Raw genomic sequence first — 57,671 nt, 5'->3', positions numbered from 1 at the left:
TTGACTCCAGATGGGGATTTTATTTGTATCTGTCGCGATATTACCCAACGCCAGCAAACGGAAGCGGCGCTACGAACTAGCGAAGAACGATTCCGCTCAACCTTTGAACAGGTGACGGTGGGAATTACCCATACCGGATGGGACGATCGCTTTTTGCGGGTGAATCAAACCTTTTGCGATATTGTCGGATATACGCTGGATGAATTGTTGACGAAAACCTTTGTGGATATTACCCACCCCGATGACGTTGATACCGATAAACACTATGTTAACCAATTATTAGCAGGTGAGATTAAGACATTCTCCATGGAGAAGCGCTACATTCGCAAAGACGGCTCAATTGTTTGGGTGAATCTCACGGGTTCATTGGTGCGGAAGTCTACCGGGGAATTGGACTATTTTGTCGGTGTGATCGAAGATATTCGCGATCGCAAGCGCACAGAAGCAGCGTTACAGGAGAGTGAGCAACGGTTTCGCCAGCTTGCGGAGAACATTCATGAGGTGTTTTGGATTACCGATGTGGCGAAGTCCCAGATGATATATGTTAGTCCAGCCTATCAACAGATTTGGGGTCGTAGTTGCCAAAGTATTTATGACAATCCTTTATCCTTTGTCGAAACGATTCATCCAGAGGATCGAGAACGGGTGATGGCGGCGTTTGCGAAACAGGGTAGGGGAGAGTATCACGAAGACTATCGGATTATCCAGCCTGGAGGTGAACAGCGTTGGATTCGCGATCGCGCGTTTCCGGTTTATGATGCCTCTGGACAAGTTTATCGGATTGTGGGAATTGCCGAAGATATCACCGAGGATAAGCAAGCTGAACAGGAAATTCGCCAAGCTTTAGCCCGGGAACAAGAACTCAATGAACTCAAATCCCGGTTTATTTCCATGACATCCCATGAGTTTCGCACGCCTTTAACCACAATCCTCAGTTCGACAGAATTACTCAAACATTATTCGGCTAAGTTTACCGAAGAGAAAAAACAGATTCATTTTGAGCGAATTCAATCGAATGTGCATCATATTACTCAGATGCTGAATGATATCCTCTTGTTGGGTACAGCCGAAGCTGGAAAATTAGACTTTAACCCGGCTCAGATGGATGTACGACAATTTTGTCAACAGTTGGTCGAGGAATTTCAACAGGGAATTGGTCGCCACCATTCTCTGTGCTTTACTCATCAGGGGCAATTGAGACCCGTTTCCCTTGATGAGAAATTACTGCGCCATATCCTGGGTAATTTATTATCAAATGCGCTAAAATATTCACCGATTGAGCGTCCGGTTTGTCTGGAACTCACTTGTCGCCGTAATCAATTAATTTTCCGCGTTAAAGACCAAGGTATCGGCATTTCTCAAACCGACCAACAACGGCTGTTTGAATCATTCCATCGTGGCATCAATGTGGGAAATATTTCCGGGACAGGCTTGGGACTATCGATTGTCAAAAAAGCGGTTGATCGGCACGGGGGAACGATCAGCTTTGAGAGCCAAGTCGGTGTGGGAACAACGTTCACTGTTGTTATTTCCAGTTCGGTAACTTCAGTATAACCGATTGGGGAGGGGGAAAGGGTAATCTGCTCGTTCCCTGTTCCCCGTTCCTTTATTCTTGATCAAGACAGAAAAGTACAAGGGGTAAAGTTTATGAGTAAAATTTTGATTATTGAAGACGAAGAAGGGATTAGAGAGAACATTTATGAACTGTTATCAGCCGAAGAGTTTGAGGTACTTTTAGCAGAAAATGGTAAAACTGGCATCCAGTTGGCACAACAGCAACGACCCGATTTAATTATCTGTGACATTATGATGCCAGAAGTGGATGGATATGGGGTATTAACTCAGCTACGCCAAAATCTCTCCACCGAAGCCATTCCATTTATTTTTCTTACCGCTAAATCCGCCAAAGCTGATCTGCGTCAGGGAATGGAATCCGGCGCAGATGATTATTTAAGTAAACCCTTTACGAGAGAAGCGTTACTGAGAGCGATCGCGGCGCGATTTGAGAAACAGGGGGTTCTAGAACGACAATCCCAAAAGAAGTTGGATGAGTTGCGTGGTCAAATCTGCCATTCCCTCCCCCATGAGTTATATACACCCCTAAATGGAATCATCGCGTCATCTAGCTTTTTTATGAATGAATACGATGATATTGACCGAGATGAAGCCCTAGAAATTTTACAAGATATTCACACATCCAGTCAACGCTTATATCGGCTGACAAAGAACTTCTTACTCTATGCCGAACTGGAATTAATGGCAAATGATCCAGCACGGCTTCAGGCGCTACAGAGTCGCGAGGTCAAAAGTGAGAGTTACCCCCTAATTTTTGACGTAGTTCATCGGAAAGCCAAACAGGTTAAGCGGGAGACAGATTTAGAGTTATTCCTGCAAGGAACCAAGATTTATATGTCGGAACCGAATTTGCGGAAATTGGTCGAAGAACTGGTTGATAATGCGTTTAAATTTTCCCCACCCGGAACAACCGTTAGGATTCGCGATCGCCTCGAGCAAAATCGCGTCATTCTCACCATTACTGATCAGGGACGGGGGATGACATCGGAGCAAATCGCCAATCTGGGAGCCTACATGCAGTTTGAGCGCAAACTTTATGAACAACAAGGGTCAGGATTAGGGTTAGCGATCGCCCAGCGTTTAGCTCAATTACATGGGGGAGAATTAACCATTGAAAGTAGTCCAGGAAAGGAAACAACGGTGCATGTAAGTTTAGCTGGGGAATGAGGATTTATAGCGCTACGCGCTAGGCAATAGGCAATAGGCAATAGTGAAGAAAAACGCTTACCTGACAAGGGATTGAGCGATTTGATTTTTTCTTCATTTGTCCTAACCCTAATGCGTAGTGCTATACTACCCCACTGTAGAGACGTTCCATGGAACGTCTCTACAAGGTTTTGGCGGTTGTATTAATGTAAATAACTTTGAATCGTACTATCTAAAATCGCCTCAACATCCGTTAGCGGACTAGTCAAATAATCCGATGAAATTTGCACACTGGCATAGCGTTCATCTATATCAAAGGCTTCTTGTAAAAACCCCCCAAAACCCCGCGCCCGTTTATCAATTTCCAGGAAAACATCTAACAAGTCGTCTGATTGGAGTGAAAACACGATTTCCAATTCATCCAACTGTCCCTGATACTGACCAATCGGTCGAAATTCAAACTCTTGAACAAAGGGAACATTTCCGCCTAAATAAGGATTATACTCACAATCGACTTTATGAAGTTGAAAGCCTAGATTCTGACAAGCTTCTAGCACTAATTGCATTAAAGGATGGGGATGCACCTCTATATAATCAGTGTCTTTCGGATCAACTGCCATGGAAATATCCAACCCAGTTCGCACATAAACAGGTTGATGTCCCAGCGTCAATGGTGTTTCATAAGGAAGTGGGAAGGAAAAGGGGATAACTTTGTTTTCTTGAGGGTGTAAGTCAAAGCGCTCACTCAGACAATACTTTACTAATTCACAGGTTTCTGTCGTTGTTGTATCCTCATATTCCCGTTTGTATTCCGTTTCAACATAGAGGTAAATATCATCAATCTCTTGGTCAGACTCTCCCCCTGTAATATGAACCTCTCCTTGGAGCATTTCACCCGGAACCAAAGACGCTACTGATAGGCGAGTATCAACGGTGGCAGAACCAATTCCTACTCTGGCGAGAAATTTTTTAAACATGATTCTGATCTGGCTTTTATAGTGATAATACCCTATTATATCACTTTCCTTTAGGTAAGCTGTTATGCCTTTAAATTGGGTATTGGTAGCGAGCAAGATGCTCGCACACCAACGATTTCGCCATGATTGATATTAAGGTTTAAATGCCGAACAGCTTAAACCATCTACAACCTAAACTTCAGGTTCAATCCCAGCCGATCTTAACTGTGCGGCTAACCGTTCTGAGGGACATTTAAAAAAATTAATATAGTTTAGTTTATTTCCACCAACCTACTGAGTTTGTTACACCTCAGAAAAATCGGACAGGGTTTAGGCGATCATCGTTCCAAATGTGCTGCTGTTGAAGATTTGTTTTGCTGTGAGTTGTAACTCTGGGAAGATTAAGGATACGAGCAAATCGTTACTCCGAAATAATCGCTTTTGATACTCATCTTCGACGAGAGTACAAATCGTGATAGTTGGCTGTTTAGGTTTACCAATATACTCTCTGCCGCCAACTCCTAGATAGTCCACAATCCAATATTCAGGAATCCCTAAAATCGCATAGTCTTCAACTTTCCGAGCATAGTCGTTTTGCCAATTGCTGCTGACCACTTCCACAACTAGCTTTATGGTGTTTCCCAGAGTGATGATAGGTTCTTGCTGCCACAGGGGTTCATTGATCAACTGGGTTTGATCTAAAACAATGACATCGGGACGGAATGCCGTTTCTGTTCCTAAAAGCTTAATCAGACAGCGATGGGGAATGAAATAAGTGGCATCTTGGCGATCAATCTCTACGTTCAGCTTGCGCCCAACGAATGCTGCAACTTGTTCATGGGGTCCAGTTGGTTCCATTTCGATTAATTCCCCATCGATTAATTCATAGCGATTATCGTCGCCATAACAAGTGATGAATTCATCAACGGATATCAGGTTTGGTGCTGATTGAATCATCATGATGGATGTCTCTGGCACGTAGTAACTTCCTTTAAGTGTATCGTGTTGGCTCCTTAGCGTTGACCTTTCTGCCATCGAGCGATCGCCTGCTGCGCGGCTGGGTATGAGGGAGTATCGGGCGGAACTAAGGCGGCGGTTTTTATCGCCAGTGACAACTGACCCCGCCATGCACGAGAATTGGCAATTAGATAAATCTGGCGACTCCATTGATCAATTAACTGTTGCGCTTGATCATAACCCGGTTGACCTGGGGGAATTTTACTTAAAGTATTAATTGCCCGATTATAAGACGAGGCTTGATTCCGTCGCAGTTGCTGTTTAGCCGCTTGAATAATGGCTTGGTTTTGCTGCTGCTGTTTCGCTTGAGTCTGCCAGGTTTTAATCGCCGACTGCGCCCGATTATAAATTGAGGAATTGGTAGAGGGAACTAATTTTGCCGCCGCGATCGCCGATGCAAAATTGCCTTGTTTCGCCCGCCCTTCAGCTAAGTCAAGAATCACCTGACTCCAGCGCTGGATATCCTGTTGCGCTTCCTGGTAAAGAGGTTCACCGGGTTGAATTTTCTGGGCTTGGGCGATCGCTTGACTGAAGAGGGAGGCTTGATTGGGTTGGATTCTACCCTTAGCTTGTGCCAAAATCCGTTGGTTGGCTTCCATGGATTCCGGATCAGAGGGCGGTGGTGAGGTGGGGGCTTGTTCCTGAGGTTTATCCTCAGACACAGGTGCAATACGCTGATTCTCCACGGGTGAGGGGGGAAGCGGTGAACCAGTGGCTTCAGGTGCAGGGCTAGTCTGATCAGCGACGGGACTTTGAGTCACTGACCCCTCCGTCTCTTCATCGGCTGTGGGTTGGGTTTCGGTGACAGGCTGAATAATCTGGGGAGTTGTCCCAGTTTGACGGTTAAGCATCTTGAGCGTGATTAGCATCAGCACCAAAACCAGTATCAGTCCACCCCCTTGCAGCAGCCATTGTTTCCATGTCTGATCCTCTGGACTATCGTTGTCGGACACAAAATCAGGTATTTTAACCAAAGCGGTTGCTGAGTCGGAAGTTGCTGAGTTGGACTGTTCATCGACATCCCTAGGTATTAACGAATGCGTCGGTTGTTTGTCCGGTATGGCAACGGCATACTTGGAGACAGGGGCGGTTGCGCCATTCCCATTATCAGTAGAGGCGTCTTGATAGGCTGACTTGCCATTGGTCTGATCCCCCGATGTTAAGGTTGAGGCTATTGGTGTCGCCGTTGTCTCTTCGATGGAAGTAGACCCAGAGATAGGTAAAATGAGTTGTTGTCGGGTGGCTTCAGAAGGAATAATAATTAAAGGCGTCTGTATCGGTCGCCAGTGGTGTTGACTTAACTCCGGTAAGCGATCGCCTAAATACTGCTCCAAGTTTGCCAGGGTTAGATCGGTTTGATAGTAGCGCAGGGCTTCCAGTAAGGCGGCGCTAAACAAACCATTCCGCAACGCCGTCGCTTCGTGGGAAAATTGCCCAAGCTGACTGGACATGATCAGCGTAATTCCCATCTGACGGGCTAATTCCACGGTTTCCGCACCCACCGATTCCCCGGCTTGCAGTCCTGGCGATCGGTTAATATCCAGTAAAACTAGCAGATTTTCATCCCCTTGAGGCTGAAGCGAACTGAGAAGCGATCGCATCGGTATCCCGGTACGGGGAATATCCTGGGGATTCCCATCAATAGGCATCAAGTAATCAGCTTGTTGCCAACAGACTCCATAACCACTGAAAAAGAACCACCGCCAAGACTTCGACGCAGAGGTTTTGCCATTCGTTGGGGAGGGTTGGCGAGTCGCGTCCAGCCAGCGCCAAATATTGTCTTGGTTGGGATAAGTGGATTGACGATCAATCAGAGGTGAATGGTCAGTTAATACTAAATAATCCTCAGATGACCCATTCCCCTGCTGCACCAAAAACTGCCACAAGGCTTGAGCATCCGCCTGTCCGTAGTTTAAGGGCGGTAAAAACTGATAGCGATTAATGCCAATTGCAACGCAAGCGTAATTTGCCATGGGTTTTGGGTTTCGACGTTGGCGGCTGGAACTTGATCAGTGTTGCCATCGTCTTGTCGGACTAACGATTCAGTCTTGATCAAGACATTACAGACAAAATCATTTTATAGTCTTCGCCGCCTGTCCGTCAGGATAACCTTGAAATCGTCTCCAATGGGGAGATTTGAAGAATCATCAACAATCCGCCCTTCAGGGGTTATCCCAGGTAACGTCTGCTGTTAAAATTTCTGTTTCATAACCCGTCGTCTACCCCAATGATCCAGTCAATTGCCCGAAAACAAATTGCGCCACTCGGTTTATGGGTGTTGTTCGGTTGTACCAGTATCAGTTGGCTGATCACCGCCGCGATCGCTCCTGAGATGGCTCAAGCTTACACCGCACGAGTGGAAGTCTCTCTGATCAGTCAACCCGAGGAAAGTTATTCTAACTTTCTCCGCCGCGCTGAAGCCGTTGCTAGAGCCGCCGCCCAACGCAGTTTCGATGGTGATATATTAGTCACTGATGTCGCCGTGACCATTATTGGACAACATAATAACGCGATCGCTCCGATTTTGTTGCTCGACGTGAGTCGTCAAAACTGGAAACGGCGTCCTATTGTTTCGTTTTGGGCAACTTATTTTCCCGGTACTCAATCTCTGCTAGACTTTAGCCAGCCATCAGAGTCTAACCAACCCGCCGAATCTGAGCCGAATCAGTAAGTAGTGGCGTGGCACACCTAAAATGGTAAATTAGAATTGTAGGGGCGCAAGGCTTGCGCCCAATTTCACGGTAAGATCTATTCCACAATTTTAGCTGTGTCAGTCCAGTAGTCGGACAAAAGAAAACGGTACTGTATTAAGTGCAAGTAAATTTCCCTCAAACCCTTACTGTTCCCTGTTCCCTGTTAAGAGTTCCCTAATCTCAAATCTCAACCGTTAACTTTAATTGTGTCCACCCACCTAAATAGAGAGAGGGCTTGTGCATACTATTTGAGGTAGCGTGCTGGTTCCTCAAATTGCCCAAGCCCTAAACCATTCAGGTTCTGATTTGTCCCTATATGCAATTGTGTCCTCTGAGGATGGGTTCCCGCCTCAGCAAAACTTCTTAATCTTTTACGCCAATTGGCTGATAAGTCCCCTACATATTGGCATTGTGCGCTGAAGGGGAGCAGAATCTTCCTGAGACAGGGATTGAAACTGTTGCCTGTTGCCTGTTCCCTGTTGCCTGTTCCCTGTTCCCTGTTGCCTTCCCTAACCAACAACACGTATTCAGCAAGCCCTAATTCGACTGGTTTTGTTGTTGTTGACGCTCTTTGACAGCCTGAGTTAACAAGTAGGTTGCTAGGCTACTCAGTGACCGACTTTCTTCCTCTGCCCACTGTTCCAAGGCTCTCTGGATTTCTTCCGGTAGATAAGCAGTGACCCGCCCTTTTAGTTTCATCAGCCCTAAACTTTAATGCTTCAACATATTCCAGTATATAATTTTTCACTGTTTATTGCTCAATCTAAATTCGTTATACGTTAAATTAACTCACTTTAGAACAAAAAGCTCCCGCATCCTCTGGTCTCCCCCTTTTGAAGGGGGACGGAAGGGGGATCAACAAGGGGGACGGAAGAGGGATCAACAAGGGGGACGGAAGGGGGATGGAGAGGATCTGGGGGTGAGGCTGTAGCCTGACATGCTGCCAAACTGTCTAGATCTCCACAGGAGAAATTCACCCAAATGGGGTATACCTTAAATGTCCCATGAGTCTGACAATTATTTATAATATTTTTAAGGAGGGCTAAAAAAAGGATATTGCATTTTAATGCCAAAGCGTTAACTTTACAAAAACTAGATTTTATTAAGATTGAATGAAGCATAAAAATTCATTAAACCACCCTTTAAATCGCTAAAAGCCAGGAAACTAAATAGCTTAAAACTCGTCATTTTTACTGAGCAGTTTTGACCCTAGAATAGGCGACAACCAATGACATACAAGATGAACACAACAGTATTGACCAATTGCTGGTTGGTGGTTGCCAATCTATTCGCCATGACTAAGAAAAAAAGAAAACGAACCCATTATCTACTGCTAACATTCCTCCTGGCAGGTTTACCAACGCCAGGACAGGCTCAATCGGTTGTTGAAGCACCAGATGGTACGGGAACTGTGGTCACAACCAATGGTGATCAGTTTGACATCAGCGGGGGACAAACCTCTGGGGATGGTGCGAATCGTTTTCATAGCTTCAGCGAATTTGGTTTAGAGGCGAACCAAACCGCTAATTTTATTTCTGATCCTACTATTAAAAACATTTTGTCCCGTGTGACAGGGGGCGACCCTTCCGTCATTAATGGATTGCTGCAAGTCACGGGGGGAAATTCTAATCTATTTTTAATGAATCCTGCGGGTATTGTCTTTGGTGACAATGCTCAACTTAACGTCCCCGCATCCTTTACCGCTACGACGGCTACAGGTATTGGTTTTGGCGAGAATTGGTTTAATGCACAAGGGGCAAATAATTATGCCACATTGATTGGTCAACCCAATGCTTTTACGTTTAACACCGCCAACCCTGGGTCAATTGTGAATGGGGGGAATTTGGGGGTAGAAGCCGGAGATTTAAGCTTAGTGGGGGGTACAGTTGTCAGTACGGGAAGCTTAACCGCACCAGACGGAGGAATCAGTGTAACTACTGTCCCTGGTGAGAGTACGGTGCGGATTAGCCAACCTGGACATCTGCTGAGTTTAGAGGTTCAACCTTCTGCTTCAATCCCATTAACTCCTCTGAATTTGCCTCAGTTATTAACCGGGAGTGGTCAGATACCAGGTGTGGAGGTGAGTAATAGTGGAGAAGTGAAGTTCGTTGGGTCAGGTATCGCTGTAGAAAATGGGGATATCGTGGCGCGTAATGTGAATTCCCAAACGGCTACACTATCCGCTCAACAGAATCTGACGTTAGTAGAGAGTCAGTTACAAACGATGGGAGACTTAAATCTGTTAGCGAAGGATACAGTAAGGGTGCGAGATAGTCTGGTCAATCCGTTTCTTGCCCAAGCTGGCGGTAATCTCTACATTCAGGGAAATCAAAGTATTGATATTTTAGCGCTGAATCATCCCCAAACTCCGTTTCAAAGTGGTGGAAATCTCAGTTTAGTCAGTGATGGCAATGTTTCGGGCGATGCTCACTTTACCAGTGGGGGCAATTTCTCGATTCTGAATTTATCGGGAGAGCCAGGTAATTTTGTTAGCCTTTATGACCCAATTATTCGGGTTGATGGTGATGTTGAGTTTGGTGATTACACAGGTGCAGCCCTTTTAGTAGAGGCGACAGGTAGTATCCAGGGGGGCAATATTACAATTACTAGACCCGATGATTCTCTTGATGCTACTGAGGGAATTTCTGATTCAGATTTGGAGTTTTTGACCAGTCAACCAACACTAATTTTGCGAGCTGGCTTGGATGCGGTAACTTCGACTAACGTTCCTGCAACTGAAGGCTCAACCAATTTTCAAACACCAGGATCACCGTTATCGCTGCCATCAGGAAGTATCAATGTAGGCAATATTAACACTTCCGATGAAGTTTCTGTACTTAATCAAGCTAATGCTGGTCCTGTAATATTGTTTGCCACTGGTGACATTATTACGGATACTATAACGGCGACTACAAGTAGGGGTAGTAGAGACGAGCCGGGTTTTGTCAATCTGTCGGCTCAAGGAAATATTACGACTGACACTATCAACACCAGTGATAAAGGACAAGGGAACGCGGGTTCTGTAACAGTAACAGCTGGAGGTAATATCAGCATCAATGATATAGATGCTAGTGAGCAAGGACAAGGTAATTCAGGCGACGTAAGCTTGACAGCAGGGGGTTCGATTACACCAGGCAATATCGATCAGACGGCTCTCCCACCAGGCAATAGGGGTCAGCTTCAGATCACACCTAACCAAACCAACCCCATACCCAATCCCCAACCGCAACCCAATCCCCAACCGCAACCCAATCCCCAACCGCAACCTAATCCCCAACCGCAACCCAATCCCCAACCGCAACCCAATCCCGAACGGATTTATGAACGGATTCCTGCACTGATTTATGAACGGATTCCTCAACCAATTCCTGAACCGGAACCGATTACTGAAGCCGAACCAATTCTTGAACCGGAACCGGAACCGATTACTGAAGCCGAACCAATTCTTGAACCGGAACCGGAACCGATTACTGAACCGGAACCGGAACCGATTACTGAAGCCGAACCAATTCCTGAACCGGAACCGGAACCGATTACTGAAGCCGAACCAATTCCTGAACCGGAACCGGAACCGATTACTGAAGCCGAACCAATTCCTGAACCGATTACTGAAGCCGAACCGATTACTGAACCGATTACTGAAGCCGAACCGATTACTGAACCGGAAGCTGAACCCAATCCTGAACCGGAACCAATTCCTGAACCTAATCTAAATAGTACAAACCCAAGTAGTAATGAACCGAGTGATAACAACCCAGTTAACCAATCCCCCTCTGACAACAACCAATCTACTACAACCCAAGAGCAATCCGAAACAAACCCGCCGATAAATTCAACTCAAACGAATTCTGTGGCTGAGTTTGAAGAAAAATTCACGCAGCAATTCAATGAATATTTAGAGCTACCTGGAGATATTTCCCTGAGAACCCTAGCAGAAAGCCGGGAAATTCTCGCTAATACTGAAAAATCAACTGGAGCTAAACCCGCACTCATCTATGTCGGTTTTGCTCCCCAAACGATTACTACTGAGGAGGCAACAAATGTACCCTTCCCAACTCCAAGTCCTCAAGATCAGTTAGAAATACTGCTGGTAACTGCTCAAGGAACCCCAATTCGTAAAGAAGTAGAAGGAGTAACCCGTGAGCAAGTCCTGAAAGTTGCTAATGAATTTCGTTTGCAAGTCACCAATGTCCGTAGCCAAAAAGGTTATATTGTGCCGGGACAACAACTCTACAACTGGTTGGTGAAGCCGTTGGAAGATGAGTTTCAAGGTCAAGGGATCGAAAATCTCATTTTCCTTCTCGATACTAACTTGCGCTCCGTTCCAGTGGCGGCACTCTATGATGGTGAACAGTTTCTCATCGAAAAGTACAGTGTTGGTTTAATGCCGAGTCTTAGTCTCACCGATACCCGTTATGAGCCTGTTACCAACATGGAAGTTCTGGCAATGGGAGCCTCGCAATTTACCGATAAACAACCATTACCAGCTGTGCCAGTAGAGTTATCAGAAATCACCCAGGATATATGGCAGGGAAAATCGTTTCTCAATGAATCATTTACGGTGAATAACCTAAAACAACAGCAAAACCGTCAGCCTTATGGCATGATTCATCTGGCAACTCATGCTGATTTCGTGCCAGGAGATCTGAGTAACTCCTATATCCAATTTTGGGATAGTAAACTGCGACTAAATCAACTATCTGAGTTAGGCTTAAACAAGCCAACGGTAGAGTTATTGGTGCTAAGCTCTTGTCGCACGGCATTGGGGAATGAGGAAGCGGAATTAGGCTTTGCTGGGTTAGCTGTTAAAGCGGGAGTTAAGTCGGCAGTGGGAAGTTTGTGGTATGTGAGTGATCAAGGAACCTTGGGGTTGATAACTGAATTTTATCAGCAGCTCAAACAAGCTCCAATTAAGGCAGAAGCTATGCGCCAAGCTCAATTAGCGATGCTCAAAGGGCAAGTTTATACCAAGGATGGACAACTGATAACAACTCAGGAAACGATGTCTTTGCCACCGGAACTAGCGAGGTTAAGAGATCAAACCTTTGAACATCCTTACTACTGGAGTGCGTTCACAATGATTGGTAGTCCCTGGTAATTTGTCATTCGTCATTTGTCTTATGTCCTTTGTCCTTTGTCATACTCAAGGGAGCGCCAAGCAAGCTACGTTTATGTAAGGGTTTGAGGCATATTCACAGAACTTAAGCGCCAAATTTTCCCTCAACAGAGGATTGAAACTATTGCAAGAAAGCCTGTTCCCTATTCCCTGTCCCCACCGCAAGACTTATTCAGCAGCCCCTACTTAATTTACACAATCTATACCTTGGACAACCTGTAAATTAAGTTTTAATGAAGTTTAGCAACTATACAATGTACAATGCTATCCTAAAAATAAGGCATAGATTAAATTATTGATGGTGCTGGGGGAATGATCCGGAAATTAATCATAAGGATTGAATGGTAAATTATATTTATCAGCCTCGGGGTTGCAGAGATTGAATAAATCCATGACAATTGAGACAAGTTATTACGTGTTATTCATAATCTCTAATTTAGACTAAGTCGTTGGACAAAATCAAAACGCACTGTATTAATTCTGTCAACAGCCCTTAACCTCTTACATAAGACGTAGCTTTTGGAGCAATTTATCTTATTGAAACTAAAGAATGCGGAGGTTTTATCTTTAAATTAAATCATAGTTTAACCAACTCAATTTAGTCTTGACTGATCAAGCGGCGACCCATGAATCAGAGGAAAATAGCTGTGGGGTTAACTAAACACAGATGGCACCTGACCAAGTTATTAACTTGGCTAACCGAAAATAGTAAAATCAATAGCATTTTACTATGGACATTAGTTTTAGGACTCTTTCCCACTGGCGTTGAGGCACAACCCGTACCAGCAAATGATGGAACAAATACTCAAGTAGACGCTAGTGGAAATAAATTCACGATTACTGGTGGTCAAACCTCTGGAGATGGTGCTAATCTTTTTCACAGTTTTAGTGAGTTTGGTTTAGACGCAAACCAGATAGCTGATTTTATCACAAATCCTGAAATACAAAATATTTTATCCCGTGTAACTGGGGGAAATGCTTCGCTGATTAATGGGTTAATTCAGGTAACGGGAGGCAATTCCAATCTATTTTTGATGAATCCGGCGGGGATTGTGTTTGGTCAAAATGCCCGGTTAGATGTACCTGCATCCTTTACGGCGACAACAGCGACAGGGATTGGGTTTGGGGAGAATTGGTTTAGTGCGATCGCATCCAATAATTATACCTCTCTTGTGGGTCAGCCAGACGCTTTCAGTTTCAACACGTCCCACCCTGGGACGATTGTCAATGGGGGTAATCTTGAGGTTGGCAAAGATTTAAGCTTAGTTGGCGGTACAGTGGTAAGTACAGGTAACTTGGAAGCCGCTAACGGACAGATTACCATTACCACCGTTCCCGGTGAGAGTACAGTCCGCCTCAGTCAACCTGGACATTTGCTGAGTTTAGAAGTTCCGGCGGGAGAGACACCTATTAATCCCCTATCTTTACCGGAATTGCTGACAGGTTCGGTTAAAGTCCCAAACGTTGGAGTCAATAGCAGTGGAACAGCAGAAATTTCAGCGTCTAGGATTCCGATTGAACCTGGAGATATTGTTGCCAAAAAGGTTATTGCTGAGACAGCCACCTTATCTGCACAGCATAATCTAACCTTAGTTGAGAGTCAGTTACAAACCACAGGTGACTTGAATTTGTTGGCACAAGATACGGTGCGGGTGCGCGATAGTGTAACCCATCCTTTTCTTGCTCAAGCTGGAGGCAATCTTTATATTCAAGGGAATAATACCATTGATATTTTGGCATTAAATCATCCCCAAACGCCTTTTCAAAGTGGCGGCGATCTCAGCTTAGTCAGTGATGGGGATATTTCGGGCGATGCTCATTTTACCAGTGGGGGACATTTCTCGATTCTCGATTTAGCTGGTAATCCTGGTAATTTTGTCAGCTATTTCGATCCGATTATTAGCGTTGATGGAGATGTTACGTTTGGTGATTATAATGGTGTGGCACTGAAGATAGAAGCGACAGGTAGTATTACCGGGGGAAATATCACAATTACTGGACCCGATACGACGTTGACGGGTGATGATCCAGATATTGCCATTTTGACTAATTCTCCCTCCTTAATTTTGCGGGCGGGATTGACAGCATTAAACAATTCTCCCAATGTTACTCCGTCTTCGCCTCTTATCGAAGGAGAATCGAGTACAGAATTCAGTTCTACAGAAAACTCTTCTTCACCAGCCAATATTAATGTCAATAATATTGATACCTCTAGCAATAGTTCATCCTATGATTCTGGAACGGTAATATTATCAGCTACAGGAAATATTACGGTCAACGGTAATATAGATACCAGCAATCAAGTCGATAGCAATTCTGGAGATATTAATATATTAGCGTCTAGTGGTGATATCTCATTAGAAAATCTTTCTAGCAGTAGTAATCAACTCGGAGATGCTGGGTCTATAAATGTATTGGCAAATTCTGGAAGTATTACAGTTAACGGCAATATCAACACCGCTAATACCCTATCAGGAAATTCCGGCAATTCTGGAGACGTGGACTTAACCGCTGCTGATGAAATTATTACACGTAATATAGATACGAGGAACCAGGGAAACGGTGAGTTAGGAACGGTTAGTTTAAGAGCTGGAGGTAGCATTACAACGGGTAATATAACCCCAGAGGAAGAGTTAATTAATCAAGGGCGGTTAATTATCACCGAAAATACACCCATTAGTGATCCAGAAACTCCTCCACTTACTGATCCAAGAACTGATCCGATAACTGATCCAATTCCTGATCCGGGAACAGATCCAGAAACCCCTCCAATTACTGAGCCGGAAACCGATCCCCCTATTAATCCAGTTAATATAATACCTCCCGATCTTGATGAGGAGTCTGATTGGCAGATTGATCCTGATCAACTTATTTCTGAAGGTGAGGAAGAGTCTCCAATTATAACTTACGAAAGAAGTCCTTCTCGCCCAGAAGATAATCCCAGTGAGACGAATTCCCTGAACCCAGAAGATAATCTGAATAATTCCAGCGATACAACTCTCTCTGAACCGACAAATCAACTGAATAATCCCAGCAATCCTAGTCCTAGCGAAACGAATAGTAATCCATCCGTCTCCACTGAAACCCCCTCCAATGAAACGAATAGCAATCCATCCACCCCCGCTAATAATTCATCCAGCGAAGCCTCATCATCAGGTACTTCTGACTCATCCCTCCAATCCGTTGACGCTTCCGAGGAAAACTTTACTCGACAATTTGTAGACTATTTAGGCTTACCCACTGATATCCCCTTAGTTACCCTCGCCCAAAGCCGGAATATTCTCAGCAATATTGAGAAAACGACAAACGTTAAATCTTCACTGCTTTATATCAGTTTTGTCCCGCCAGAGAGTTCTAATCAAACCGAAAATCCATCATCATCAAGCCAAAATTCTCCTACCAAAACCCGTAATCCTGAAGACCAATTAGAATTACTCCTGGTTACAGCTAATGGATTACCCATTCGCAAACGAATCCCTGAAATCACTCGCCAACAAGTTCTCAACATTGCGGATGAGTTTCGCTTAGAAGTCACCAATATTCGCAGTCGTAAAGGCTACATTGCTCCGGGGAAACAACTTTATGATTGGCTAGTGGCTCCCATGGACGATGAACTGCAAGCTCTCGGTATTGAAAACGTCACCTTCCTGGTAGACTACGGCTTACGCTCTATTCCTCTAGCGGCTCTTTACGATGGTCAACAGTTTTTGATTGAGAAATACAGTGTTGGTTTAATGCCGAGTTTAAGCCTAGTTAATCCGAACTACGCCCCCATTGAAAACCTGGATGTTTTAGCAATGGGAGCCGCACAATTTACGGATCAAAAACCTTTACCTGCTGTTCCGGTAGAATTATCAGCCATTACCCAATCACTGTGGCAAGGGAAATCTTTTCTTAACGAGACGTTTACGCTAGAAAATCTCAAAGAACAACGTCAACAGCAACCTTTTGGGATTATCCACTTAGCCACTCATGCTAATTTCCAATCGGGAGAACCGAATAACTCCTATATCCAACTTTGGGACAGGAAGCTGCGACTCAATCAATTACCTCAATTAGACTGGAATAATCCTCCCGTTGAACTCTTAGTTCTCAGTGCTTGTCGCACGGCGTTGGGGAATGAGGAAGCGGAATTAGGGTTTGCTGGATTAGCGGTTCAATCGGGCGCAAAATCAGCCGTAGGAAGTTTATGGTATGTCAGTGATGAGGGAACATTAGGATTAATGACCCAACTCTATCAAACCTTTAAACAAGCCCCGATTAAAGCAGAAGCACTGCGACAAACTCAACTGGCAATGTTGCAGGGACAAGTTTATATTGAAGGGGGTCAACTGATTGCGGGTGATAAGTCAGTCCCGTTACCACCTGAATTAGCGAAACTTGGAGAGGGTAATTTTGAACATCCTTATTACTGGAGTGCGTTTACGATGATTGGCAGTCCTTGGTAAGTTGTCATTAGTCATTAGTCATTAGTCATTAGTCATTAGTCATTAATCATTTGTCATTTGTCATTTTTCATTTGTCATTTGGTCGGGGCGGGTTTTGCAGCCAAGCTAGGGATAACAATTAATATTAGTCCCTAAACCCGCCCCTACAGACAGATGCTTGTGTCATCACGTCTGGAACATGACTTCCCTAGCTTCCAGACGTGCCATGGCACGTCTGGAACATTGCTTCCTCTGCTTCCCCAGCACCTCTTATCTAGCAAAATCCCCATCGACAAGAGGTTCGTTGATAGAAGTGCAGTCGTCCCACACCCAGATATAATCCATAGGGTTTTTCTCCTGCCGGAAAAGCGGTGACACCAAATAAATAAACTCCACCCCAATAGGGATTACGCCGTGGCTGAATACCAATGGTAAAGGTGGTTCCTGGAGAAATCGGTTCGGCAAAACTAACAGAAACCGTTTTGGTTTCATCATCTCTGGTCACCGATTGTAACGGCAATTGTTCGCCTTTATTTCGAGCGGTTCCGGTAAAGGCTAAAGTATCATCAAGTCGAAAACGAATAGTTTCGCTTCCTTCCCGTTGACTAATCGTCACCTTCTGTAAGGGTTCACCCGCATTCTCTGGAAGTTCTAGGGTGAAATAATATTTAGCCCCCCATACTCCCAGATGATCAAATGTGGTGAACGCATTAATCAAGCGCGGTGATTTTTCAAAGGAAACGGTACCATCGGCTTGCTGTACAGCATGAATCGGGGCAATTGGCATTCCCCAAAAACTGGCTGTACTTAGGGTTAGGGCGATGAGAGTGGAAACGCGCATAAATAAACTGGAATGCTAGCCCAACTACTGCCATGGGCTACTTACTGTTTATGGTATTCGACATTACAAATCTGGAGGTCGATCGCGGTTGGTCAATTCCGAAGGAGGGCGATCGCTACTCCAAGCCCACCACACTTTACCACACTGACATTGATAGAACTCTTGCCACTTTTTGCGATAATCTTCAGTCAGGACGGGTGATTGTCGATTAATCCAAACCCGTTGGGCTTCCATCGAAGAAGCATGACAGGTGGGACAGCAGAACTCTAAGGCATGAGTGGCTGATTTTGTCCATGGCGGTGGAAATGGGGTAAAAGCGTCCATAGTCTATCGCTGGGTGGTAGCTGGAGGGGAGAGTCTGGTCTTGACTATCTCCTGTGCCTATTTTACGGGTTTACCTGCCCAGGCGTTTTGTATTTTCAGGTAAGCATGAGATAGTTGGGACAATAGGTGTTTTAACTTTATCCTATAAATCCTATAAGTTTGAGTCCCTCGGCTGATGAATCCAGAGCCAGAAATTCGCCGCTTGCGTGATCTAATGCCCGCCTCTGGGCGAATGCTGACCAAAATTATCAGTAAACCGCAACAGACGGCGGTGATTGAAACTCCTTTCCCGATGCCTTGGTCGAGAGATCGTCCAATCTATATTAACTTTGATCTGTGGCGTCGCTTACCCAGAGCGCAACGGGATATGCTGCTCCTGAGTACCATGAGTTGGTTGCTGAATATCAGGTGGTTTAAGCCCGATTTATATCAAGGCGTTGTCATTGCCGGATTGTTAGGGGGAATGGTGGAATTTGTGCAAGGCGATGCGGTGGGTGTTGTCGTGGCGACGGGATTGAGTGCGATCGCGGGGAGTCAAATTTGGCGGGGTTCTCGCAGTTGTCAAACTCACCTAGATGCGGATACCGATGCGCTCAACGTTGCTTTGCGGCGTGGCTATACCGAAACAGAAGCGGCGCAGCATCTATTAGCAGCGATTGAATCCGTGGCTGAGATGGAAGGGCGACTGAGTTTAAACTTTACCGAATTAATTCGCTCTCAAAACTTGCGGGCGATCGCAGGGATTTCTCCTGTGGGGGTTCCGGAGAGTGTGAGACAGAATAGTTAGGCGTTGCTGAATAAGTGTTGTGGTGAGGGGAAGCTGGGGAAGCTGGGGAAGCTGGGGGTGATGGGGTGATGGGGTGAGGGGGTGAGGGGGGAAGAAAACAGCTTACGTTGTACTCGCGAAGTCATTTGGTTGGGGCGGGTTTTGCAGCCAAGCTAGAGATAACAATCAATATTAGTCCCTAAACCCGCCCCGACAACTCAACACTCACCCACCTAGGGGATGTTAAGTTTTGATAACGTTGGGCATCCTGTTGATGGAAGCCGATCGCCCTTAGCTATGAAATCTTGAATATTAGTCACGGTAAAGATTTAATTTTGTCCATATTTCCTGGGAATCCGCAGCGTTTCTGGCGATACCTGATCACAGTTGTTCTAGTGGCGATCGCTTATATGGGTAGCGCTCAGTTTACCTTGTCTTGGCTGGGATTGGGCGCTGAGGCGTCTCCTGTGTGGCCCAGTGCGGGGATTGCTCTGGCTGCCCTTTTTTTGCAGGGAAAACGGCTGTGGGTTGGTGTGGCGATTGGTGCATTTTGGCTCAATCTGTCTCTGGGAGCCTCATTTTTGGTGTCTCTGGGTTCGGTAATCGGCTGCACGTTACAAGCTGTTGTCGGTGCGATGGGATTACGTCGCCTGGATTTTAACCCGACGTTAGAATGCCTCAAGGATGCTTATGTTCTAATTATCTTCGGCGCGATCATTGCCCCCTCAATTAATGCCACGATTAGTACGCTAGTGAATTGCTGGGTAAATTTTATTCCCTGGCATCAATTTGGACTGAATTGGGGAACGCTTTGGTTAGGAGACAGTATGGGAATCTTAGTGTTTACCCCCTTACTGCTATTAATGGTTCAGGACTCTCCTCAGCGAATTTTGCCGCCAAATTATCCACCCCAACAGATTTTAGAAGCCGTCCTGTGCTGGAGTCTACTGGGGGTATTGAGTTGGCTAGTTTTCCAGTCTCGAACTACCTTTGCTCTCTCCGACTATCCCCTAGAATATTTACCCTTTCCCTTTGTCGTTTGGGCGGCGCTGCGATTTCGGGTGTGGGGTGCGGTTCTTGCCAGTTTAATCGTTTCGGGAATGGCAATTGGCGGTGTCCTCCAGGGGATCGGACCGTTTGTGGTGAAAACGGGAAGTACCTTAGGCGCAATTCTACTGCTACAAACGTTTATGGCAGTGGTAACCATAACCGCTTTAGTTTTAGCCGCCGCCATGTCAGAGCGTCAACAGGCAGAACATCAACTCCGGGCTACTTTAGAACGCGATCGCTTGTTAGGGGAGATTGCCCTGCGAATTCGTCAATCCTTAGACTTAGACCAGATTTTGCAAACCACTGTTGTGGAAGTGCGGCAATTATTACAGGCAGATCGGGTCTATATCAGTTATCTGGATGAAAATAACCACAGTAAAATTGCTGCCGAATCTGTTGCCTCGGCTTATAAATCTCTGTTGGGATGGAAAGCCTCAGAGAAACTATTACAAGAAACCCAAGAATTATTTGCCCAGCGTCAAATTTTAATCCGGGATAATACGGAGCGGGTTAATGTAACGCCTTATCTCAAAGACTTTTATCGGTGCTACCAGATTAAAGCAACTCTGGCAATTCCGTTAATTCTCGATGATCAATTATTTGGACTCTTGGCAGTTCATCAATGTTACCGTTCCCGCCATTGGCAATCCTTTGAGGTGGATTGGTTAAGGCAATTAGCGGTTCAAGTCACTATTGCCATTCAACAGGCTCAACTTTACCAAAAAGTTCAAGGTCTGAATAGTAACCTAGAAAGTCAAGTGGCGGAACGTACCCTGCAACTTGAGGAAAAAATGCAGGAATTGCAACGGCTTTACGAACTCAAAGATGTGTTTTTACAAGCGGTGTCCCATGATCTGCGAACCTCAATGATGGGTTTAATTATGATGTTGAAGGGAACGCAAAACTGCCCCGGGGAAACCGTTGCTATCCCGCGCAGAATTCTGGATCGGCTGATTGAAAATAGCGATCGCCAATTGATGTTGATCAATGCCTTATCTGAAGACCATTTTAACCAAGGGCGGAAAATAGAACTCCACTGTCAACCTTTATGCTTAAATGAACTTCTCAGCCAAATCCTGGCTGATTTGCAGCCGTTATTCAGCAGTAACCACGCTCAATTAACGACGGTTATTCCCCCAACCTTACCTCCGGTGAAAGCTGATCCGACTCAACTGCGGTGTGTGTTTCATCATCTATTGACAAATGCCCTCAAACACAATCTCCCAGGGGTGAAGATTACGCTAACCGTAAGGGTTGAGGGAGATCGGCTGCATTGTGCGATCGCGGATAATGGGGTAGGGATGAGCAAACAGCAGTGCGATCGCTTGTTTAAACTCTATGTTCGGGGATTAGATTCTCAACATTTAACCGGAATTGGTTTAGGCTTATATTTATGTCGGCAAATTATTCATGCTCATGGGGGAGAAATTAGTGTTATCAGTGCGCCACAAGCAGGATCAACTTTTGAGTTTACGCTGCCTTTATCATGTCCTAGCGATTAACGTTTATCAGTAGTCGGACTTTCATTAAAGTTAACGGTTGCGATTAGGGAACAGGGAACGGGGAAAAGGGAACAGTAAGGGTTTGAGGTTAATCTACAAAACTTAATACAGTACCGTTTTCTTTTGTCCGACTACTTAGGGGCTGCTGAATAAGTGTTGTGGTGAGGGTAGGGAACAGGGAACAGGGAACAGTTTCACCTCCCTGTCTCAGGCAAATTCTGCTTACACATCCTCGAAAAATGCCAGGATTTCCAGCTTATGGGAGCAAACCTTATTATAGGACTTAAGCTCAATGGTACTGAATTAAGGCTGGTGGGCAGTGCCCACCCTACACTATATCAAGGGTTTCGGCGATTCCAAAAGGCTTATAGGGAAGCAATAGGCAAGCAGTATAGAGACTTGCCATCATTTTCTCCCCATCCCCAATCCCTAATCCCCAAGCACAAACAACGCCCGATAAACGGGTTGTCCACAGGAGATTGTGTAGGTTTCTCGTTCGGTGGGAACGGGTAGGGGATTGGTGGCTAACCAATCGGTTCCTTGACGTTGAAAAGCGGGATTTTCGGTAAAGCGATCGCACATTTCTTGGGCGACAGTTTCTACGTCAGATTGAATCAGGATTTCGCCGCCTTTGACCAAGTATTTTGCTAACGTATTCACCAATTCCGGCTTGACGACACGCCGTTTTGCATGTCGCTTTTTGAACCACGGATCAGGAAATTGAATCGTTACTCGTTTTAAGACTCCGGGGGGTAACGATGCTAAAAGTGGCGCTAATGAGTTATCGACATTGCCAAAAATAAAATGCAGATTATTTAATCCTAACTCAGCCACCAATTCTTGGGCTTTCTCAACTAGGGGTTCCCGAATTTCTAATCCCAGAAAATTCCAATCGGGGTATAGTGGTGCCATTTCTAACAAAAACTCACCTCTAGCACTACCGATATCTAGATGTAGCGGTTGCTGGGGTTGATCATACACCTTTTCCCACGGGGGAGGCGTTACTGGGGTCAGGTATTTTTTACTCAGGGGATTGACATGTTGACGCACGCGAACTCTCGGCAATCGTTCACCTCCTTCTTTTGTCAGGTATTAGGTTATGCTAAGTAGTCGGATTTTCAGTTAACGGTTGAGATTAGGCAACAGGCAACAGGCAACAGGCAACAGTAAGGGTTTGAGCCTTGTTGACATTTCTTAGTACAGGGTACAGAATTTATGTCCCGGTACTTATTTTATCAGGGAATCAGTCATCATTAACCAATCGGAAGTTCAACAATAAACTCAGCGCCTTCTCCGGGTTTAGAAACACACCGTAATTGTCCCCCATGTTTCTCCACGACAATCTCATGACTAATCGACAATCCTAACCCGGTTCCCTTGCCAAAAGGTTTGGTCGTGAAAAAGGCTTGGAATAGCTTTTCTTGTATCTCTTCCGGGATACCCGGACCATTATCAGAGAAACGGATTTCGACTCGCTGGTTATCCATTACTCGGGTACGAATCCAGATAGTGGAAGGTGTATTACGCTCGGAAATGTTCTCGGAATTTTGCTTTCTAAATTCTGCTTCCTCTAACGCATCAATCGCATTCGCCAGAATATTCATAAACACTTGACTCAGGCGTCCTGGATAGCATTCAATGGGCGGTAACTTGCCGTATTCTTTGATCACTTGAATGCCTAAATGTTTGCTGGAGGGTTTGATGCGATGTTGCAAAAGAACCAGCGTACTCTCTAACCCCTCATGCAAATCAACCATCATCATTTCCCCGGCGTCGAGGCGGGAAATGTTCCGTAAGCTTTTAATAATTTGACAGATGCGTTCAATCCCCAATTCCATCGATTGAAAGGTTTTGGGCAAATCTTTGACCAAAAAATTTGTATCAATTTCTTCGGAGTGGGCTTGAATGTCCGCAACTGGATTCGGATAATGGTGGGCGTAGAGTTGCAGCAGTTTCAGTAAGTCTCGACTATATTCACTCGCACAGCTTAAATTACCATGAATAGACGTAATTGGATTATTGATTTCATGAGCAACGCCAGCTAACATTTGTCCCAAGCTGGACATTTTTTCACTTTGAACCAGCATGGCTTGGGCTTGTTGCCAATTGTTTAGGGCTTGGGCGAGTTGATTCGTCCGTTCTTCCACTCGTTGTTCCAATTCCTGGGTCAATTCTTGCAACGCGGCTTCGGCTTTTCCCCGTTGTTCAACTTCCTCAATCAGTCGTGTATTTTGTTCTTCTAGGGTTTTGGTTAAGGTTCGCAGTTTTAAATGCACCTTGACTCGTGCTAATACCTCTTCCTGCTGAAAGGGTTTAGTGATATAGTCTACAGCCCCTAAATTTAACCCCTTAACTTTATCAATGGTATCCGTCAGCGCCGTCATAAAAATGATTGGAATCTCGTGGGTGTCAGGATTGGCTTTCAGGCGACGGCAGGTTTCAAATCCGTCAATTCCGGGCATCATCACATCTAACAAAATTAAGGTGGGTGGATCATAAGCAATTTGCTCAAGTGCGGTTTCTCCATCCAGGGCAACGGCAACTTCAAATCCAGCACTGGTTAGGGTTTCTGAGAGTATTTCTAGATTGTTGGGACTATCATCAATAATTAAAATAATCGTTTTATTTAAGGGGTCTATCATTGCCGTGTTGCGTTTTTCTATCCGATTCAATGTAGTCGAGTTAGAGTTAATCATGGCTATAAGCTCTAGTGGTTAGCGACCTGTTCATTGGCTTTAGTGAATGCACCGATTTTTCTCAATAAAATCTCGTATTTTCTTAAGCTGAAAGCCTTTAGCTAACTGGCGTATATATTGAGCAAAGGGAGTAAACTGCTGATCAGCAGTCTCGATACTATCAATTTTTTCGAGCAACAGTTTAATTCGACCTTTCATCGCTAAATCCCAGAGGATGTCTAATTCCTCTTGCGGGAAAATAATTGCTTCCGGTTTGCCCGGTTTTTGTTGCTCGTATGTTGTTACCTTAGCAGCCGCCGACTGACTGCCATTCCCTGAGGTAGGTTCGTAAATCCATGTCAGTCCCAAATGGTGCTGTAATGTCTGGAGTAGCTGATCAATTTGAACGGGTTTGGGCAGGAAATCATTGCCCCCGGCTGCCAAACTGTGATGCCGATCCATCTCAAAAACACTGGCTGACGATACTACGATTAGCATATTTTTCAGGGTTTGGGACTGGCGAATGTGTCGCATCATCTCAAAACCATCCATAATTGGCATAATTAAGTCGGTAATGATCAGATCCGGCGAGGCTGTCATGGCGATATCTAATCCTTCTCGACCATTATTCGCCTCAATCACATCAAATCCTAGGGGTTCGAGCAAATTAACCACGACTGAACGATTTTCCCACCGATCATCGACAATGAGGATGGTTCGGGGTTTGCCCTGATAACCAATAATTCTACCTTGAGTAAAGGCGGGAGTGATTTGCATCCATTCTTGGGCTTCGGCTAAGTCTAGATCCACGGTAAATACACTCCCCTTACCGACTTCACTTTCGACGTGAATGGTACTGCCCATTAGCTGTACAATCTTAGTGCTAATCGCTAACCCTAGTCCTGTTCCTTCCGACTGACGTTTGCGATCGCTCACTTGTTCAAAGGGTAAAAAGATGCGCTGTAATTGTTGGGGACTCATCCCTACCCCGGTATCTTCGATTTGAAAGCGAATGCGGTGATGGAGAGGGGTTGAGGTTTCCCCCCGATGATAGACGCCTTCTGGCTTGTCTCCATTGTGTCCCCCAATGCTGTGATTGTCTTGGTTATCTGCATAGCCAACTTTAAAGGTAACGCCGCCAGTATCGGTAAATTTAATCGCATTGCTGAGGAGATTAATTAGAACTTGTCGCAGTCGCTTTTCGTCTACGTGGATACCAGCAGGAAGGGATGACGTGGGTTGATAGATAAAGGAAATGCCTTTTGCATCCGCCCGAATCCGGCAAATTTCGACAACGCCCCGCAGGAAGGAGGGAAAATGAATATCACTGCCATGGAGTTCCATCTTGCGGGCTTCAATTTTCGCTAAATCGAGAATATCATTAATTAACATCAGCAGATGAGAACCGCACTGATGAATAATCCGAACACCATCAAGTTCGCGATCGCTCATCGTTTTGGATCGTTGTAGAATTTGGGCATAGCCTAACACCCCATTCAGTGGCGTTCGCAGTTCATGACTCATATTTGCCAGAAACTCACTTTTGGCGTTATTCGCCGTATCCGCCTCTTCTTTGGCTGTTTTCAATTCTGCTGTGCGTTGTTCTACCCGCAATTCCAGTTCAGCTTTAGCATCTTCTAAGGCGGTAAAGGATTCCTGCAACTGCTGCGCCATTTGGTTAAAGGATTTGGATAAAATCCGCAGTTCATAAATCCCTTCGACTTTAACTCGTTGATCAAGTTCCCCACTCGCGATCGCACAAGACGCCATACTCAGTCGTAAAATGGGTTGGCTAATCCAACGCGAGGTAAATAATCCCAAAAGCGTGGCAAAAATCAACGCCGCTACACAGAGGCGAATTGTCATGCGCGTATTGGCGTGGATACGTGCCATAAATTCATCTTCGGGAACCACGACAACAATCAACCAATTGAGTCCTTGATTGTCTTGAAAGGAGAGAACTTGGACAAATTGCTTTTTTTTATCTAACTCGAAATCTAACTGGTATTCCCCTGTGATATTCTCAAAGCTACCAAATTTACTCACCAAAAAGTCAGCCGTCGCCTTAATCAGTGGGTTATCACTGGTAATGGAGTCATGACGTTCAGATTTAGTATGATCAGTAGAGACAAATGTATCTTCACTCATCGATGTAGCCACTAAGGTTCCCTTTCCCTTGGGTTCTAAAATAAACGTCTGCCCAAATTCACTAATTTTCAAGCTTTCCAGAAAGTCGCCAATATGAGACAGAGACAGAATTGTACTGGTTACGCCCAGTAAGGTATCACCCTGATACAGGGGCATACTCGCCGCGATCGCTAAGGTATCTTCATGTTCATAACGGAACACCTCACTCCAGGTTGCCTCACCTGCTTCTACAGCCTCTTCATACCAGGGTCGAGTGCGGTGATCATCGTAGGCAGGAGTTTCTAATAACTTGATCCGATTTCCTTGCTGATTCGCGGCATAAATATATTTAGTATAATTCACTGATTCATGAATTTGAAAATTATCCCCCTCTTGTCGCACCACTTCCAGATATTTACCGTCTTCTGTACCGATGGCTGTAGCGCTAACCGGAAAAACTTGCATCTGATGCCAGACGGTTTTCTCGCAATCCAGCAAATTGTCTAATTCTAATTGATTCAGACAGGTTTCATTGGCATTGAGTTGATTAAAGGCATGGGGGATTTGCAGATAACTATCGAGTTTTTGTTCAATCCGGGCAGCAATTTCGTGACGTAAATCACTGGCAAGTTCATTCACCGCTTGTTCACCATTGCGTAAGGAAAGCCAACCCGTTAATCCTACCGCTGCTGTAATTTGCAGCAGGAAAGGAATAACCAGAACAAGGCGCAAACGCATTTTTAGAGAGGGTTTTGCTAAAAAACTGGGTAACATCCGTCAGTGTTAATCTACGAGTAATGAGTGGATTTGACGACTCAGATGCTACCCTAATCTGTCCAGAACTGTATTCAAAATTCGGTGATACTACGACAATATAGAAGGCTTCAGGACGCCAAATCCCCGATATCTTCAAGACGTCAGGGATCTACTTCATTCTTTAAAATCTTAAAAAAGTCCTGAAATACACCTTCTAGAATTACCTCTTGCCTATTGGTTCGGTTTTTTCTCTGTTTCCTGTGAAAACTAACTTACATTCTGAGCAATGTCTGAATTATTTACCTCAGAAGATTTGGTAACAAACAGTTTAGGGAATAGCAATCCTGAACGAGCTTTATAGTCAGCAAACTCTGGATAACGGGAGAGTGACTGGTCTTTTTTAAGCATATTGGGAATAAAAACACCTGCAATAAAACCTGCCCAAATTAAAAATGGTAGCCAGTGCTGAGTTAACAGGGCAAAAGACCCATAGATTAAGACTTCTCCCAGATAGTTAGTATTGCGACACCGGGCAAAAAATCCTTCGGTAATCAGTCCAGAATGATATTTGAGTGTGTAATACTTTTGAGCATCACTGCTGTAATGGAGAAAGACACCCATGAGGTTAATCGCAATCGCCGCCGCAATTAGGGGAGGAGTCGGTTCTGAACCACTACTAATCAAGATAAACGGAGCAACCCAGTAGAGCAATAGAAACCCAAAAATAAATAGACCTGTTCCCAAAGAAATGTTTTGTTCCCACTGTTTATCGGGATAGATGCGGCTTTTGAGTACCCACATATATCCATATATACCATGCAGGGCGAGGTACACCCAAGGACCGATGGTGAAATTTTGATACGCCACCATCAATGCCAATATTACCGGAAACGTTAGTGCTTTATGCAGATCAATGAAATGCTTGCTTTTCATCCGTTTAATCCACTCCTTCAATTGGGGCAAACCCCTGACGCTGAATATTTTCGGTAATCGTGCGCGGTTCTAAAAATTGGAGTAAATAATCGGGTCCCCCCGCCTTAGAACCCACCCCTGATAACTTGAATCCGCCAAAGGGTTGGCGGGAAACAATCGCCCCGGTAATTGTGCGGTTAATATAAAGATTACCCACTTCAAACTCAGTAGATGCCTGATCAATATGGGACGGTGTGCGAGAATATAATCCTCCCGTCAGCGCATATTTGGTTCCATTGGCAACCGTCAGGGCGTCGGGAAAATCTTTGACTCGAATCACCGCTACAACCGGACCAAAGATTTCCGCTTGGGCAATTGTGGCATCGGGTGAAACGTTGGTAAAAATTGTGGGACTCACAAAATAACCCGTGTCTGGGACTTGACATTCCACCGCAATTTCTGCCTCTTGCCGCCCTTTTTTAATATAGTCCTGAATTCGATTTCTGGCAGTAGCATCAATCACCGGACCCACTTGGGTACTGGGTAATTCGGCTGCGCCAATATTAAGCGATCGCGTGGCTTCAATTAATCGTTCGACAAAGGTATTATAGATAGGGTCGAGAACGATTACCCGTGAACAGGCGGAACATTTTTGACCACTATATCCAAATGCCGACTTCACCACGCCCGCCACGGCTTGATCTAAATCCGCACTTTCATCGACAATAATGGCATTCTTCCCGCCCATCTCCGCAATCACCCGTTTCAAGTGAGTTTGACCCGGTTGAACTATTGCAGCATCAGCGTAAATCTGACATCCCACTTCCTGAGAACCCGTAAAGGCGATTAAATGAGTATCGGGGTGCTTCACCATATACGCCCCCACCTGGGAACCCTTACCGGGAACAAATTGAAACACACCCTGGGGAATTCCGGCTGCGACTAAAATTTCTGCTAGTTTCGCTGCAATCACGGATGAGGTTTCAGCAGGTTTAAGCAGGGTACAATTTCCCGCGACTAATGCGGCTACTGTCATTCCCGTCGCAATCGCCAAGGGGAAATTCCAGGGAGAAATCACCACCGCAATTCCTCTGGGTTGGTAGACATAGCGATTGGTTTCCCCAGCCACATCATAGATATACCCACCCTCCAGCCGTTCCATTTCTGAGGCGTAGTAACGGCAAAAGTCGATAGCTTCGGAAACTTCGGCATCGGCTTCCCGTAAGGCTTTCCCGACTTCTAAGCATATCCAAGCGGAAAGTTCTTCCCGACGCCCTTCCATTAATTCCGCTGCTTGACGCAAAATATCCGCCCGTTGTTTAACTGGGGTGCGACGCCATCCGGGAAAGGCGGCTTTGGCGGCGTTTAAGGCGGTTTCGGCTTGGTCGATGGAGAGTAATCCCACTTTACCGATAATTTCACTGGGGTTGGAGGGATTAACGGAGTCAACGGTTTCGGTGGTGGGTTGATAGTCGCCGTTAATCAAGGGATAATAGGTTTTTCCTAGTTGTTGGCGCACCGTTTGTAAGGCGGTTTGGGCTTTTTCCCTGGCTTCCGCTTGGGCGTAATCGGTATCCGGCGCATTGGCGAATTGTTGAATGTTGAGTGTTGATTGTGTAGGGGCGGGTTTAGGGACTTTCTGTTGGTTATTGATGGTAACGTCTGTGCGAAACCCGCCCTGACTAAGTGTTGAGTTAACTCCCCCTGCTTCCCGATTATCAGGTTCCTCATCCACCACAGGGGGGGCGATTAATTCCTCAACCGGGCGTTCTTCTAAACTTTGGCGCAGGAAGGAACTATTGGCGGTATTTTCCAGTAAGCGGCGAATCAGATATGCCATTCCCGGTAACAGTTCCCCGTAAGGCGCATAAACCCGCACCCGATGTCCCCGTTGCACCAAGGCTTTTGCCAGTTGATCCCCCATTCCATAGAGAACTTGCATCTCGAAGCGGCGACTAGGGATATTCAACTGTTCCGCAATCGCGATGGCTTTGGCTTGCGATCGCACGTTATGTGATCCGATGGCAGCATAGAGATACTGGTGATTTTCTAGCAATAGCTGGGTCATTTCCTCGAAATTGGCATCGGTGGCGCTTTTTTGGTTATATACGGGTTGTTGCCAATGGTTTTGTAAGGATTTAATCGTTTCCTGATCCCAATATGCGCCTTTAACTAAACGCACGGTGAGGGGGTTGCCCCGTTCTTTTGCCCAGGTGATAATATCTTTTAAATCCCCTTTAGAGTCTCGTAAATAGGCTTGCAGGGTAATACCTAAATCTGTGCGATCGCGGAATTCGTCTTCCATCAACAATTCCTTGAGAATGCCCAGAGTCATGTCTTTATAGACATACTGTTCCATATCAAAGTGAACCGCCGCCCCCAATTCCTGGGCACGCCGTAACAGAATCCGAATGCGATCGCACACCCGTTTTTTGCTACCCTCTGGATCTAGGGGGTCAAATTGGGAATAGAATGCGGTTAACTTGACAGAAACTTGAACTTGTGGTAATTCTTCACCATCGGCTTGGTCAATTTGCGGCACCGTTGACCAATTTTTCGCTTCCTGAGTCAACTGTTCCATCAAATCCAGATAGCGTTCCAGATACGACTGGGCTTCGGCTTCGGTAATCACGGCTTCCCCCAGTAAATCTAGAGTAAATGCCATCTTATCCTTCCGCAGGCGTTCAATCGTCTTAATTGCCTGCTTAATTGTTGCCCCAGCGATATACTTATTGGCTAAGGTTTCCACCGCCGTGGATACCGTTGACGCCGCTAATTGTCCCGGCATCGAGTCAGGATTGGCAAAATTGAGCAAATTTTTCAGGGCGGCGGGAAGTTCTACCGACTCATCCCCTAAATAGTCTTGCAAATGACGGGCAATCTCAGTCTTACTCTGGAGGGCGGGTAAGGCATCAATGAAGCGAAAAAGCTGCACCCGCAAACCCGGATTACTCATCGCCCAAGCTAGGAGTTTATCATCCCAGCGCATCTGATCCCGCATTTGGGCAAAAAAGGAGCGTTTTTGCCGCGTGGCGTCGAGAAGCTGTTTGGCGATTTCGATGGTTTGGGTTTCGTAGATGCTATTGGCGACTTGTACAACCACGGGCGGGTAGACTCCTAATTCTGGGCTAAAGCATTTATCTCGAACTCTTTATTATATCCGCCTAGAGCCAATCGTGCAGGTTTGTCGCCTAATCGGGATTCATATCATGTCCGGTTGAATACCCATAATTACGGTGATGGGTTGAGGGGGAGATGGGGAGACGTAGGGGCTTGGTTACCAAGCCCTTACTAACGTTTTGTTTCAATCCCTGGTAGGGATTCAGGGGAATTCCAAGTTGGGGGCGGCAATGGGCGGGGGCGATGGTGGTAAGGTTTCAATCCCTGGTAGGGATTCAGGGGAATTCCAAGTTATCGGAAAAGTCACAAGCTACCAGATAAGAATGTTTCAATCCCTGGTAGGGATTCAGGGGAATTCCAAGTGGGAGTGTATTAAGTCTTTGGGCTTAGAATCACAGTTTCAATCCCTGGTAGGGATTCAGGGGAATTCCAAGCATTCAGGATCATACCTTCTTACTTAAGCGATTCAATGTTTCAATCCCTGGTAGGGATTCAGGGGAATTCCAAGAGCGGTCATCTGGAAGCCTATTACTATGTAGTTTTCATGGTGCAGTTGCGCGACTGAAAAAAATAATAGCATTTCAGGGATAGGGTTTGGCAAGAGGCAAAAATAAAAATCGCTAAACATCAGTCCCAGTAAGCCTTTCAGGAATTGCGCGGGTGAGACTTGGGCAGAGTCACCATCAACCGCTTATCTAGAGAGCAATTCAGCCATTTTTCCGAACCCCCTAAAAAAAACACCTACCCATCCGCGCTATCAGCCCCAAATCTCGTGTCATCCCAAAGGGGTTCACCGCCGATGCGCTCAACCTTTCCTTGACAACAGCCACAGGGGAAATAAAAGGCAATGCTATCCTAATTTGAATGTCACGCTCCTCGTATTCTGGTGGGCAATGCCCACCCTACGGCATATCCAAGGTTTTAGCGATCGCGCGATGCCAATTTTCACCGCCATTGATCCTAATCTAGCTTACTTACCGGATGCAGACCCCAGACGCGATCACCACCTGGCATACTAAGGATCAGTCAAACTGCACTCCAACACACTCTACTGCATCTACTGCCCTATCCCACCACTTGACAAGAAACCGTAGGGGCGCATGGCGTGCGCCCATAAAATCGACAACTCCAATCCATCAGTTTAGTTATGTCATATCATGTCCGGTTTTCTCACCCATGATCAACAAGACAGGACAAAAACACCCGCTGACTCGGAAACGTACAATAGGAAGAGTCGTGAGGAATTGAGCTATGAGCGTTGTCATCCCTGACGAAATTTTAACCATAACTCGCATGACTGAGGCTGAAATGCGTCAAGAGATTGCTGTCATGCTCTTTGAGCGGGAAAAGCTCACTCTTGCTCAAGCCAGCCGATTTGCAGGGATGCACCGTGTCGCCTTTCAGCATCTACTGGCTAGCCGCCAAATCCCGGTTCATTACGGGATTGAGGATCTCGAACAAGACATTCAAGACTATTTCGGCTGACGCAGTTCAACCACCGATTCGTATAATCGACAAGCCTTATCCGCTTTAGCAACCCGCACCTTTGATTGAATATCTTCTGGATCAAGTTTATATGCATTGACTTTAACTCGACAAGCCAAAGCCGCGTAGGGATTAATCTCAAAACCAACACCATCATGTCCGATTAACGCTGATTCAACCAGGGTTGTACCCACACCCGCAAAGGGATCAAGAACCGTTCCCGGTTGAGGAAGCTTAGTTTCTACCACGCCGCGCACAAACGAACTGGAAAAGCCAGCAATCCAAGGTATCCACCGATGTACGGGTAAAAGCTTATTGCTGGCAAAACTCGGATCACTGAACACCGATTTATCTTTGGCGTTCGATGTTTGAGTCTCTGGAAAAAGTGACAGTTGCATTCGATTGATCAGCTTGGCTAATTTTGAGGTTGTGCTGTTAGTGTAAAGCCAATCAATTTACGGTGCAACTTGCATGTTTTGAGATATTACAAATTATCTCGGTCAACCCTTGGAATTCAGTGACATTCAATTACGATTACTTGTACAAAACCGACTCCTTCAATGTCGAGATGCGCTCAAGTACGCTGTTGATTTCTTCTTGTGTGAGTCCATATTCAGCCAGTGATTCACCCAAGTGATTGGCAATTGCTTCAAAGTGTTCCGGTTGTAAGTCTAATCCAGCGTGGGCTTTTTCCATTGAGCGTCCGCTATATTGATTAGAACCTCCCAACGCATGGGAAACAAAAGCGGTTTGATGACGCCGTTGCTTTTCCATATCAGTGTTAGCAAAAAAGTGATTAACGGTATCGTCTGCTAAGACACGCTTGTAAAAATCATCCACAATTTGGGCAACAACTGGCTGTCCGCCGATCTTCTCGTATAAGGTTAGGGTTGGTGGTGTATGCATATCTGTTTCTAAAATTTGGCAATTTACACTTAGTATTTTATCTCGGTGTTGAATGAGTTTACGTCTCTCTAGGGTACAGCGATCGCGGAGTAACGTATCTGCCGTAAGTTGGATTAAAACCTTTAAATTTTATAGGCTTTTGTTTTATTTTAAGACAATAAAAAATTACCATTATGGACTGAAATCTATATCCAGTCAGCTTTAGCTAACTTGAGTTCTTAGCTTTGGGTTTTAACCCCAGGCGGTTGGTGAGACTGAGAATTACCCGTTGTATCCGTTGGTAGAGGAGAATTGCGGAACATTAAAGTATAGATATCCGTGGGCATTTCGATATTTGCCTGTTGCAGTGCTTCTTTTATACGTTGACAAACTTGAGATGTCATCGTCAAAAACCCTAATCGTCGCGAATCCACCCAAAACCGCACTTCCAGATTCACCGTACTCGCCGCTAATTCTATTACCAAAATTTCCGGAGGCGGTTCTTTTTCTAATCCTGGAAGTGAGGCAAGATTATTTTGAATCACTTGTTTGGCATGGGTAACATCAGCATCGTAGTCAATCCCAACCATAACTGAACTACGGCGACGCGGCGAAGCGGTATTATTAATAATACTGGCAGAGAATACTTCCTGATTCGGGATATAAACTAATCGCCCATCATAGGTTCTCATCGTGGTTGCCCGGAGGTCAATCTGCGTAATCGTACCTTCATAATCACTAATCACCACCTGATCATTAATACCAAAAGGTCGAGCCGCGAGTAAAATAACCCCAGAGATATAATTACTCAAAACATCTTTGAGACTGAAACCAATCGCCACACTGGTGAGTCCCAACGCCCCTAATAATGCGCCAAAATTCAGTCCTAAAACGCCTAAAGCAACAACTGAACCCAGTACCCAGACGCCACCATAACCCAAACGTCCAATCAGAATTTCCGTACTGCGATCGCCTTCTGTCTGTTGCGCCCAACTAAAGCCAATAAACTGCACTGTTTTCGCTATTCCCCAGGTAATCCCAACCACAACCAGCGCCCCTAATAAAGAGGGAAGATTTGTTACCGTATCCCGTAAAAGTTGCCGTACTGTTCCATAGAGGCGCTGTCCCACATCAATCGCCAAAGGCGGTTTTTTAATGGCTTGATTTAGTTGTTCTGCCCATCTCTCGGCTAAGGCTTCCACTGACAAACCAAAGTCTTGGGCATCTTGTTGAGTAACCGTCATTAATACTCGATTATTCAATCGCAAGGTTGCCACTTGGCGAGGGTCATCCGGTTTAACAGTTACCTGTCCTAAAGTTTCTGATTGTGCCAAAAGACTGTTAACCCGCCGATTAATAATTTTTGCCCGTTCTCTTGCGCCCAAATCTACAAGGCTACCCACTTGGAATACAGGTCTACCTCTAACCAAAATATCGGCAAAATAGACTTCACTATCGGGATTACTTCTCAGGGAGGAATTCGCATCAGCGGGAATAGGAACCATCTCGTCTTGGGCGACACTCCGGTGAGGACTAGCCAGGAAAAGAAATCCAGTAGCAAAGACAACAAAGGTGAATCGACGTGAACCGTTATGCAGGATTTTCATAGGAAGGTTCGTTTTCAGCGTTTTGAACAGATTTAGCCAAAACAGATTAAATTACCCCTCCCTCGTTTGACTTCTAGCTAGAGATAGGTAATACCAAATCCGGGGAACGCTACCCCCGTTATACTAAATCCGGGTTAACTACCCCCTTTATGGGTGTTCAATGGGGTGTGGGGTGTGGGGTGTGGGGTGTGGAGAATAGCCGCCAAAGGATAAAGGGGGTGACAAAGGCGGATTGGGTATTATAACCCAGTCCGCGCAGGCGGACTTTGTTTGTGTAGCAGCGATTTCAATCGCCTCCTCAAAGCTGTTCAACATGGCTGTGTCTAAGGATTGCCACTGGTAATGCGAAGAATTTTATCCTTGTCAGGGGGGCAGTTCCCGCGTCCATCGCAGTTGCTCGTGGTAACATAAAGCTCACCATCGGGTCCCATAATCACTTCCCTAAGCCGACCCAACTCATTTTGAAAATACACCTCATGACTCTGAACCTGATAGGGAGACTGTGGCTCAAAGGTAACGCGATGCAAGTGAGACGCACCCAAGACACCCATTAACAGACTACCTCGCCACTCTGGAATCGCGTCCCCCGTATAAATGGCGGCTCCACCTGGAGGTACGGCTTCATCCCAACTCAGAGAAGGAGGTATCATCCCTGGTTGATCTTGACAACCGTAGATGGGGGGCCAGCCAAGGTTAGCACCTGCACTGGCGACGTTGACTTCATCATGTCCGGTTCTACCCAGTTCGCCACTCGGTCCATGATCAGTGATGGCTAGGGTTGATGGGTTCAACCAGTCAAAACCCTGAGTATTACGAACGCCGATAATATAGGCAGGATTGTCAGGAAAGGGATTATCCTCTGGAACCTGTCCCTCTGGCGTCACGCGCAAAATTTTTCCCGCCAGACTGCTGACATCTTGGGAATTTTGCGGATTTCTGGCATCGCCAGTGCCGATATAGAGCATTCCATCGGGTCCGAAGCGCAAACGCCCACCATTATGGAAGCGGGCGACGGGAATATTATCAACAATGATTTTATCGGCTGAGGCACTCGTGCCATCGGGTGATAGCTGCCATCGCTCAACCAGATTGACCGATGATCCGTTGCGGTCTGCGGTGTAGTAAATGTAAAATAGCCGATTATTGGCAAACTCAGGATGAGGCGCGATACCCAGTAATCCCCCTTCTCCCCTAGCCGTTACGGGAACAATGGCAACAGGTTCACTCTGGAGTTGCCCATTCCGCACCAGTCGAATCCGTCCAGGACGTTCAGTCACCAGCATATCTGTGTCGGATATAAAGAGAATGCCCCAAGGGACTTCCAAACCGGAAACAACTTCTTCAGCTTGCACCGCCACCTGTCCTTGGGAACCATAGCCCTCTTCAACCAGGATACAGTCACGGTTAGGAGACGCCGCCGCTTGAGTTGAGGGTCTAGTGGTATTATTGGGTGCTGGTGATGTTGGGGTGTCTGCTGTGTTTGTGCGATCGCCTTCCAGGGTTGAGGTGGTGCAGGCAGTCAGTGCCATCAAGCACAAAGCCATCCATAACGTACCTGTGAGGGTTTTCTTGTCCTTCATCGTTTTAGCCAAAGCCTATTCTACTCACCTGCCTCACTTAGGTTGATTGTTTCAAAAGCATTGAGCCAATCCGTCCCTCCTAGGGAAGATTAGCCATACAGATCCCGCATTCAATTGCGATGCCAACGAGTGACACCACCGGGTTGATCAATCAGCGTAATCCCTTGGGCTTTGAGTTCATCCCGAATGCGATCGCTCATTTCAAAATCCTTCCGTTTCCGCGCCTCGGTACGTTGTTGAATCAGCGCTTCAATCTCTGCATCACTTAATCCACTCGTCGATTCCTGACGAATTTCCTCCCCTTGCGCCTCAAGTCCAAACACCTGCGCCAATTCCACCAATGTCTGCCATTGTGCTTCTAATTCCTGGGGCGATGTCCGGGTTTTGCCTTCATGTACTAAAATATTCCCCTCGCGCCCCAACTCTTTTGCCAGTTCAAATAATACAGCTAACCCCTCTGCGAAATTGAAATCATCATCAACAGCAGCTTGGAAGCGTTCTACCGCCGCAGTTTGCCGTTTATCTGAGTCTTGCCACCCCAGTTGTTCACCATACTGAACGCCAAACAGCAATCCCTCTTTCAACGTATGCCAACCATTCGTCGCCGCCGCCAACGCCTCATCGGTAAAATCTAAGGGCTTGCGATACTGTGCCTGGAGGACAAACAACCGTACCGCCATCGGATCAGTGGGGCGATCGAGTAAATCCCGAATGGTGATAAAATTCCCCAGGGATTTCGACATCTTCTCCCCATTCACAATCACCATCCCCGTATGTAACCAGTAACGCGCCAAGGGTTGACCCGTCACCGCTTCTGATTGGGCAATTTCATTCTCGTGGTGGGGAAACACCAAATCCGATCCCCCGGCATGAATATCCACCGTGTCCCCCAAATTGTCCCGAATCATCGCAGAACACTCAATATGCCAGCCAGGGCGTCCCGCCCCCCAAGGCGATTCCCAGGCAGGTTCTCCGGGCTTAGAACCCTTCCACAGGGCAAAATCAAAAGCGTCCTTTTTCTTCGCCGCCTCTGCATCCGCTACCTCGACTCGTCCACTCGCCCCCGCTTGTAAATCCTCTAACTTGCGTCCCGACAGCTTGCCATACTCACCAAAACGACGCACAGCATAGTAAACATCTCCAGCGGCGGGGTAGGCGTAATTTTTCTGTTCTAGGTCATAAATTAGCCGCTTAATCCCATCCAGGCAATGCGTCGCCCGAGGATAGGCATCCGCATCGTTCACATTCAGCCGCGCCATATCCTCAAAATACGCCTGAATGAAGCGTTCCGAGACAGCCTCCATCGAGGTTCCCTCTTGTCGCGCCCGATTCAGGATTTTATCGTCAATATCGGTAAAATTCTGTACGTAGTTCACATCATAGCCACGCCATTGTAGATAACGACGGGCAGTATCCCAGATGATGCAGGTTCTAGCATGACCCAAATGGCAATAGTCATAAGCGGTGATGCCGCAGCAATACATCCGCACCTTACCCGTCTCTATCGGGGAAAACGGTTCTTTGCGACGAGTCAGTGTATTGTACAGGGTTAGGGTCATGGCAAAAGAACAGTAAACTCAGTTGTGAGCAGATACGCAATAATGGGAAAGGATTGGCATATCCAGCGTACAGCTTGATGCTTTATTCAACCACATCTGTACGCTATCTTCCTATATTCTGACGTTTAAAGACAGTTCAACATAGCGCCTTATGCAATCAGTCACCACTCAGTCTGCATCCGACCCAACCATGGACGCGGCGAAACATGGCTTACCCGTCACGATTATTACCGGATTTCTCGGCAGTGGCAAAACGACGCTGCTTAATCATATCTTGAGCAACCAAGAAGGTGTCAAGACTGCCGTTTTAGTGAATGAGTTTGGCGAAATCGGCATTGATAATGAACTCATTGTCACCACCGGGGATGACATGGTGGAACTGAGTAATGGTTGTATTTGCTGCACCATTAATGAAGATTTGGTCAATGCCGTTTACAAGGTACTGGAACGGGACGACAAGGTGGATTACTTGGTGGTGGAAACCACAGGATTAGCTGATCCCCTACCCGTCGCCCTCACGTTTCTGGGAACCGAACTGCGAGACATGACTCGCCTCGATTCCATTGTTACCGTGGTAGACTGTGAGAATTTCAGTTTGGATCTATTCAATAGCGAAGCGGCATATAGCCAAATTGCTTACGGCGATATCATTCTGCTGAATAAAATCGACTTAGTTGATGAAGGTGATGTAGACGCCTTGGAGGTGAGAATTCGCGAAATTAAAGAGGGGGCGAGGATTATTCGCACCACTCAATCCCAAGTGCCATTACCATTGATTTTAAGTGTAGGATTGTTTGAGTCGGATCGGTATTTTGATGAATCATCGGATCATGACCATGAGCATCACCATGATCATGAGCATCACCATGACCACGATCACGAACATCACGATCATCACGATCATCACCACCACCACGATCATGATCACTCCCACCACTTAGAAAATGATGGATTTACCTCGATTTCCTTCCAGAGTGATAAACCCTTCAATATCCGGAAGTTTCAATATTTCTTAGACAATCAACTGACAACGAATATTTTCCGGGCTAAGGGAATTCTCTGGTTTGATGAGAGTCCAAATCGCCACATTTTTCATCTCAGTGGTAAGCGGTTTAATATCGAAGATGATCAGTGGAAAGGGGACAAGAAAAATCAATTGGTGCTAATCGGTCAAGATTTAGACCATGATAAGTTGTACAAGCAACTTGAGAATTGTCTCTGTTTACCCTCGGTAAATCGGGGTAAAGGATTTGGGGCTTGACTACTGCTCAGTTAAGAGAATCTGGGGGGACTCACAAGGGTAGGTTTTTTCAGCTTTGGGTGAAGGTGAGACAAGGAAGGAAAGTAGATCGGTAGACAAGGAAGTTTTCTACGAAAAACAGGGCTTTTTAGCCTTTTCTAGAATTCTATCCAGAACCGGATTTTGTACGGTTTTCATCCCTTGTCTTGCCCGAATCCCACGGTGAAAGTTCGCGCAAAGGAAAGGCTAAATTCTTCCAAATCGAAAACGGAAACGGATTGGGCTTTTGGAAAATCAATTGTAGATACTCAAGAAGAGTGGGAGTGATTGATACACGATTTGATGGAGTAAACACAGATTGTATAGTTGGGTTGACGATGGAAAGCATAAAGTTGAAATCCCATGTTGGGGATGATGGAGTATTACACATTCAAGTCCCAGTTGGATTAAAAAATGAAGATTTAGAAGTGATGGTCATTTTCCAGCGCTTGAAGTCTGGCGATCGCAATTCAGTACCATTAGAGTCAAAGGGTTGGCAACCCAGATTTTTTGAAGAAGTTATTGGCAGTTGGGAGGGTGAACCGCTAAAACGTCCCGAACAACTTCCTTACGAAATCCGCGAGGAACTGACATTTGATGAGGATGCATCGTAATGTATCTGCTGGATAGCAATGTTTGCATTCGCCTACTCAATGAAAGCGCAAGTTCTAACATGGCTCGAAAATTGGCAGAACTAACTCCAGATGATATTCGGCTGTGTTCAGTTGTGAAATCAGAACTCTATTACGGGGCATATAAAAGTACAAGGCGTGATCGCAACTTAGCCAATTTAAACCGCTTCTTCAGCCAGTTTATCAGTCTCCCGTTTGATGACAACGCTGCTGCCATTGCTGGACAGGTTCGCGCTCAATTAGATGTAGCCGGAACGCCCATTGGTTCCAATGACCTGCTGATTGCGGCTATCGCCCTCTCCAATGACCTCACTCTTGTGACTCACAACACCCGTGAATTTGGTCGAATAAATGGTTTAAAGTACGAAGATTGGGAATAGGGTTCTGAACTGTTGAGAGTAAGATAACACCAATCCCATCACGCGCGATCGCAAACGCCTGCAACTCCTTTTCCTCTTCCTTCATCGGTTATCCAACTTTATATCTGACCTAGAGCGATTAAACATTAGTTCAATGAGTTTTTGCTGAGAACAGACTTGATCTAAACTAAACAACCCGATCAAACAGGCTTATCGTTTTGCTTAAGTGCTTATGGCGCTCAATCACTAACCACAAATGCTTCATTCAGCACAATTAGTGCTAACTTAGTTGCCTAAATGCTGTCAACTCAGGAGAAATTAACCCTGCTTTTTAGGGACATTTTGGATGCCGTCCCCCATGATTACAGATATATTGCAACTGATTGGTATCTAAATTTTTCGCCCGGGCAAAATTCACCCCCTGGACTCGCGCTCCCGACGTGGCGGCTGGAGGTCGGGTGATAAACTGATCTGACTGAACAGGCAAGGCTGTGGCAAACATAGCGCCTAGGAAATCCGTTCCGGTTACATTCGCCCCGCGTAAATCCACTGCACTCAAATTGGCATTCTGTAGCTTGGCATTTTGTAATTGAGCCTGACTCAAATTCGCCTTAACTAATTTCGTCGAACTCAAATCCGCATCCTGTAACTTTGCCTGAGTGAAATTGGCTCCCGATAAATCCGCCCCTTGCCAATTGGATTGGGTCAAATCCGCAAAGCTGAAATCTCCGCCAACGGCACTCACTTGACTAAGACTTCCCCCATGTAAATTCACCAGAGATGCCTTTACCTCGCCTAAATTCGCCCCGGTCAAGCTAGCATTTTCTAATACAGCTCGGCTTAAATCAGCCCCAATCAGTTGAGCGCTGCTGAAGTTCGCGCCAATGAGATAGCTATCAGCTAAATTTGCCCGATCAAGAATTGCCCGAATCAAGTTTGTGCGAGCCATTAAAACATTGTTTAAATTTGCCCCGGTTAAATCGGCTTCCTTGAGTTCAGCCCCACTTAAATCCGCTATCCAATCATCAAATGTACCCCAGCGTTGATCCGCACCCGCCCCATAAAAACGGCTGTTTTGGAAACTGCCCCCGGTTAAGATGGCGGAACGGAAATTAAGTCCGGCGAGGTCGAGGTTATCTAAAACTAAGGTAAATTGAACTGAACGGGTGTCCATTTGACTCAAGTCAGTGCGACTCAAATCCGCGTCGTGCAGTTGACTGCTGTAAATGGTGAGAATTTTGGCGATCGCGCGATTGGTTGCCCGTTGTCGCAATGCCACCAACTGCTGTTCTCCTGGCGTTCCTCGACGGGCTAATGTGTCTCGGTCATTTTGTAGCGCCTGATTCAACCGTTGCAGGGGAGGTAGGGCTTCAGCGCCTTTACTCACCAACGCTTGCTGTAAGGTATCAATCAGAGTCGGCGTGTTTTCCTGTCCCAATAAATCCACCAGAAACGGCACAGCACGGGGATCATCCAGCCTTGCCAGCGCCAAAATTGCTGCCTGTCGTTCTTCTAGGGCGGTGGCGGAGGTAGAACTCAACTGCTTGACCAGTGCCAGAAAGACTTCGTTATTCTGTTGATTAACTTCTCGCCAATTTGCCTGACGTTGAATATATACCTGAGTCCCGACAAACGTTCCCAAAACCGATGCCATTCCCGCAAACGAGAGAATTAGCAAAGTTGCGCCAGGATGACGGCGCATCCACCCCCACAGATGAGGGACTTGTCGAGATGAGGATTGGGAGGTGAGGACGATGGTGGTGACGGAGGGATGATGAGACTGATTATTGGTGGATGTTTCGCTCTGTTGACGCCAGCCGTTGTCAAATTCTAGGGTAACGGAGTGATCCCGATCGGTCTGCCAGCCGTTGAATGAGCCGGATACAAACTTCTGAGACGCATTCACCACATAAGTCCCTGCCATGCGATCGTGGAAGGCACGGCGTCGGGAGTGAATCCAGCCACTGCCATGTTCGATGAGTAGCATGACTCCCGCCAATCCTAATAAGATGCCAAAGTCGGGAAATGCGCCCGTATACCGCCACAGCAAATAGGCTGTACCCAGGGGGAGTCCCCAGCGCCCGACTGCCTCACGCCAAACTGCCCGAATTAATCCCGGTGGTGTTCCCATTGGTGTCACCACCCGCAGCTTTAACCACTGTTTGGGCGTGGTTTGCCCCGTTTTCCCCAATTGATAAAGTTGCCAACTGACTACCACGACAGGCATAACAATTGCCCCACACCAGAACAAATTCGTCAGGGGGGCAACCTGGCGATTTAATCGCGCTCGTGGATATGCCAGGGTTTTCGCGATCGCCTCTTCCGTTGCTGCGACGACAGGGTTGATCGGAACGGGTTCAGCGGGGGAATGGTCTTTGGCATATTCGCCGATACTGTACGGAATAACCGCACTTGCCGTCACTAACGACACTTCCAGAACCACGGCTGCCAACCGCCGGGTCATTATCGGTAATGTCCGGTTTAGTCGCAGTGAAAATGATCGACTAACCGCTTGATTATGGACTTGTTTTATGGTAGGGCTAGTCATGTTCAATTCTCACGCGACGCGGATAAAGGGTGGGCAACTATTGGGGAGACTTAGGGGTAATGAAAAATTTATACACTACATAGAGGATTATTCCCAATAGGGCGAGGCTAATTAACGAGGTAATCAGTTGGAAAACAGTCTTCAAGAGGGATAGACCCAAGCTGCCGCCGACAATCACCACAATAGCTTTACCAACGGTAGGCAGGCTGTTAAACCAAGCACTGATTTGATTGAACCGTTTCTTCACCGGATAGGTGTTATAGAAGGGCGGTTGAAAGGGATTGCCCACGGGCGTAGATTGGTCGTCGTCTCGATTCGGTTCCATCTGCCAAGAGAATTAGGGTGTAGAAATCAGGTTATATGTTTTGATTTTATCGGTTTGAGCAAGGTTTCGGGCAATTCTTAGGGGTTATAGCGCTACGCGCTAGGCTTTCTTGCAATAGGCAACACCTCGGCTTCGCTCGGTGTGTCATGGGCAATAGTGAAGAAAAACGCTTACCTGACAAGGGACTTGAGGGTACTACTGGGTGTCGGGTTTCGGGTTTCGGGTGTCGGGTGTCGGGTGTCGGGTGTCGGGTGTCGGGTGTCGGGTGTGGGAAGCTGGGGGAGCTGGGGGAGCTGGGGAAGCTGGGGGAGCAGAGGGAGATAGGGGAGATAGGGAAGGTTAACTCAAAACTCTACCTTACCTATTGCCCATTGCCCATTGCCTATTGCCCATTCCCGATTGCTCATTGCTCATTGCCCATTGCCCATTGCCCATTGCCTATTGCCCATTCCCGATTGCCCATTGCCCATTGCTTATTCCCTATTCCCTATTCCCTATTCCCTATTCCCTGTTCCCTGTTCCCTGTTCCCTATTCCCTGACAAATGACGAGTGACAAATAACAAACAGGAACAGAGTCAGTTTCGGCGGGTCTATTAATGTACGACGATGAGTTGCAGAAAGACTCAAACATATAGTGGAGCTAAAAGAATGAAACGACTGAAACAGTGGATGATTGTGCCAACCACCTTAGCGATGCTGCTAGCGAACGCAGGTTTGCTCCATAGTCAGACGGTACAACGGTTAGCGCCAGGATTTAATGCCCTGGAACTCCAAGGCACTTCCGCTCAAGGGAACAATTGCCAAGTGGGTAATATACAACCGCAGTATACAATCACATTGGAACAAGACTTCGGTTCGTTGAACTTCAGCCTCCAAAGCGCTGGTCAATCGGCTTTGATCATTGAACCATTGAATTCAACAGGCGAACCCGTGGCAAGTGGTAGACAATGTGTGTTAGCCGCTGCGCCAGGGCAAACCGTTGAAGCACCCGGATATTGGGAAGAAGGCACTTACAACATCTATATCGTCGATCGCGCTGGAGGGCAACGTTATACCCTCTCCATTAGTCAGTAGGTGGGACAAATGAAAGTTAACGGCTCTGAATCATACTCGCTTCCCGAAAAGAAGCAAGCTCCGTCTTATGTTAGGGTTTGAGGGGCTTTACAGAAATTAATATCGTTGAGTGTATTTCCACTAACCTACTGAGTCGCCATGGCTTGAACCCGCTAAGCCTTATATCTGACAATGGACTTAATCCTCAAGCTGCTTCGCTGAAACCTCTACAGCGTCTACATCAATCGTACCCGGCGGCGTCAAGCGGTTAAACTGACCCTGTTCGACTTTCAACAATTCGCCACAGTTGGGACAGCGGCATTCGGTACGATTAAACCCAGTAAACTCGTAGGCACAGACGGGACATTTATCCTCAACCAAGTTACGCTGCAACCACCAGCGAAAGCCAATCCAGCCAATGACTGGTGCGAGGATGACTAACCCAATCAGAATTAAAAATCCGTTGACCAGCCAGCCCAAGCCAACTGTTCCCAATAAGAGAAAGGTGGCTAATAGGGTGAGCCAACAGCCCACGCCTGATAGGTTAAACTGAGCAAGTTTAGGATCGTACTGGTTCACGGTAGTTGTTGGAAACTGACTATCTCCATCCTAGTTCACATCCGGTCTAACCTGAGAGAGGAAAAGCTACACCCTACCAACAACGGTTTAACTGCTGATCATTTCCGCTGATGCAGGTTTTCCTAAGCGAGGTTCAGTTCCAGCGAATAGGCGCTGAATATTGGCTCGATGGCGTAAGATCACGTATAGTCCCGCCACAATCCCAAAGATCTGGTAGGGTAACGGTTGGGCTAAGACAATCATCAGCACAGCTACTGCGATCGCCGCTGCCATCGAACCCAGAGAAACAATCCGCGAGATACTGACAACCCCAATAAAGATTACCAATACACTCAACGCCACCAACCAAGACATAGCGAATAAGACGCCTAACCCTGTAGCGGCTGATTTTCCTCCCGTAAAGTTAATCCAAATTGATTTACTGTGACCCAACATAGCCACCAACGCGACAGCAGCCACCAACCAAGGTTTCCAGGTATCCAGTATCACCGATGATCCCGTTAGGGCAAAGAAGCCATGCACCAACGCAACAGCGCCAACTCCTTTCGCCGCGTCAATCAGTAAAACCACTAACGCTGGACCTTTTCCCAGGTTTCTCAACACATTGGTCGCTCCCGTTGATCCTGATCCGATTTCCCGGATATCAATTCCTTTAACCAGACGTCCTGCCAAATATCCAGTTGGAATTGAGCCAAGTAAGTAAGCACTGATCAGCAGTAGCCCAATCCAACTCAACTCACGCATCATTGTTTTAAACCCTCCACAATTAAAAAGCTAGGGGAGATAATTAGACTTTATGGGAACATCTCCCCTAGCCGATTTTATATGGGAGCGTGTGACACAGGTAAGGGCATGGCAGGAAAATCGTAACATTCATTACCTATATCTCCCCAGCTTCCCCTGTTCCCTGTTCCCTGTTCCCTGTTCCCTGTTCCCTGTTCCCTGTTCCCTGTTCCCTATTCCCCCATCCCAACCCTCAACTTTAATGTTGTCCGACTATGTTATTAGTAATTACTCAGTTGCTGAGGATCGGGAGCAAAGGCTAACCAGAGAGGAAATTGCAGAATTGAAAGACTAATCTGGTCTTCTGTTTCATCCACAATAATTAAAGGAAGTTGCTTCTGGGTCATTAAGCGATCGGCTTTTTGCACCAAGGCTGATGTTTCCTCAAACAAGACTACCCCCCGTTCTGGACCAAAATCACTGCGGGAAATGCCCAGACAATCCTGCAATCCTCTGCGCCACTCTCCTAGCCGTTCAGGGGTATTGGCAAGAACCAAAGTTCGTAGTCTATCACCGTAAAGCGTCCGCAGCACAGACATCACGGCAGAGGCGACCAAAATATTTTGTAAGCGGCTACCGATAGTGCGAATCGCCCCACGCCCCCCTTGACTAAAAAACCAATTGGACACTCGCTCGGCATGAATTGGCTCAAAGGTGCGACGCAATTGCCAAGGCGGACCATAATAATCTGGCATTTTGCGGTATTGGTCAATGATGTCCCGAATTTGCCGGATCTGATCTTGAAACGCCTGTTCTGCAAATTTGGGTGTAGGCGAAGAGGCGGGTAGCTGAGATTCATCCATCCTCGGTGGGGGTGATTCTGCCATCGGTTCGGCTAATTCTAACTGTTCGGCTGCCACAACTAAGTCTTGTAAACTGCCCACCAAATAGTCTTTAAAACCCTGCACCCGAATTGCCAATTCTTGAGACACCCCAGCAAATGTGGTTCGCATTTCCGTGCGAATGCGTTCTCGGCGACGTTCCAGTTGCTCGACAGAAATTAAAAGGGCTTGCTTGCGCTGCTCTAATTCACTTAACCCCTCTTGGAGCATTTGTTGGATAGTCGTTTGGGTTTTGCTCAATTGGTCAGATAAAATCTGATTTTGGCTGGCTTGTAGCTGGGCAATTTTTTGCCTCAACTGTTGTTCTTGCACCTCAAGGTCAGCGATCGTTTGAGTTAAATTCGCGACGGTTTCCTGTTGGTTTCTTGATGGTGTCATCTGACTATCATCTGGCGCAGGTAAGTCTAAAGTCTTTGACCTGTCAGCTAGAGGTTGTGTCACGTCAGATTCATCCGATGAATCAGTTGACGGCTCAGAGCTTTCTGTTTCTGGTTTTGGCTCTAGAGAATTTTCATCAAATTCCTCAAGGATTGGTTGTTGTTCTGGATTGGATTCCTGGGTTTGTGGTTCGTCTGAATTCATCGAATAATTAATATCTAATAAGGATTGACACTCCCGACCCTTAAACGGTGGGATTATTCTCTCAATGAGTTACCCGGTAAGAGATCCTTCGATACAAGGTGTTCTCCAGCCTAAGGGTTAATTTTAAACTCGACTCAAATCTGGGGACAGCGCTCCTCTAAGCAACGTTTAAGCTGCTTGGGATCGAATAAAATTGGCAAGAAGTGGATGCTATTAACTTCCTTAAAATAGAAAAGGATTGGAAACGATGACCAGTAAATTCGCCAATTTGACCAGTCTTTGTAAGGAAAACGGCGAATTAGAGTCTGGGAACGATAGACATCCAATGCCGTTTGAGTAAATTGCAGACGGATGGTTACCGCTTGAATCATTAAAAATAACCCGAAAAGAGCAATGAGTAAACCGACCCAAATTTGGAACAGCACAATCGGTATACTCGCCAGAACCAATACCAAAGGAATCGCGTAGCTAGGGGCAAGTTCGATGGTTTGGGTTGATGAAGATGAAGAAGTAGCAGAGGTCACTTGACTAAATTTCCGTTGTTGATCAACACAATCGATCTATTCTAATATACTCCTAACTACAGAACCGCACTGCCTGTGCCTTGGAACATCAGCCAGGACAAAAAAAAGTTAGCGATGAAAATGGTGAGTAAAGCCGTGACGACTGCCGTTGTCGTGGATTGACCAACTCCTTTGGCTCCACCACTAGTGGTTAATCCCCAGCTACAGCCAATGACGGCTATCAGCATCCCAAACACAGCGGCTTTAATCATCGCCGTAAACAAATCCCAGATTCCCAGGAAATTCCGGGCGGAATCCAGAAAGACAGATTGAGGAATATTGTAAAGATTAACAGCAATCAATACGCCGCCCGTCATGCCGAGAATAATTGAGAGAATTGTCAATAACGGCAGCATTAGAATGCAGGCAATGACACGAGGGATGACCAAATAATCAATGGGATCAGTTTTGAGCATATAAAGTGCGTCAATTTGTTCAGTCACGCGCATTGTGCCAATCTCAGCTGCAAACGCTGAACCCACTCGTCCAGCAATCACCACAGCCGTTAACACAGGCGCAAGTTCCCGGCTCAATGCCAGTGCCAAAACCCCTCCAATGGCTGTAGTTGCCCCAAAGTTAATAAATTCTCGCGTTACCTGAATTGTAAACACGGCACCGATAAAAGTAGCCGTGATCATGGCAATGGTGAGTGAATCCGGACCAACAACTGCCATTTGCTCCAGGGTATTGCGTCGGTAGATTTTGCCACCGAGAAGATGAACGATGACTTGACCGCCTAATAAAATGGCAGCTAGCAAGCGCTGGAGCCACAATCCTAAGCTAGAGGAAGAGGTTTCATTCATGCGTCATTTGTCATTTGTCACTGTTCACTGTTCACTGTCCAAGAACTATCTGCCCTCATTGGATTCCACGCGGAAACGTTCTACAGAATTGAGTAGGTCTCGTGCCACACCAACCAAGTTTTGCAAAGCACTAGACACCCGTTGGGCTTCCTGAGACGTTTCTTGGGCAGTTAACTCGACCGATTGCATGACTTGGGCAACAGCACGGGAGGTTTCGGTTTGTTCAACCGTATCGGCTTTAATTGCCCGCACCAGCGCATCAATGCGATTGGACACTTGAATAATATCTTCCAGTGCTTGTTTGGCTTGCTCTGCCCGTTTCGTCCCATCAATAACCTGCTGGGTGCCTTCTTCCATCGCCGTCATCACCGACCCAGTTTCGCTTTGAATCTGCATGACGATTTGCTCAATTTCTTTGAGTGCCTTGGCTGAACGGTCTGCCAGTTGTCGCACTTCATCCGCAACGACGGCAAACCCTCGACCTGCCTCTCCGGCTCGGGCTGCCTCGATGCTGGCATTGAGCGCCAATAAGTTAGTCCGGGAGGCAATCTGAGAAATCACCGCGACGATCTTAGAAATTTCCTGGGAAGATTCGGCAAGGCGCTTGACTTTTCGCGTTGTTTCTGCCACAGTTTCCCGGATTTGTAAGATACCTGCCACCGTATGTTCTACCGCGTGACCGCCTCTATGGGCAACATCCGCCGCCGTGTGGGCGACTTCCTCGGCTTCCCGGGCAGCTTCAGCGACTCGCTGAATGGAGTCGGTCATCACCTGAACGGAGTTGAGAGTAACCGCCAGTTCCTCGGCTTGGCGCAGGGCGTCATTGGATAAACTGCCAGCGAATGCCGCACTTTCAGTCGAACCCTTGGTCACTTTACGGGCGGCATCTTTTACCTGTTGGACGATTTCCCGTAGATTTTGAATGGTGAGATTAAAGGAGTCCGCGACTGCCCCCAAAACATCGGCTGTTACTTCAGCTTGTACCGTCAGATCCCCGCGTGCTGCTCCTTCCACATCATCGAGCAATCGAATTACCTGGCGTTGCAGGTCTTCTTTGGCTTGCTCTTGTTCTTCGGCTTTGCGGGTGGCTTCGCTGGTGGTGGTCAGGATCACTCGTGCCATCTGATTGAAACCTGACGCTAGTTGACCCAGTTCTCCTTCGGAGTAGATGGGGACACTAACATTCAGATTCCCCTGAGCAACGGCGTCAAACTGGTTTTGTAAATCTGCTGTGACTTGTTGAATCTGGCGAGTAGTGATCCGACTCAGAAACAGGGTAATGCCAAAACTAGCCGCAAATGCTGCACCACTGGCTAAGGCATGGGCGAATTTAAGATTCGCGATCGCAGGTTGAGCTTGTTGCTCGGATACCGTGTCTCGAGCCGTAATACTTTGTGCCGAAAAACTGACTAAGGCAACGACGAAAGCGGAGGCAATCCCAGCCGCAAACGACATAATCCATTGTTTATGATTCAGGGAAGCATTTTCAAAGGGAGCCAGCCACCCTTGCTCAACGTTAACGATCGCTTCATGTCCCCCTTCTTTAGCTTGACTAAAAACTGGGACCTGTTCAGTGGAGCTACCAATACTGAAAATTTCTTCATCACTATCAATTGAGCGAGACCCCTGAGCCGATTGCTGATGAGCATCTCGGACGGCATCGCCATTTTCGCTAACTCCCTCACTTTCGCCACTTGCTGGTATGACTCCGCTGTTACTTAAAACATCAAAATCTGATTCACTCGCACCGGGTTGAGATAATTCATCCTGATCGTCTATGGCGAAATCGGGAAGAGAGCCTAAATCATCTTCAAATACATCAAAAGCGTCTAAAAAGCCATCTTGAGCATTTTCTTCGGAAAAGCTTTCGGCATCAGTGTCCGCTATGTCATCCATAGTGAACGAGTCATCGCCGAAGGCATCATCAAAGCTCTCAAAGTCGAAGTGATCGGGAGCGTTAAATCCATTTTGATCGAAGTCTGATTCATCCTGAGTGTAGTCCTGGCTTTCAAATGCCTCAATCGCCTCATCCGTCTCCTCACCCGAATAGTCAAACTCATCAGTATCTGCTGGCAACGTTCCCGCCAACTCCCCTGAATCCATCAGTAGGGTTTCATCTTCATAAACGGGGTGGTCTGTCTGATATGACTCGTCAATCGATTCATCATGCCAATCCTCCATTTCCTGATCAACTTCTGATAAGTCTTCATCGAAATGGGATTCTGACTCATAAGGTGATGAAGTCTGTTCCCTAGCCTCTTCAAATTCAGAGACGCTACCAGGAGGCATGACAAATGTTTCTGCCGTATCATCCTCAGATGCCTCGGGTGCAAAGTCCTCAAATTGATCCTGATAATCTGCCTCGGTAAAGGAAGTGTCATTTAGATCAAAATCACTCGCTGCTTCCTCAAAGTTCTCTTCATAGTCTGTCTCAGCAAAGGGAGTATCGTTTAAATCAAAATCACTCGCTGCTTCCTCAAAATTCTCCCCATAATCGGTCTCAGCGAAGGGGTTATCATTTAGATCAAAATCACTCGCTGCCTCCTCATAATCTTGATAATCTACCTCAGCAAAAGGATTGTCATTTAAATCAAAATCACTCGATGACTCATAAGCATTTTCCAAATCAGCACTATCTTCGTCTAAACCGGACAAGGCAAATGGATTAGATTCATCCGCAGCACTTGCCTCGTCCGTCGTCTCTGATTCAATAGCTGAACTGTCTTGGGATTCGGCAAAGGGCGAAGATGAGGTTGAATCAAAATCATCCCCTAGTCCCGCTTCATCTAAATCTAAAGCCCCTAAATCGAAATCCTCAGACTCATCAATTTCTTCCGAGTCTTGCCAGGTTTGTAATGTGGGTATCTCATTCAAATCATCGGTTTCATCAATATCGTGAAAGCTGTTATCGAAGTCCTCTGTGGATGAGGATGAATCAACAGCCACAGAATCCGGTTCACTGGACAGCCCATTCGCATCTTCTAGACCTTTATGGGCATATTCGATAAAATCAGGTTCAGACGTTAAATTAAGAACTTGTTCATACTGTTCCCGTGCTTGATCGTACTGCTGTAGGCCATAACAACAGATATGACCCTTAAGCAACAAAGCACTTGGATCATCGGGAAACTCTTCAATCAACCGATTAATAATATCGGCAGCTTCTTCGTATTTACCTTGTGCGTAAGCCGTTTGTGCTTGTGTATATTCTTGAACGTAATCCGTACTTGATGCCATTGACCTCCTCCCTTTGCTCACCAGGAAAAAGGAACAAGCAAAAGGTTGCTCTCTTTTTCCTGACTTTTACTGTTCATTCATGCTGCCCACCGTGCTGCTCGTAGAATTGCCACCTGATCGAGAAGTCGTAAGAATTGATTGGATTCTGGATCTAATAACCATTCTCCTTTTAAAAAAGGTGCCATCGTATCCGGAACATTCATTGCCATTTGCAATTGCTCCACATCTAACCAATCCATATCCACAATTCGCTCCACCGCTAAACCGAGCATTGTATCTTGGTCTTCGATGGCAATGACGGGAATTTCTGAGCGGTCTGTATTGACGGGTATCGCATCTCCCAGAAATTGACCTAGGTCACCCACCCAAATAACCCGACCTCGCATGTTGATCGTCCCTAATAATAAGGGAGAAGCATTAGGGATCGGGGTAATCTGATTGGGAGAGGGTTCAAGCACTTCTTTGATCCCAGTTGCAGGTAAAGCAAATTCAATACCAGACGGGACGTAAAATCGCAAGTGTAATTCACCCTCAGGACTTTCGAGTTCTTGCAATTCTGGGGCTTGATCTTGACCAGTATCTGTTAAAAAATCCGGATTTCCAACCATTCGCAGCTAGCGTCTTAACTATATTTATGACCTGAGTAGCTGTTTGACTGTGCCAATCAACTCGGTGGGCTGAAAGGGCTTAGCGATGTAGGCATCTGCCCCTTGCTTCATGCCCCAATATCGGTCAAATTCTTCGCCTTTTGAAGAACACATGACCACGGGTACATCTTGGGTTTTGGGATCAGCCTTTAAACGACGACAGACCTCGTAGCCATTCATCCGAGGCATAACAATATCCAATACCACTACATCAGGACAAGACTGCAGAATATGTTCTAAGGCTTCCACTCCATCACTTGCCACAGAGACCTTCAACCCACTGCCTTTGAGGAGGTCTGAGATCATCTGTCGTTGTGCCAAACTGTCTTCTACAACCAAAACTGTACTCATAACCCCCTACCTGACTTGCCAATAAGCGCACGAATTTTGAACGTGAACTGAGTTATACCCTTGAGCTATACCTTTAAACATAGATAGAGTAATGATTAATGTATCCTTTATGGTAGCTTCATCCTGAACGGCTCCCCCCTCTATTGTGACAGGCTGAACTGCTAAATGGAGCAGGGTGTCTCGCTGTATGAGTCTATGAGGTGATTGTAGCGGAAGAATTACCGTTGTGCGTGTTGTATCAGGTTCGCTGTGGTTAAGCTGATGCTGATTTAGTAATATCAGTTGCCTTGACCTCCTCCTCTGGCGTTTGACGGGAACTGTCGAAACTCATTTTTTCTGGATCTCCCGGACCGACGTATTTCTCCAACAACATCAACAGCTCACTGGCTCCAAATGGTTTAGTCAAATAGTCCGTTGAGCCTACCATGCGAGCTCTCACACGGTCAATAAAGCCATCTTTGCCCGTCAGCATGATGATTGGAGTTTGTCGAAATGTCGTCGATTGTCGTAACATGCCACACAGTTCATATCCATCGAGTTGGGGCATCACTACGTCACAGAGAATCAGAGCGGGTTTGATTTGGAAGAGTAAGCTGAGAGCTTTAAGGGGATTTTGAATTGCTGTGACTTCATATCCTTGGGCTTGCAGCATATACTCGACGGTTTTGCCCACTGCTTTGTCATCATCAATACAAACCACAGATGGGGCATGATCTGAACGGGTGGATTCCCAAGGTTGTCGAACAGCTAGGGTTTCTTGCGGTGCTGAAGTCAGCACTTGAATCCAACCCCGTTGGATATAGGGATAAATGGCTCGGGTGACCGTCAGGATATCCCGATTGAGATAGCGAGCCATTTGGCGCAGAGAATTCTTGCCATTTGCCCACCGCTGTAGGGTTCTAAATGCATTCTCGGGTAGGGCTGCCTTTAATTTAGTTTCATCCGTAATCAGTGGGCATTGATTGGGGGATTGGATATGGGGATGAAATTGCTTCCACTCCTGGACTTGCTTCATAATCTTGGTCACTAGGGGGGCAATTTCTAAGGTGGTGAGTTGGGGGGCTAAGGCTGGACCGACCTCGAAGACAAAGTACCCATTGTGGAGGCTCAGCAGGTCAAAGAGGGTTTCATGTACCATATTTTGGAGAATGTTGCGCCCTTGAGCCGGAGTGATAATGTGGTTTTCTAGTAACGCCCAAAGATAGCCGTATTCGGGAGCATTGGTCGAAGCAATCGAGGGTTCTTCGATGTCATCTAAAGCCGCTTCAGCTCGATAGCGACGCAGGTAATCCCGCAGTCGTGACAAACTGTGATCACTGTTTGCCGCGTAAGCAATTTGTCCATTGAGAAAGAAAACAAACCAAAACGGTCCAGGGCGACGGGGTGAGGTCTCTAAGTGGGAGCGTCCCGGTGTAAATTTATAAGCAACATCACTACCGGGGCTATTGGCGTGGACGCTTTGCGCCTCAACTAAAAGTTCTCCTGTGCGCTGACCCAATTCGATCAGTTGCAGGATACTGCGGATATCAATTTCATTTAACGTTCCCTGCATTTTAAGGAAAATGTACTCCTAAAACCTTGCGTTCAATGCTGAGGCGAAGCATGGTCTGTTGGATTACCAAGTTGCCTGCCATCTTAACCTCAACCCCAACTTGATGCTGTACCACCACCACTGACTGACCATGTTAAGATATCATCGAAAATTAGAGTTGGTAAGAGGGCGAATGGAAACCCCTGTCATTTATGTATGGGGAGGGATTCGCCCTCTTACATAAATAGCAGACGGATGTATTTCAACAGAGCAATTTAGACTTCAAATTAACGTTGCTCAATCGATCCATTGAAAATTATCGTGTTTTCCTTGAACAAGAGTCCATCAAAACCTCCATGTCTTCAGTATAATTTAGGATTCGACTTACTGTAACACCTCCGGCTCAGGCTGATTGGACGGCAGTCTGGCGATCGCTCGTCTCGATCAACTAGCTGAGTGGGCTAAGATACAGGGACAAGACAATGGCTTGAAGCTCAAATTTTATAGCCAATGGAGTAGGATCGAGGAAAAAGCTGGTATCTGTGCCAGCCCAGGACTTATAATTTCTCATAGAAATTTATCACTAATTGTAATATATCCAACGTCATACATCGAGAATGGCCTCGTTAAATAAACATGAAGAGAGGATCAAGTTGGACAGATGTAGCATTCCTCCATCCGTCAGGACTATCCAGGGGTAGCTTAGAGGCAGGATGATAGTCCCAGACACAGCTACCTCTGCCGCTTCCCAAAAGCTAGCATTGTAGACAAAGCTGCTCGGTCTATAAATTCAGAGTTAGCTCTCTGGAAAATCAGGAGCAGTGTGACCAGCAACCCAATCAACTAAGATTTTAGTTCAGGTTGGCTTAGTCAAAAATTGGGCACAAGACAAGTAAAGAGGACGATCAGTGTGCTGTATCTAGCAGAAGTCAAAAAGCAGAAAACTGGCCCTTTTGGCGGCAGTAAGACCGAACTCAAACTGCTGGCTTGTCAGCGGAATGATCAGAGTTGGAGCGCTGTCCCAGGTGAGGAAATCATCCCAGGAGACGAAGCCGGTGGCATGAGCGATGGGGCTTTGGCAATTGTCAATGTCAGTAACAATCGGATTCAAGGGGACGTTGAGCCAGCCGGGACGAGACTGGCAAGTATCTTACAAAACTTTTCGCGTCTGTTGGACAAGGCGAAAAGCCAAGAAGAAGAAATTGAACAGTGGAAGCAGTCCTTGACCTATCAAAGTCAAGAACTCAACCGCCGCGAGATGGAAATGGAAGCGCGGCTAGAACAGATGCAAGCGATGGAGGAAGAGGCTGAACAAATTGATCAGCAGCGTCAAGACCTGGAAAGTACGAAAGAGGAAACTGAACGCCTCAGAGAAGAGTTTGATCGCAAACAACAGGAACTAGAAGGCGCTTGGGAACATCTGCGTGGTGAACAGCGGCGTTGGGATGAGCAAAAAGAACAGCTGCAACAAACCTCGGGTTTAAGTGAGGACGATGTCGCGGCGATGCAGGAGTTGCTCGATCGCCTCTCGACGGCTGTCGCTCCCACAGATACGGTGCGGGAACAGTTGAATCAGGCGTATGAAATCATTGACCAACAGCAGTCAGAACTGGATAGTGACTGGCAAAAACTAGACAATCATCGCCAACAAGCAGAGCAACGGCAAAGCGAAATTGACGAACAAGCGGAGGAGATTCACCAGCGTCAGCAAGAGTTAGAGCAGGTGACAACCTCCTTTGAAGAAGCACAAGCGGAATTGAAGGTGCAGCGGAATGCCTTGGAGATGAAGCAGGAATCCGTACATCTACTCAGCCTGCAACTTCAAACTCACCAAGAGTTACATCAAGAACTAGCTCGTTTAGCGACCAGTTCAGCCGATGTCAAAATTAGTCAAGAGGTTGACATTCAAGCGCTGGAAAATATGCCCCTGGGTGAACTCCAGGAAATTGTGCAAAATTTACAGCAAGATTTGGAGAGAGTGGTGCGCTTTGTCAACGACCAGGAAGAGGAACTCACATTCCAGCGCCAAGCGGTTGAAGAACTGCAAGACAAAATTAATAATGCGAGTGAGTACGATCGCATTAGTTTGGAAAGTGAGCTAGCTGACGAGCAAGACCGCTACCAAATGTTGGATGAAACCCTCGTCGGTCAACGCCGCAACCTGCGGGAGAGGGAAGAGATTTTCAATCAGCATAATCGAGTCTTACGCCGTCGCCAGGGAATTAGTGAAGGGAGTAGCGCCGATACCCATAAAATTGACCTCGGTCCGGTCTTAAACCAGCTTGAGGAACAGCGGCAACAGCAAGAAGGCGAACTGGAAAAACTGGAAAACCAAGTTGAGCAAATGCACCAAAGCATTAGCCAAGCCGAGGAAATGCTGACTGAGCAAGAAAGTGAGCAAGAAGCCAAACGCTCTGAGTTACAAAACTTGGAAGAAAACTGGCACTCGATGAAAATGGAAGTCGCTGAACTGTGGAGTCAAGTGAATCTGTATCAAGAACTCTTAGCGCCCAAGCAAGAGGCTCTGAATCAAATTCGCCAGATCCTTGACGCGATCGCAGAAGCCCTGAATCAAATTCAGGAAGTAGGCGACTATCAACTCCAGGCAATTTCCGAGATGCGGCAGACGGTTGATGGTATGGTTGAATCACCTGAACTGGCGGCTTCTTAGAGCTGAGGGTGTAGGGGGTAGGGTGTGGGGTGTGGGGTGTGGGGTGTGGGGAAAGCGTGACTGCTTAGTCCCCTTGACTATTTCGCCAAATAATCCAGTCCCCTTCAACTTGAGCGCTGGCTCCTCCGGGAAAGGATGAGGTGCGAGAGCGATTGGGTGCGTGAATTAAAGCGGTAATCGCTTCAATTTGCTCAAAATTGGCAGCCGTTGGTTGGACGATCGCTAAAAACTGCCGAATCGCACGACGTTGTAGGGCGAGATCAGCTTGTCGCAAGACTACGCGATTGATTTTGAGTGCCGTATCGGGTTCATGTTCACTCGTAGAACCCATGGCTTGTTCTCGGAGCGATCGCGCCGCTGTCTCTAAATATTCCACATCAGCCCGTAACAGTTCTGCTGTATGACCGAGAGCGGTTTCCACCCTCGGATTAAAGTGAGTTTTGAGATAGGGTAGTACCTCTTGACGAATGCGATTGCGAGCATAGCGGAGATCTTGATTATAGGCATCCAGCCAAACCGGGAGGTGTTGTTGCTCCACAAACTCCCCCGTTTCTCCACGGCTGACATCCAGCAACGGGCGCACAAGCTGTACCCCATCGACCAGAGGACGTTGCCAAGTCAGGGATTGGAGACCATCCACTCCTGTACCTCGAATTAGATTATACAAAACCGTTTCCGCGCGATCGCTCTGGGTGTGAGCGGTGACTACATATTGAAATTGATAGGTTTGAGCAATCTTCCCCAGTGCTTGATACCGCCATTGTCG

General features: G+C 46.4%; 43 protein-coding genes, 1 pseudogene and 1 CRISPR repeat array (2 of these 45 cut by a window edge). Of the genes and pseudogenes, 15 read left to right on the top strand and 29 right to left on the bottom strand.

Going from position 1 to position 57,671, the window contains the following annotated elements; translation table 11 throughout:
* Nucleotides 1-1,554, top strand: partial view of a PAS domain S-box protein gene (locus RIE73_RS13540; RefSeq protein ID WP_446401670.1) — the final stretch only. The gene continues 2,100 nt to the left of window position 1, outside the view; only the last 1,554 of its 3,654 coding nucleotides appear in the window; its start codon lies off the left edge, out of view; its stop codon occupies nucleotides 1,552-1,554.
* Nucleotides 1,555-1,647: 93 nt separating this feature from the next.
* Nucleotides 1,648-2,742, top strand: a complete 1,095-nt coding sequence (locus tag RIE73_RS13535) for a hybrid sensor histidine kinase/response regulator (RefSeq protein WP_446401669.1) — start codon at nucleotides 1,648-1,650, stop codon at nucleotides 2,740-2,742.
* Nucleotides 2,743-2,924: 182 nt separating this feature from the next.
* Here RIE73_RS13535 and RIE73_RS13530 read toward each other — a convergent pair whose 3' ends face one another.
* The 3 genes from RIE73_RS13530 to RIE73_RS13520 form a co-directional block, all read right to left on the bottom strand.
* A complete protein-coding gene (locus RIE73_RS13530) occupies nucleotides 2,925-3,698 on the bottom strand; it encodes a sporulation protein (RefSeq protein WP_446401668.1) in 774 nt (257 codons plus the stop codon).
* Nucleotides 3,699-4,007: 309 nt separating this feature from the next.
* Nucleotides 4,008-4,634 (bottom strand): Uma2 family endonuclease, encoded by a 627-nt coding sequence (locus RIE73_RS13525; protein ID WP_446401675.1) that lies wholly within the window; start codon nucleotides 4,632-4,634, stop codon nucleotides 4,008-4,010.
* A gap of 56 nt (nucleotides 4,635-4,690) precedes the next feature.
* The gene (locus tag RIE73_RS13520; protein ID WP_446401667.1) at nucleotides 4,691-6,667 is read right to left on the bottom strand and encodes a caspase family protein; all 1,977 of its coding nucleotides are present in this window, start codon (nucleotides 6,665-6,667) and stop codon (nucleotides 4,691-4,693) included.
* Between the two features lie 254 nt (nucleotides 6,668-6,921).
* Between RIE73_RS13520 and RIE73_RS13515 the strand changes: the two genes are divergently transcribed.
* Entirely contained in the window at nucleotides 6,922-7,365 is a 444-nt protein-coding gene (locus tag RIE73_RS13515) for a hypothetical protein (protein WP_446401666.1), read from the top strand.
* 559 nt (nucleotides 7,366-7,924) lie between these two features.
* Here RIE73_RS13515 and RIE73_RS13510 read toward each other — a convergent pair.
* Nucleotides 7,925-8,086 carry a ribbon-helix-helix domain-containing protein gene (locus tag RIE73_RS13510; protein ID WP_006104592.1) on the bottom strand — a complete coding sequence of 54 codons (162 nt, stop codon included), beginning with the start codon at nucleotides 8,084-8,086 and terminating at the stop codon, nucleotides 7,925-7,927.
* Between the two features lie 541 nt (nucleotides 8,087-8,627).
* Here RIE73_RS13510 and RIE73_RS13505 point away from each other — a divergent pair.
* Nucleotides 8,628-12,485, top strand: a complete 3,858-nt coding sequence (locus tag RIE73_RS13505) for a CHAT domain-containing protein (protein WP_446401665.1) — start codon at nucleotides 8,628-8,630, stop codon at nucleotides 12,483-12,485.
* 644 nt (nucleotides 12,486-13,129) lie between these two features.
* Entirely contained in the window at nucleotides 13,130-16,951 is a 3,822-nt protein-coding gene (locus RIE73_RS13500) for a CHAT domain-containing protein (RefSeq protein WP_446401664.1), read from the top strand.
* A gap of 253 nt (nucleotides 16,952-17,204) precedes the next feature.
* Here the strand turns inward: RIE73_RS13500 and RIE73_RS13495 are convergent, their stop codons facing one another.
* The gene (locus RIE73_RS13495) at nucleotides 17,205-17,771 is read right to left on the bottom strand and encodes a DUF2808 domain-containing protein (protein WP_446401663.1); all 567 of its coding nucleotides are present in this window, start codon (nucleotides 17,769-17,771) and stop codon (nucleotides 17,205-17,207) included.
* A 63-nt stretch (nucleotides 17,772-17,834) separates the two neighbouring features.
* On the bottom strand, nucleotides 17,835-18,095 hold the full coding sequence (locus RIE73_RS13490) for a hypothetical protein (protein WP_446401662.1): 261 nt from the start codon (nucleotides 18,093-18,095) through the stop codon (nucleotides 17,835-17,837).
* Between the two features lie 175 nt (nucleotides 18,096-18,270).
* Here RIE73_RS13490 and RIE73_RS13485 point away from each other — a divergent pair, with 175 nt between their 5' ends.
* Nucleotides 18,271-18,882 (top strand): DUF3318 domain-containing protein, encoded by a 612-nt coding sequence (locus RIE73_RS13485; protein ID WP_446401661.1) that lies wholly within the window; start codon nucleotides 18,271-18,273, stop codon nucleotides 18,880-18,882.
* A 314-nt stretch (nucleotides 18,883-19,196) separates the two neighbouring features.
* Nucleotides 19,197-21,413 (top strand): sensor histidine kinase, encoded by a 2,217-nt coding sequence (locus RIE73_RS13480; protein WP_446401660.1) that lies wholly within the window; start codon nucleotides 19,197-19,199, stop codon nucleotides 21,411-21,413.
* A gap of 429 nt (nucleotides 21,414-21,842) precedes the next feature.
* Here RIE73_RS13480 and trmB read toward each other — a convergent pair whose 3' ends face one another.
* From trmB to RIE73_RS13450, 6 genes and pseudogenes are all read right to left on the bottom strand, one after another.
* Nucleotides 21,843-22,478: a tRNA (guanosine(46)-N7)-methyltransferase TrmB gene (gene trmB / locus RIE73_RS13475; protein ID WP_446401659.1), complete on the bottom strand. Its 636-nt coding sequence runs from the start codon at nucleotides 22,476-22,478 to the stop codon at nucleotides 21,843-21,845.
* A gap of 188 nt (nucleotides 22,479-22,666) precedes the next feature.
* Nucleotides 22,667-24,109: a hybrid sensor histidine kinase/response regulator gene (locus tag RIE73_RS13470; protein ID WP_446401658.1), complete on the bottom strand. Its 1,443-nt coding sequence runs from the start codon at nucleotides 24,107-24,109 to the stop codon at nucleotides 22,667-22,669.
* A 39-nt stretch (nucleotides 24,110-24,148) separates the two neighbouring features.
* On the bottom strand, nucleotides 24,149-26,953 hold the full coding sequence (locus tag RIE73_RS13465; protein WP_446401657.1) for an ATP-binding protein: 2,805 nt from the start codon (nucleotides 26,951-26,953) through the stop codon (nucleotides 24,149-24,151).
* Nucleotides 26,954-27,238: 285 nt separating this feature from the next.
* Entirely contained in the window at nucleotides 27,239-27,904 is a 666-nt protein-coding gene (locus RIE73_RS13460) for a DUF1295 domain-containing protein (RefSeq protein WP_446401656.1), read from the bottom strand.
* 4 nt (nucleotides 27,905-27,908) lie between these two features.
* The gene (gene pruA / locus RIE73_RS13455; protein WP_446401655.1) at nucleotides 27,909-30,986 is read right to left on the bottom strand and encodes an L-glutamate gamma-semialdehyde dehydrogenase; all 3,078 of its coding nucleotides are present in this window, start codon (nucleotides 30,984-30,986) and stop codon (nucleotides 27,909-27,911) included.
* A gap of 198 nt (nucleotides 30,987-31,184) precedes the next feature.
* Nucleotides 31,185-31,511: direct repeats of the CRISPR family, unit length 37 nt; unit sequence GTTTCAATCCCTGGTAGGGATTCAGGGGAATTCCAAG.
* A gap of 233 nt (nucleotides 31,512-31,744) precedes the next feature.
* Nucleotides 31,745-31,858: pseudogene (locus RIE73_RS13450) on the bottom strand (CRISPR-associated endonuclease Cas2); the annotation flags it as partial.
* Nucleotides 31,859-31,896: 38 nt separating this feature from the next.
* On the opposite strand from RIE73_RS13450, the gene RIE73_RS13445 reads away from it, so the two are divergent.
* Nucleotides 31,897-32,022: a hypothetical protein gene (locus tag RIE73_RS13445; protein ID WP_446401654.1), complete on the top strand. Its 126-nt coding sequence runs from the start codon at nucleotides 31,897-31,899 to the stop codon at nucleotides 32,020-32,022.
* 232 nt (nucleotides 32,023-32,254) lie between these two features.
* Nucleotides 32,255-32,488: a UPF0175 family protein gene (locus RIE73_RS13440; protein WP_446401653.1), complete on the top strand. Its 234-nt coding sequence runs from the start codon at nucleotides 32,255-32,257 to the stop codon at nucleotides 32,486-32,488.
* Here RIE73_RS13440 and RIE73_RS13435 read toward each other — a convergent pair.
* The 5 genes from RIE73_RS13435 to cysS form a co-directional block, all read right to left on the bottom strand.
* Entirely contained in the window at nucleotides 32,476-32,886 is a 411-nt protein-coding gene (locus tag RIE73_RS13435) for a DNA methyltransferase (protein WP_446401652.1), read from the bottom strand. The genes RIE73_RS13440 and RIE73_RS13435 overlap by 13 nt on opposite strands.
* A gap of 136 nt (nucleotides 32,887-33,022) precedes the next feature.
* Nucleotides 33,023-33,394, bottom strand: coding sequence for a group I truncated hemoglobin (locus tag RIE73_RS13430; protein ID WP_446401651.1), 372 nt, complete (start codon nucleotides 33,392-33,394; stop codon nucleotides 33,023-33,025).
* A gap of 218 nt (nucleotides 33,395-33,612) precedes the next feature.
* Nucleotides 33,613-34,980, bottom strand: a complete 1,368-nt coding sequence (locus RIE73_RS13425) for a mechanosensitive ion channel family protein (protein WP_446401650.1) — start codon at nucleotides 34,978-34,980, stop codon at nucleotides 33,613-33,615.
* A gap of 323 nt (nucleotides 34,981-35,303) precedes the next feature.
* Nucleotides 35,304-36,560, bottom strand: a complete 1,257-nt coding sequence (locus tag RIE73_RS13420) for a PQQ-dependent sugar dehydrogenase (RefSeq protein ID WP_446401649.1) — start codon at nucleotides 36,558-36,560, stop codon at nucleotides 35,304-35,306.
* Between the two features lie 110 nt (nucleotides 36,561-36,670).
* On the bottom strand, nucleotides 36,671-38,119 hold the full coding sequence (gene cysS, locus RIE73_RS13415) for a cysteine--tRNA ligase (protein WP_446401648.1): 1,449 nt from the start codon (nucleotides 38,117-38,119) through the stop codon (nucleotides 36,671-36,673).
* Nucleotides 38,120-38,270: 151 nt separating this feature from the next.
* Between cysS and RIE73_RS13410 the strand changes: the two genes are divergently transcribed.
* From RIE73_RS13410 to vapC, 3 genes are all read left to right on the top strand, one after another.
* On the top strand, nucleotides 38,271-39,380 hold the full coding sequence (locus RIE73_RS13410; RefSeq protein ID WP_446401647.1) for a CobW family GTP-binding protein: 1,110 nt from the start codon (nucleotides 38,271-38,273) through the stop codon (nucleotides 39,378-39,380).
* A 371-nt stretch (nucleotides 39,381-39,751) separates the two neighbouring features.
* Nucleotides 39,752-40,012 carry a hypothetical protein gene (locus tag RIE73_RS13405; RefSeq protein ID WP_446401646.1) on the top strand — a complete coding sequence of 87 codons (261 nt, stop codon included), beginning with the start codon at nucleotides 39,752-39,754 and terminating at the stop codon, nucleotides 40,010-40,012.
* Nucleotides 40,012-40,410 (top strand): type II toxin-antitoxin system tRNA(fMet)-specific endonuclease VapC, encoded by a 399-nt coding sequence (vapC, locus tag RIE73_RS13400; protein WP_446342656.1) that lies wholly within the window; start codon nucleotides 40,012-40,014, stop codon nucleotides 40,408-40,410. The genes RIE73_RS13405 and vapC overlap by 1 nt, the downstream gene beginning before the upstream one ends.
* Nucleotides 40,411-40,720: 310 nt before the next feature.
* On the opposite strand, the gene RIE73_RS13395 is transcribed toward vapC, so the two are convergent.
* On the bottom strand, nucleotides 40,721-42,937 hold the full coding sequence (locus RIE73_RS13395) for a pentapeptide repeat-containing protein (RefSeq protein WP_446401645.1): 2,217 nt from the start codon (nucleotides 42,935-42,937) through the stop codon (nucleotides 40,721-40,723).
* 37 nt (nucleotides 42,938-42,974) lie between these two features.
* A complete protein-coding gene (locus RIE73_RS13390; RefSeq protein WP_446401644.1) occupies nucleotides 42,975-43,262 on the bottom strand; it encodes a hypothetical protein in 288 nt (95 codons plus the stop codon).
* A 202-nt stretch (nucleotides 43,263-43,464) separates the two neighbouring features.
* Here RIE73_RS13390 and RIE73_RS13385 point away from each other — a divergent pair, with 202 nt between their 5' ends.
* Together RIE73_RS13385 and RIE73_RS13380 are read left to right on the top strand one after the other, a co-directional pair.
* Nucleotides 43,465-43,605 (top strand): hypothetical protein, encoded by a 141-nt coding sequence (locus RIE73_RS13385; protein ID WP_446401643.1) that lies wholly within the window; start codon nucleotides 43,465-43,467, stop codon nucleotides 43,603-43,605.
* Nucleotides 43,606-43,911: 306 nt separating this feature from the next.
* Nucleotides 43,912-44,337 (top strand): hypothetical protein, encoded by a 426-nt coding sequence (locus tag RIE73_RS13380; RefSeq protein ID WP_446401642.1) that lies wholly within the window; start codon nucleotides 43,912-43,914, stop codon nucleotides 44,335-44,337.
* A gap of 177 nt (nucleotides 44,338-44,514) precedes the next feature.
* Here RIE73_RS13380 and RIE73_RS13375 read toward each other — a convergent pair whose 3' ends face one another.
* The 9 genes from RIE73_RS13375 to RIE73_RS13335 all read right to left on the bottom strand — a co-directional run bounded on the left by RIE73_RS13375 (nucleotide 44,515) and on the right by RIE73_RS13335 (nucleotide 54,255).
* On the bottom strand, nucleotides 44,515-44,895 hold the full coding sequence (locus RIE73_RS13375) for a hypothetical protein (RefSeq protein ID WP_446401641.1): 381 nt from the start codon (nucleotides 44,893-44,895) through the stop codon (nucleotides 44,515-44,517).
* A gap of 87 nt (nucleotides 44,896-44,982) precedes the next feature.
* Nucleotides 44,983-45,642 (bottom strand): glycerol-3-phosphate 1-O-acyltransferase PlsY, encoded by a 660-nt coding sequence (gene plsY / locus RIE73_RS13370; protein ID WP_446401640.1) that lies wholly within the window; start codon nucleotides 45,640-45,642, stop codon nucleotides 44,983-44,985.
* 257 nt (nucleotides 45,643-45,899) lie between these two features.
* Entirely contained in the window at nucleotides 45,900-47,102 is a 1,203-nt protein-coding gene (locus tag RIE73_RS13365; RefSeq protein ID WP_446401639.1) for a DUF3086 domain-containing protein, read from the bottom strand.
* Nucleotides 47,103-47,236: 134 nt separating this feature from the next.
* The gene (locus RIE73_RS13360) at nucleotides 47,237-47,626 is read right to left on the bottom strand and encodes a DUF3119 family protein (RefSeq protein WP_446401638.1); all 390 of its coding nucleotides are present in this window, start codon (nucleotides 47,624-47,626) and stop codon (nucleotides 47,237-47,239) included.
* Between the two features lie 56 nt (nucleotides 47,627-47,682).
* Nucleotides 47,683-48,468, bottom strand: coding sequence for an MlaE family lipid ABC transporter permease subunit (locus tag RIE73_RS13355; protein ID WP_446401637.1), 786 nt, complete (start codon nucleotides 48,466-48,468; stop codon nucleotides 47,683-47,685).
* 45 nt (nucleotides 48,469-48,513) lie between these two features.
* Entirely contained in the window at nucleotides 48,514-51,705 is a 3,192-nt protein-coding gene (locus tag RIE73_RS13350) for a methyl-accepting chemotaxis protein (protein ID WP_446401636.1), read from the bottom strand.
* A gap of 77 nt (nucleotides 51,706-51,782) precedes the next feature.
* Nucleotides 51,783-52,313 carry a chemotaxis protein CheW gene (locus RIE73_RS13345; protein WP_446386871.1) on the bottom strand — a complete coding sequence of 177 codons (531 nt, stop codon included), beginning with the start codon at nucleotides 52,311-52,313 and terminating at the stop codon, nucleotides 51,783-51,785.
* 24 nt (nucleotides 52,314-52,337) lie between these two features.
* A complete protein-coding gene (locus RIE73_RS13340; RefSeq protein WP_446401635.1) occupies nucleotides 52,338-52,703 on the bottom strand; it encodes a response regulator transcription factor in 366 nt (121 codons plus the stop codon).
* A 253-nt stretch (nucleotides 52,704-52,956) separates the two neighbouring features.
* A complete protein-coding gene (locus tag RIE73_RS13335; protein WP_446401634.1) occupies nucleotides 52,957-54,255 on the bottom strand; it encodes a response regulator in 1,299 nt (432 codons plus the stop codon).
* Nucleotides 54,256-55,144: 889 nt separating this feature from the next.
* Here RIE73_RS13335 and hmpF point away from each other — a divergent pair.
* Complete coding sequence (hmpF, locus tag RIE73_RS13330; RefSeq protein ID WP_446401633.1) at nucleotides 55,145-56,905, top strand: pilus motility taxis protein HmpF; 1,761 nt, start codon at nucleotides 55,145-55,147, stop codon at nucleotides 56,903-56,905.
* 64 nt (nucleotides 56,906-56,969) lie between these two features.
* Here hmpF and tilS read toward each other — a convergent pair whose 3' ends face one another.
* Nucleotides 56,970-57,671 carry the 3' portion of a tRNA lysidine(34) synthetase TilS gene (tilS, locus tag RIE73_RS13325; protein ID WP_446401632.1) on the bottom strand. The gene runs 309 nt beyond the window's last position, so only the last 702 of its 1,011 coding nucleotides appear in the window; the start codon falls outside the window, past its right edge — the gene reads right to left on this strand; its stop codon occupies nucleotides 56,970-56,972.

The organism is Coleofasciculus sp. C1-SOL-03 (assembly GCF_040220555.1).
Lineage (GTDB): Bacteria > Cyanobacteriota > Cyanobacteriia > Cyanobacteriales > Coleofasciculaceae > Coleofasciculus.
Note: the sequence above shows the minus strand (reverse complement) of the source record. Positions and strands in the feature narration are given on the sequence as shown.

Bases quoted from the DNA above. Each gene is read 5' to 3' on its own strand.
- RIE73_RS13445 (WP_446401654.1), top strand. From the start codon at position 31,897: ATGCCCACCCTACGGCATATCCAAGGTTTTAGCGATCGCGCGATGCCA.
- plsY (WP_446401640.1), bottom strand. From the start codon at position 45,642: ATGATGCGTGAGTTGAGTTGGATTGGGCTACTGCTGATCAGTGCTTAC.
- RIE73_RS13395 (WP_446401645.1), bottom strand. From the start codon at position 42,937: ATGACTAGCCCTACCATAAAACAAGTCCATAATCAAGCGGTTAGTCGA.
- RIE73_RS13495 (WP_446401663.1), bottom strand. From the start codon at position 17,771: ATGCGCGTTTCCACTCTCATCGCCCTAACCCTAAGTACAGCCAGTTTT.
- RIE73_RS13335 (WP_446401634.1), bottom strand. From the start codon at position 54,255: ATGCAGGGAACGTTAAATGAAATTGATATCCGCAGTATCCTGCAACTG.
- RIE73_RS13520 (WP_446401667.1), bottom strand. From the start codon at position 6,667: ATGGCAAATTACGCTTGCGTTGCAATTGGCATTAATCGCTATCAGTTT.
- RIE73_RS13420 (WP_446401649.1), bottom strand. From the start codon at position 36,560: ATGAAGGACAAGAAAACCCTCACAGGTACGTTATGGATGGCTTTGTGC.
- RIE73_RS13355 (WP_446401637.1), bottom strand. From the start codon at position 48,468: ATGAATGAAACCTCTTCCTCTAGCTTAGGATTGTGGCTCCAGCGCTTG.
- RIE73_RS13525 (WP_446401675.1), bottom strand. From the start codon at position 4,634: ATGATTCAATCAGCACCAAACCTGATATCCGTTGATGAATTCATCACT.
- RIE73_RS13490 (WP_446401662.1), bottom strand. From the start codon at position 18,095: ATGGACGCTTTTACCCCATTTCCACCGCCATGGACAAAATCAGCCACT.
- cysS (WP_446401648.1), bottom strand. From the start codon at position 38,119: ATGACCCTAACCCTGTACAATACACTGACTCGTCGCAAAGAACCGTTT.
- RIE73_RS13390 (WP_446401644.1), bottom strand. From the start codon at position 43,262: ATGGAACCGAATCGAGACGACGACCAATCTACGCCCGTGGGCAATCCC.
- RIE73_RS13410 (WP_446401647.1), top strand. From the start codon at position 38,271: ATGCAATCAGTCACCACTCAGTCTGCATCCGACCCAACCATGGACGCG.
- RIE73_RS13350 (WP_446401636.1), bottom strand. From the start codon at position 51,705: ATGGCATCAAGTACGGATTACGTTCAAGAATATACACAAGCACAAACG.
- RIE73_RS13465 (WP_446401657.1), bottom strand. From the start codon at position 26,953: ATGCGTTTGCGCCTTGTTCTGGTTATTCCTTTCCTGCTGCAAATTACA.
- RIE73_RS13535 (WP_446401669.1), top strand. From the start codon at position 1,648: ATGAGTAAAATTTTGATTATTGAAGACGAAGAAGGGATTAGAGAGAAC.
- RIE73_RS13470 (WP_446401658.1), bottom strand. From the start codon at position 24,109: ATGATTAACTCTAACTCGACTACATTGAATCGGATAGAAAAACGCAAC.
- RIE73_RS13530 (WP_446401668.1), bottom strand. From the start codon at position 3,698: ATGTTTAAAAAATTTCTCGCCAGAGTAGGAATTGGTTCTGCCACCGTT.
- RIE73_RS13425 (WP_446401650.1), bottom strand. From the start codon at position 34,980: ATGAAAATCCTGCATAACGGTTCACGTCGATTCACCTTTGTTGTCTTT.
- RIE73_RS13435 (WP_446401652.1), bottom strand. From the start codon at position 32,886: ATGCAACTGTCACTTTTTCCAGAGACTCAAACATCGAACGCCAAAGAT.
- vapC (WP_446342656.1), top strand. From the start codon at position 40,012: ATGTATCTGCTGGATAGCAATGTTTGCATTCGCCTACTCAATGAAAGC.
- RIE73_RS13510 (WP_006104592.1), bottom strand. From the start codon at position 8,086: ATGAAACTAAAAGGGCGGGTCACTGCTTATCTACCGGAAGAAATCCAG.
- RIE73_RS13430 (WP_446401651.1), bottom strand. From the start codon at position 33,394: ATGCATACACCACCAACCCTAACCTTATACGAGAAGATCGGCGGACAG.
- RIE73_RS13505 (WP_446401665.1), top strand. From the start codon at position 8,628: ATGAACACAACAGTATTGACCAATTGCTGGTTGGTGGTTGCCAATCTA.
- RIE73_RS13460 (WP_446401656.1), bottom strand. From the start codon at position 27,904: ATGAAAAGCAAGCATTTCATTGATCTGCATAAAGCACTAACGTTTCCG.
- RIE73_RS13515 (WP_446401666.1), top strand. From the start codon at position 6,922: ATGATCCAGTCAATTGCCCGAAAACAAATTGCGCCACTCGGTTTATGG.
- RIE73_RS13500 (WP_446401664.1), top strand. From the start codon at position 13,130: ATGAATCAGAGGAAAATAGCTGTGGGGTTAACTAAACACAGATGGCAC.
- RIE73_RS13440 (WP_446401653.1), top strand. From the start codon at position 32,255: ATGAGCGTTGTCATCCCTGACGAAATTTTAACCATAACTCGCATGACT.
- RIE73_RS13365 (WP_446401639.1), bottom strand. From the start codon at position 47,102: ATGAATTCAGACGAACCACAAACCCAGGAATCCAATCCAGAACAACAA.
- RIE73_RS13345 (WP_446386871.1), bottom strand. From the start codon at position 52,313: ATGGTTGGAAATCCGGATTTTTTAACAGATACTGGTCAAGATCAAGCC.
- RIE73_RS13340 (WP_446401635.1), bottom strand. From the start codon at position 52,703: ATGAGTACAGTTTTGGTTGTAGAAGACAGTTTGGCACAACGACAGATG.
- RIE73_RS13380 (WP_446401642.1), top strand. From the start codon at position 43,912: ATGAAACGACTGAAACAGTGGATGATTGTGCCAACCACCTTAGCGATG.
- RIE73_RS13485 (WP_446401661.1), top strand. From the start codon at position 18,271: ATGAATCCAGAGCCAGAAATTCGCCGCTTGCGTGATCTAATGCCCGCC.